This window comes from Streptomyces sp. NPDC053432, assembly GCF_055585365.1.
Map to the genome: position 1 here is coordinate 54474 of NZ_JBVJKF010000028.1, position 52007 is coordinate 106480.

At 71.2% G+C, this 52007-nt stretch carries 49 protein-coding genes (1 of these 49 only partly in view); 14 read left to right on the plus strand and 35 right to left on the minus strand.

The window, feature by feature from the left end:
• The 3 genes in view from ACZ6Y1_RS33135 to ACZ6Y1_RS33145 are tightly spaced (at most 40 nt apart) and all read right to left on the minus strand, a layout consistent with a single transcriptional unit that may run on beyond the window.
• Window positions 1-630, minus strand: the 5' portion of a protein-coding gene (locus tag ACZ6Y1_RS33135; RefSeq protein WP_469638785.1) for an SseB family protein. It extends 111 nt beyond the left edge of the window; the window shows 630 of its 741 coding nt (coding positions 1-630); its start codon is at window positions 628-630; the stop codon falls past the left edge of the window.
• A 40-nt stretch (window positions 631-670) separates the two neighbouring features.
• On the minus strand, window positions 671-1864 hold the full coding sequence (mycP, locus tag ACZ6Y1_RS33140) for a type VII secretion-associated serine protease mycosin (RefSeq protein WP_469638641.1): 1194 nt from the start codon (window positions 1862-1864) through the stop codon (window positions 671-673).
• Window positions 1861-2649 carry a hypothetical protein gene (locus ACZ6Y1_RS33145; RefSeq protein WP_469638644.1) on the minus strand — a complete coding sequence of 263 codons (789 nt, stop codon included), beginning with the start codon at window positions 2647-2649 and terminating at the stop codon, window positions 1861-1863. The genes mycP and ACZ6Y1_RS33145 overlap by 4 nt, the downstream gene beginning before the upstream one ends.
• Window positions 2650-2778: 129 nt before the next feature.
• Here ACZ6Y1_RS33145 and ACZ6Y1_RS33150 point away from each other — a divergent pair, with 129 nt between their 5' ends.
• Complete coding sequence (locus ACZ6Y1_RS33150; RefSeq protein ID WP_469638647.1) at window positions 2779-3972, plus strand: amino acid deaminase/aldolase; 1194 nt, start codon at window positions 2779-2781, stop codon at window positions 3970-3972.
• Window positions 3973-3979: 7 nt separating this feature from the next.
• Here ACZ6Y1_RS33150 and ACZ6Y1_RS33155 read toward each other — a convergent pair whose 3' ends face one another.
• From ACZ6Y1_RS33155 to ACZ6Y1_RS33170, 4 genes are all read right to left on the minus strand, one after another.
• The gene (locus ACZ6Y1_RS33155; protein ID WP_469638650.1) at window positions 3980-5239 is read right to left on the minus strand and encodes a haloacid dehalogenase-like hydrolase; all 1260 of its coding nucleotides are present in this window, start codon (window positions 5237-5239) and stop codon (window positions 3980-3982) included.
• A 76-nt stretch (window positions 5240-5315) separates the two neighbouring features.
• Window positions 5316-6101 carry a 3-oxoacyl-ACP reductase gene (locus tag ACZ6Y1_RS33160; protein WP_469638652.1) on the minus strand — a complete coding sequence of 262 codons (786 nt, stop codon included), beginning with the start codon at window positions 6099-6101 and terminating at the stop codon, window positions 5316-5318.
• Between the two features lie 5 nt (window positions 6102-6106).
• Entirely contained in the window at window positions 6107-7486 is a 1380-nt protein-coding gene (locus ACZ6Y1_RS33165) for an aldehyde dehydrogenase family protein (RefSeq protein ID WP_469638655.1), read from the minus strand.
• Between the two features lie 70 nt (window positions 7487-7556).
• Window positions 7557-8921, minus strand: coding sequence for a glutamine synthetase family protein (locus ACZ6Y1_RS33170; RefSeq protein ID WP_469638658.1), 1365 nt, complete (start codon window positions 8919-8921; stop codon window positions 7557-7559).
• 77 nt (window positions 8922-8998) lie between these two features.
• Here ACZ6Y1_RS33170 and ACZ6Y1_RS33175 point away from each other — a divergent pair, with 77 nt between their 5' ends.
• The 4 genes from ACZ6Y1_RS33175 to ACZ6Y1_RS33190 all read left to right on the plus strand — a co-directional run bounded on the left by ACZ6Y1_RS33175 (window position 8999) and on the right by ACZ6Y1_RS33190 (window position 13009).
• Entirely contained in the window at window positions 8999-9745 is a 747-nt protein-coding gene (locus tag ACZ6Y1_RS33175; protein ID WP_469638661.1) for a FadR/GntR family transcriptional regulator, read from the plus strand.
• A 119-nt stretch (window positions 9746-9864) separates the two neighbouring features.
• A complete protein-coding gene (gene eat / locus ACZ6Y1_RS33180) occupies window positions 9865-11334 on the plus strand; it encodes an ethanolamine permease (RefSeq protein WP_469638665.1) in 1470 nt (489 codons plus the stop codon).
• Between the two features lie 66 nt (window positions 11335-11400).
• Window positions 11401-12108, plus strand: coding sequence for a gamma-glutamyl-gamma-aminobutyrate hydrolase family protein (locus tag ACZ6Y1_RS33185; protein WP_469638668.1), 708 nt, complete (start codon window positions 11401-11403; stop codon window positions 12106-12108).
• A gap of 76 nt (window positions 12109-12184) precedes the next feature.
• A complete protein-coding gene (locus ACZ6Y1_RS33190; RefSeq protein ID WP_469638671.1) occupies window positions 12185-13009 on the plus strand; it encodes a hypothetical protein in 825 nt (274 codons plus the stop codon).
• Window positions 13010-13212: 203 nt separating this feature from the next.
• Here the strand turns inward: ACZ6Y1_RS33190 and ACZ6Y1_RS33195 are convergent, their stop codons facing one another.
• On the minus strand, window positions 13213-14136 hold the full coding sequence (locus ACZ6Y1_RS33195; protein ID WP_469638675.1) for a LysR family transcriptional regulator: 924 nt from the start codon (window positions 14134-14136) through the stop codon (window positions 13213-13215).
• Window positions 14137-14206: 70 nt separating this feature from the next.
• On the opposite strand from ACZ6Y1_RS33195, the gene ACZ6Y1_RS33200 reads away from it, so the two are divergent.
• Window positions 14207-15334 (plus strand): TDT family transporter, encoded by a 1128-nt coding sequence (locus ACZ6Y1_RS33200; RefSeq protein ID WP_469638678.1) that lies wholly within the window; start codon window positions 14207-14209, stop codon window positions 15332-15334.
• Between the two features lie 16 nt (window positions 15335-15350).
• Here ACZ6Y1_RS33200 and ACZ6Y1_RS33205 read toward each other — a convergent pair whose 3' ends face one another.
• Both ACZ6Y1_RS33205 and ACZ6Y1_RS33210 read right to left on the minus strand, forming a co-directional pair.
• Window positions 15351-16070 carry a helical backbone metal receptor gene (locus ACZ6Y1_RS33205; RefSeq protein WP_469638681.1) on the minus strand — a complete coding sequence of 240 codons (720 nt, stop codon included), beginning with the start codon at window positions 16068-16070 and terminating at the stop codon, window positions 15351-15353.
• Between the two features lie 5 nt (window positions 16071-16075).
• Window positions 16076-16726: a helix-turn-helix domain-containing protein gene (locus ACZ6Y1_RS33210; protein WP_469638684.1), complete on the minus strand. Its 651-nt coding sequence runs from the start codon at window positions 16724-16726 to the stop codon at window positions 16076-16078.
• Window positions 16727-16925: 199 nt separating this feature from the next.
• Between ACZ6Y1_RS33210 and ACZ6Y1_RS33215 the strand changes: the two genes are divergently transcribed.
• The 4 genes from ACZ6Y1_RS33215 (at window position 16926) to ACZ6Y1_RS33230 (ending at window position 21596) form a co-directional block, all read left to right on the plus strand.
• Complete coding sequence (locus ACZ6Y1_RS33215) at window positions 16926-17831, plus strand: 5'-3' exonuclease (RefSeq protein WP_469638788.1); 906 nt, start codon at window positions 16926-16928, stop codon at window positions 17829-17831.
• A gap of 49 nt (window positions 17832-17880) precedes the next feature.
• Window positions 17881-18720 carry a siderophore-interacting protein gene (locus tag ACZ6Y1_RS33220; RefSeq protein ID WP_469638687.1) on the plus strand — a complete coding sequence of 280 codons (840 nt, stop codon included), beginning with the start codon at window positions 17881-17883 and terminating at the stop codon, window positions 18718-18720.
• A 345-nt stretch (window positions 18721-19065) separates the two neighbouring features.
• A complete protein-coding gene (locus tag ACZ6Y1_RS33225) occupies window positions 19066-20598 on the plus strand; it encodes a serine hydrolase (RefSeq protein WP_469638690.1) in 1533 nt (510 codons plus the stop codon).
• A 35-nt stretch (window positions 20599-20633) separates the two neighbouring features.
• Window positions 20634-21596 (plus strand): RluA family pseudouridine synthase, encoded by a 963-nt coding sequence (locus ACZ6Y1_RS33230; RefSeq protein WP_469638694.1) that lies wholly within the window; start codon window positions 20634-20636, stop codon window positions 21594-21596.
• Window position 21597: 1 nt separating this feature from the next.
• Here ACZ6Y1_RS33230 and ACZ6Y1_RS33235 read toward each other — a convergent pair whose 3' ends face one another.
• The 13 genes from ACZ6Y1_RS33235 to ACZ6Y1_RS33295 form a co-directional block, all read right to left on the minus strand.
• Complete coding sequence (locus ACZ6Y1_RS33235) at window positions 21598-22254, minus strand: TetR/AcrR family transcriptional regulator (RefSeq protein ID WP_469638698.1); 657 nt, start codon at window positions 22252-22254, stop codon at window positions 21598-21600.
• Window positions 22255-22344: 90 nt separating this feature from the next.
• Window positions 22345-25185 (minus strand): DEAD/DEAH box helicase, encoded by a 2841-nt coding sequence (locus ACZ6Y1_RS33240; protein WP_469638701.1) that lies wholly within the window; start codon window positions 25183-25185, stop codon window positions 22345-22347.
• 80 nt (window positions 25186-25265) lie between these two features.
• Complete coding sequence (locus ACZ6Y1_RS33245) at window positions 25266-26165, minus strand: diacylglycerol kinase (protein ID WP_469638704.1); 900 nt, start codon at window positions 26163-26165, stop codon at window positions 25266-25268.
• 23 nt (window positions 26166-26188) lie between these two features.
• A complete protein-coding gene (tatC, locus tag ACZ6Y1_RS33250; protein WP_469638708.1) occupies window positions 26189-27154 on the minus strand; it encodes a twin-arginine translocase subunit TatC in 966 nt (321 codons plus the stop codon).
• A gap of 46 nt (window positions 27155-27200) precedes the next feature.
• Window positions 27201-27497: a Sec-independent protein translocase subunit TatA gene (gene tatA / locus ACZ6Y1_RS33255; RefSeq protein WP_469638711.1), complete on the minus strand. Its 297-nt coding sequence runs from the start codon at window positions 27495-27497 to the stop codon at window positions 27201-27203.
• Between the two features lie 196 nt (window positions 27498-27693).
• A complete protein-coding gene (locus tag ACZ6Y1_RS33260) occupies window positions 27694-27894 on the minus strand; it encodes a hypothetical protein (RefSeq protein WP_376657808.1) in 201 nt (66 codons plus the stop codon).
• 26 nt (window positions 27895-27920) lie between these two features.
• A complete protein-coding gene (locus tag ACZ6Y1_RS33265) occupies window positions 27921-28148 on the minus strand; it encodes a hypothetical protein (protein ID WP_469638715.1) in 228 nt (75 codons plus the stop codon).
• An 11-nt stretch (window positions 28149-28159) separates the two neighbouring features.
• Entirely contained in the window at window positions 28160-29128 is a 969-nt protein-coding gene (locus ACZ6Y1_RS33270; protein WP_469638718.1) for a helix-turn-helix transcriptional regulator, read from the minus strand.
• A 140-nt stretch (window positions 29129-29268) separates the two neighbouring features.
• Window positions 29269-30225, minus strand: coding sequence for a helix-turn-helix transcriptional regulator (locus ACZ6Y1_RS33275; RefSeq protein ID WP_469638721.1), 957 nt, complete (start codon window positions 30223-30225; stop codon window positions 29269-29271).
• Window positions 30226-30370: 145 nt separating this feature from the next.
• Window positions 30371-30748 (minus strand): FKBP-type peptidyl-prolyl cis-trans isomerase, encoded by a 378-nt coding sequence (locus ACZ6Y1_RS33280; RefSeq protein WP_469638724.1) that lies wholly within the window; start codon window positions 30746-30748, stop codon window positions 30371-30373.
• A 43-nt stretch (window positions 30749-30791) separates the two neighbouring features.
• On the minus strand, window positions 30792-31730 hold the full coding sequence (locus ACZ6Y1_RS33285) for an FKBP-type peptidyl-prolyl cis-trans isomerase (RefSeq protein WP_469638729.1): 939 nt from the start codon (window positions 31728-31730) through the stop codon (window positions 30792-30794).
• 103 nt (window positions 31731-31833) lie between these two features.
• Window positions 31834-33195, minus strand: coding sequence for a Pup--protein ligase (gene pafA, locus ACZ6Y1_RS33290; RefSeq protein ID WP_376657814.1), 1362 nt, complete (start codon window positions 33193-33195; stop codon window positions 31834-31836).
• A gap of 170 nt (window positions 33196-33365) precedes the next feature.
• The gene (locus tag ACZ6Y1_RS33295) at window positions 33366-34613 is read right to left on the minus strand and encodes an MFS transporter (protein WP_469638733.1); all 1248 of its coding nucleotides are present in this window, start codon (window positions 34611-34613) and stop codon (window positions 33366-33368) included.
• 136 nt (window positions 34614-34749) lie between these two features.
• Here ACZ6Y1_RS33295 and ACZ6Y1_RS33300 point away from each other — a divergent pair, with 136 nt between their 5' ends.
• Window positions 34750-35745: a LacI family DNA-binding transcriptional regulator gene (locus ACZ6Y1_RS33300; protein WP_469638736.1), complete on the plus strand. Its 996-nt coding sequence runs from the start codon at window positions 34750-34752 to the stop codon at window positions 35743-35745.
• Between the two features lie 58 nt (window positions 35746-35803).
• Here the strand turns inward: ACZ6Y1_RS33300 and prcA are convergent, their stop codons facing one another.
• From prcA to arc, 6 genes are all read right to left on the minus strand, one after another.
• On the minus strand, window positions 35804-36568 hold the full coding sequence (gene prcA, locus ACZ6Y1_RS33305; RefSeq protein ID WP_469638740.1) for a proteasome subunit alpha: 765 nt from the start codon (window positions 36566-36568) through the stop codon (window positions 35804-35806).
• A gap of 40 nt (window positions 36569-36608) precedes the next feature.
• Complete coding sequence (gene prcB / locus ACZ6Y1_RS33310) at window positions 36609-37448, minus strand: proteasome subunit beta (RefSeq protein WP_469638743.1); 840 nt, start codon at window positions 37446-37448, stop codon at window positions 36609-36611.
• Window positions 37400-37999, minus strand: a complete 600-nt coding sequence (locus tag ACZ6Y1_RS33315) for an endonuclease VII domain-containing protein (RefSeq protein WP_469638746.1) — start codon at window positions 37997-37999, stop codon at window positions 37400-37402. The genes prcB and ACZ6Y1_RS33315 overlap by 49 nt, the downstream gene beginning before the upstream one ends.
• Window positions 38000-38035: 36 nt before the next feature.
• The gene (locus ACZ6Y1_RS33320; RefSeq protein ID WP_030294332.1) at window positions 38036-38248 is read right to left on the minus strand and encodes a ubiquitin-like protein Pup; all 213 of its coding nucleotides are present in this window, start codon (window positions 38246-38248) and stop codon (window positions 38036-38038) included.
• Window positions 38249-38444: 196 nt separating this feature from the next.
• Complete coding sequence (dop, locus tag ACZ6Y1_RS33325) at window positions 38445-39956, minus strand: depupylase/deamidase Dop (protein ID WP_469638752.1); 1512 nt, start codon at window positions 39954-39956, stop codon at window positions 38445-38447.
• A 267-nt stretch (window positions 39957-40223) separates the two neighbouring features.
• Window positions 40224-41990, minus strand: a complete 1767-nt coding sequence (gene arc, locus ACZ6Y1_RS33330) for a proteasome ATPase (RefSeq protein WP_376661335.1) — start codon at window positions 41988-41990, stop codon at window positions 40224-40226.
• A gap of 264 nt (window positions 41991-42254) precedes the next feature.
• Between arc and ACZ6Y1_RS33335 the strand changes: the two genes are divergently transcribed.
• The gene (locus tag ACZ6Y1_RS33335) at window positions 42255-42575 is read left to right on the plus strand and encodes a ferredoxin (protein WP_469638756.1); all 321 of its coding nucleotides are present in this window, start codon (window positions 42255-42257) and stop codon (window positions 42573-42575) included.
• Between the two features lie 4 nt (window positions 42576-42579).
• Here the strand turns inward: ACZ6Y1_RS33335 and ACZ6Y1_RS33340 are convergent, their stop codons facing one another.
• The 3 genes from ACZ6Y1_RS33340 to ACZ6Y1_RS33350 all read right to left on the minus strand — a co-directional run bounded on the left by ACZ6Y1_RS33340 (window position 42580) and on the right by ACZ6Y1_RS33350 (window position 45662).
• Window positions 42580-43167, minus strand: coding sequence for a hypothetical protein (locus ACZ6Y1_RS33340; protein WP_469638761.1), 588 nt, complete (start codon window positions 43165-43167; stop codon window positions 42580-42582).
• A 185-nt stretch (window positions 43168-43352) separates the two neighbouring features.
• Window positions 43353-44249: a tRNA (adenine-N1)-methyltransferase gene (locus tag ACZ6Y1_RS33345; protein WP_042814566.1), complete on the minus strand. Its 897-nt coding sequence runs from the start codon at window positions 44247-44249 to the stop codon at window positions 43353-43355.
• 18 nt (window positions 44250-44267) lie between these two features.
• A complete protein-coding gene (locus ACZ6Y1_RS33350; RefSeq protein WP_469638792.1) occupies window positions 44268-45662 on the minus strand; it encodes a site-2 protease family protein in 1395 nt (464 codons plus the stop codon).
• Here ACZ6Y1_RS33350 and ACZ6Y1_RS33355 point away from each other — a divergent pair.
• Window positions 45635-46522, plus strand: a complete 888-nt coding sequence (locus ACZ6Y1_RS33355; RefSeq protein WP_469638764.1) for a RecB family exonuclease — start codon at window positions 45635-45637, stop codon at window positions 46520-46522. The two genes, ACZ6Y1_RS33350 and ACZ6Y1_RS33355, sit on opposite strands and share 28 nt — an antisense overlap.
• Window positions 46523-46582: 60 nt before the next feature.
• Window positions 46583-47257, plus strand: a complete 675-nt coding sequence (locus ACZ6Y1_RS33360) for a response regulator (RefSeq protein WP_469638767.1) — start codon at window positions 46583-46585, stop codon at window positions 47255-47257.
• 74 nt (window positions 47258-47331) lie between these two features.
• On the opposite strand, the gene ACZ6Y1_RS33365 is transcribed toward ACZ6Y1_RS33360, so the two are convergent.
• The 3 genes from ACZ6Y1_RS33365 to ACZ6Y1_RS33375 form a co-directional block, all read right to left on the minus strand.
• A complete protein-coding gene (locus tag ACZ6Y1_RS33365) occupies window positions 47332-48912 on the minus strand; it encodes an ABC transporter substrate-binding protein (protein WP_469638770.1) in 1581 nt (526 codons plus the stop codon).
• A 72-nt stretch (window positions 48913-48984) separates the two neighbouring features.
• Window positions 48985-50589 carry an ABC transporter substrate-binding protein gene (locus ACZ6Y1_RS33370; RefSeq protein WP_469638773.1) on the minus strand — a complete coding sequence of 535 codons (1605 nt, stop codon included), beginning with the start codon at window positions 50587-50589 and terminating at the stop codon, window positions 48985-48987.
• Between the two features lie 491 nt (window positions 50590-51080).
• Window positions 51081-51782 carry an HAD family hydrolase gene (locus ACZ6Y1_RS33375; RefSeq protein ID WP_469638776.1) on the minus strand — a complete coding sequence of 234 codons (702 nt, stop codon included), beginning with the start codon at window positions 51780-51782 and terminating at the stop codon, window positions 51081-51083.
• Window positions 51783-52007: the final 225 nt, after the last annotated feature.

Genomic DNA, 52007 nt, shown 5'->3' on the forward strand with positions numbered 1-52007 from the left:
CTGCGCGACCCGGCGCGCGGCGGCCGGGGCCTCGGCGCCCGCCGCCAGGACCACGGCGAGGGTGCCGTCGGCGTCGGCGCCGCCCCGGCCCAGGTGGGCCCGGATCACGGCGGGCTCCGCCGCCACGGTGGCCCGTACGGCCTCCCGTACGGCGGGATCGGCCAGCGGGTCCGCGTCGGTGCGGCCCTCGGCGAGCGCGAGCAGCGCGGCGCCGGTGAGCTGGTAGGTGACCGGCCCGGCCAGGTCGAGCACCACCGTGTCGGCCTTCTCGTGCGCGGCGGCCGCGAGGGCCTGGTGCAGCGGGACGGCCACCGGCCGGGCGGCCGGGTCCCACAGCGCGAGCGAGGCGATCGAGGTGAACGCGGGCAGGGCCCGCCGGTCGCCCGCCCGCAGCGTGGGGACGGCCATGTCGCTGGTCTTCTCGCGCTTGAGCCCGGTCTCCGGGTCGGTCTCCACCTCGCCGAGCACGGCGACGACCGGGACCAGCAGCCGCGCGCCCTTCAGCGCCGCGAGCACCTCGGGCTCCTTGGCCCGATCCTCGGACCAGGCGGCCAGGGCGGCGGTCAGCCGGGGGTCCGCGGAGCCGTCGTCGTCGGAGAAGCCCGGGTCGGGAATGTTCTTGTTCGCCACTTGTCCCACGTTCGCCTCGTTCGCCACGGTCGGTCCGACCCTACTGTGCGGTGGACCCGTCCCGCCCCCGGGTGCCCCGGCCCGGTCGGCGGGCCAGTACGCAGGCCAGCGCGAGCAGCGCCGCCCCCAGGGCCGCCGCCGCCGGGGCGCCGAGCCGGGCGGCGCGCTCGGGCGGGCGGACCGGGTCGGGGCCCGCGCCGAAGTAGGTCCGCACGGCCGGGACCGGGCTGGGGACCGGGGCCTGCGGCCGCATCGACTCCGCCTTCTGCAGGGCGGCCGCGGGATCCACCATCCCGTGGCCCCGGGAGTCGTCGCGTCCGCCGGCCGGCGAGTCTGAGGCGGTGTCCTCCAGCAGCTTCTTGATCTGGGCCGGGGACAGGTCCGGGTGGGCGGCCTTGACCAGGGCCACGGCTCCGGAGACGAAGGCCGCCGCGGCGCTGGTGCCCCAGCCCTCGTAGTAGGAGCGGTCGGGGTCGGCGATGACCACGTCCACGCCGGGGGCGCTGACGGTGGCGTACCAGTTGCGGGTGGAGAACTTGGCCTTCCTGCCGCGCCGGTCGACGGCGGTGACCGCGATCACGCCCGGGTAGGCGGCCGGGTAGGAGACGCGGTCGCCGCTCTCGCCGCCGTTGCCCGCGGAGGCGACGACGACCACACCCTTGGAGAGCGCGTACTGGACGGCCTCGTCCTCGCCCGCCTCGTGGTGCGCGGAGTCGCTGTCGTCGCCGAGGGACAGGTTGATCACGTCGGCGCCGTGGTCGGTGGCCCAGCGGATCCCCTCTGCGAGGGCGCCGCCCTTGGACTCGCGGGCCTGGGCGCGGCCGGGGTCCCCCTCCTCCAGGATCACCCGGACCGGCAGGATCTTGGCCTGCGGGGCGACGCCGAGGACGCCCTGGCCCCGGTTGGGGCCGTGGCCGTGGCCGGCGATGATGCTCGCCATCGCGGTGCCGTGGCGGGCCCAGGCGCGGTCGCCGCGGCCGGCGCCCATGCCGACGAGGTCGGTGCCGCCCTGGACCTGGCCCGCGAGGTCGGGGTGGGAGTCGTCGACCCCGGTGTCGAGGACGGCGACGGTGACCCCGTCGCCGCGGGTGGTGCCCCAGGCCTCCTCGGCGCGCAGCGCCAGCAGGCCCCATTCGCGGTCCCGGATGGTGTCCGCGGCGGCGGTGGGCGCGGCGGCGCCGGTCGCGAGGAGGGCGGCGAGCGCGAGGGCGGCCGTACGGCCGGCCGCGCTCATCGGGCCGGCGCCGGGGTGGGCGGGGCGGTGAGCGTGCGCACGGCGGCGGCGACGCGGCCGGCCAGGCCCTTGGCCTCGTGGCCGAGGCCGGCCCGGGCGGCGGGGCCGGTGGCGTCCTTCTTCATCAGGTCCTCGGCGGGCAGGGGCGCTTCCATGGGGCGGCCGTCGGCGAAGGCGGACACCGTGTAGAGCACGACGGGGGCCTCGGGGAGCACGGACGCCGTCCACGCGGCCCGCTGCGCGTCGGTGAAACCGTAGGCGGGCGGGGCGGTGAGCCGCCCGGTGAGGGCGGCCATCGCGGGGGCGTCGGCGGGGGTGAAGACCAGGCCGACGGTGATCAGTGAGCTGTCGGTGGCGTCGGTGTAGGTGGCGCGGAGCACGCGGGTGCAACCGGTGGCGGCCAGCAGGCGCTGCCACTCGGGGGAAAGGGCCGACGCGCAGTCGGCGTCGGGGGCCAGGGCGGTACGGGTCCAGCTGCGGTCGGCGCCGCCCGGGCCGGCCGCGGGCCCGGCCAGGACGGGCGGCAGGAGGCTGTCGACGGGACGGGAGTGCCACAGCGACCGGGCCTCGCCGTAGGCGGCGCCGGCGGAGGGCGCGTGGTGCGCGGCGCGGTGCCCGGACCAGACGGTGACGCCGGCCCCGGCGAGGAGGCCGGTGCCGAGGACCGCGCACACCGTCGCGGCCAGGACCCGTGCGGGGCTCCGGCGGGGGCGGCCGGCCGGGGGCCGGTCGGGGTCGGGGTCGGGGTCGGCCGTGACCGCGGTCCGCGGTGTCGTCGTGGTCATCCGGCGGCTCCGCCCCCCGTTCCGTACGGCTGCCTGCCCGTACTCTACGGGGTTCGTCCCGGCGCCCCCGCGCCGTCCGGGGAGCGGATACCCCTACCCACCGGTAGAGACCTCTGGCAAGCTGCCGCCATGTCTTCCGACCGGGCCCGGTACGACCGGGCGACCGCGCATCTCGACGCGCCGCTGGCCATCGTGGACCTCGATGCGTTCGACGCCAACGCAGACGATCTGGTCCGCCGGGCGGGCGGGAAGCCGGTGCGTGTGGCGAGCAAGTCCGTACGGTGCCGGGCGCTGCTGGAGCGGGTGCTGGCGCGGCCCGGGTTCGCCGGGATCATGTCGTACACCCTGGCGGAATCGATCTGGCTGGCCCGGGCGGGCTTCGAGGACGTGCTGCTCGCCTATCCGTCCGTGGACCGGGCCGGGTTCGGGGAGCTGGCCGGGGACGCCAAGCTGGCCGGCGCCGTGACGGTGATGGTGGACGATACCGCGCAGCTGGAGCTCATCGACCGGGCCCGGGACGGCGGCTCCGAGGAGATCCGGGTCTGCCTCGAACTCGACACGGCGCTGCACCTGTTCGGCGGGCGGGTCCGGGTCGGGGCGCGGCGCTCGCCGCTGCGGGAGCCCGCGCAACTGGCCGAACTGGCACGGGTCGTGGCCGAGCGGCCCGGGTTCCGGGTGGTCGGCCTGATGGCGTACGAGGGCCATGTCGCCGGGGTCGGGGACTCGCTGGCCGGCCGGCCGCTGCGGTCCCGGGCGATCCGGCTGATGCAGGGCGCGGCCCGCAAGGAGCTGGCGGCCCGGCGGGCGGCGGTGGTGCGGGCGGTGCGGGCCGTGGTGCCGGACCTGGAGTTCGTCAACGGGGGCGGGACGGGCAGCGTCGCGGAGACCGCGGCCGAGGACGCGGTCACCGAGATCGCGGCCGGGTCGGGGCTGTACCTGCCGCGGCTGTTCGACAACTACACGACGTTCAGCGGGCGTCCGGCGGCCCTGTTCGCCCAGCCGGTGGTCCGGCGGCCCGGGGTGGGCGTGGTGACGGTCCTCGGGGGCGGGTACCCGGCCTCGGGCGCGGCCGGCGCCGACCGCTCGCCGGTGCCGTACCTGCCGCGGGGGCTGCGCTACGACCCTCAGGAGGGCGCCGGGGAGGTCCAGACCCCGCTGCTCGGCAGCCCGGCCGACGACCTGTTGATCGGCGACCGGGTCTGGTTCCGGCACGCGAAGGCCGGCGAGCTGTGCGAACGCTTCGACACCCTGCACTTCGTGGAGGGCGACCGGGTGACGGGAAGCGCGCCGACGTACCGGGGCGAGGGCAAGACCTTCCTCTAGTTCGAGGTCAGTACACGGAGTCCGTCTGGTCCGGTACGACGCTGGCGTCGGTGCGCAGGACCGGGCCCTTGGTGCCGTCGTGGTCGACGTAGCCCGTCGTCGCGCACGGGTAGGGCCCGGTCTTCTGCTTCTTCGGTTCGATGAACATGGGGTTGACGATCCAGCGGCCGTCGCTGTCGTCGTACGCCCGGCACATGAGCTCGTTCTTGTTGCGGTTGAGGACGAGCCGCAGGGCTGTCGCGTCGCGCAGGAACGAGACGTCGGTGTCGGAGTCCCCGGCGGCGAACACCTGGCGGCGGGCGGGCGGCTGGACCTTCTCGGCGTCCGCGCCGCGCACGCCGAAGACCTCCTGGTTGATCCAGCAGCGCTTGCCGTCGATGTACGTGATCATCGTGTCGGCGCCGTCGGGGACGGAGCCGCAGCCCTGGAGGCGGGAGGTGAGCTTCCCGCCGCGGGTGGTGGTGTTGCGGATGCCGATGACGTGCTCGGCGTCGATGCCCACGCCCTTGGCCCAGACCTCCACGACGGGCTGGGGTGAGGCCGAGCTGATCCAGACGTCGAAGCCGGCCCTGCGCAGGGTGTTGATCAGGTCCTTCTGCTGGTCGTAGTAGCGGACCCAGCCGGTGGCGGTGCCCGTGCCGACCTGCTGGGCGGCGCCGATGGGGGCGGCGAGGTTCTCGGTGCGGGCGGCGGCCGCGAAGCCGCGTATCTCGCGGGCCGTCCAGCCCTGCGTCAGCTGGGCCAGCCAGGAGTACGAGGGCTCGGTGGTGCGGCGGTCCCAGCCCGCGAAGGCGGCGGCGCCGGTGCGCGTGGCGGCGGTGCCGTAGACGGCGTTGATCTCGTCGGCGCAGCCGGCTCCCCCGGGGGTTCCGGTGGGGAGGGGCTCACCGGGGCGGGCGAGGGGGTCGCAGGCCCCGGCGAGGGCGGTGGCGGCCGCGGGGGTCAGGAAGCGGCTGGTGGCGGCCCAGTCGGCGGGGCGGCGGATCTTCCCGTTGCGCAGCAGCCAGTACATGGTCGCGTCGCCGACGTCGTTCTTGACGACGGTGTTGTCCCAGTCGAAGACGGCCACGGGCTTGTGCCGGCGTCCGCCGCAGGTGCCGTACCGGTCGACGAGCTGTTGGAGGCGGGCCTGGTTGTCCCCGTACCAGCCGGGTCCGACGGCCGCCCGCCGGCAGGAGCTCTGGTCCGCCCGGGCGGGTGCGGCCAGGAGGAGTCCGGTGCCGGTGGCCGCGATGAGGGCGAGGGTGGCGGTTCTGTTTCTTCGCATGCTGCTCCTCGGTCTTCGGGGAAGGAGAAAGCCGGGCGCCTTGCGGGGCGCCCGGCTGTCGCGAGAGGGGGCCGGTCTACAGCGGGGTCACGTACGCGCCGGAGATGCCGCCGTCGACCAGGAAGTCGGTGGCGTTGATGAAGGAGGAGTCGTCGCTGGCGAGGAAGGCGACGGCGGCGGCGATCTCGGTGGGCTCGGCGAAGCGGCCGAGCGGGATGTGCACGAGGCGGCGGGCCGCGCGCTCGGGGTCCTTGGCGAACAGTTCCTGCAGGAGGGGGGTGTTGACGGGCCCCGGGCACAGGGCGTTGACGCGGATGCCCTCGCGGGCGAACTGCACACCGAGCTCGCGGGACATGGCCAGGACGCCGCCCTTGGAGGCGGTGTAGGAGATCTGGGAGGTGGCGGCGCCCATGATGGCGACGAAGGACGCGGTGTTGATGATGGAGCCGCGGCCCTGGCGCTGCATGTAGGGCAGGGCGGCCTTGCAGCAGAGGTAGACGGAGGTGAGGTTGACGTCCTGGACGCGCTTCCAGGCCTCCAGGCCGGTGGTGAGGATCGAGTCGTCGTCCGGGGGCGAGATGCCCGCGTTGTTGAAGGCGATGTCGACGGAGCCGTAGGTGTCGAAGGCGGTCCTGAAGAGGGCTTCGACCTCCTCGGGGTCGGTGACGTCGACCTTCACGAAGGTGCCGCCGACCTCTTCGGCGGCGGCCTTGCCGGCGGTCTCGTCGATGTCGCCGCAGACGACGTTGGCGCCTTCGGAGGCCAGGCGGCGGGCGGTGGCGAGGCCGATGCCGCTGCCGGCTCCGGTGATGACGGCGGTGCGGCCGACCAGGCGGCGGCAGACGATCTCTTCGGTGCTCATGTGTTTCAGGCCTCCGTGCTGATGAAGACGTTCTTGGTCTCGGTGAAAGCGGTGAGGGCGTCGGGTCCGAGCTCGCGGCCGAGGCCGGACTGCTTGTAGCCGCCGAAGGGGGTCCAGTAGCGGACGCTGCTGTGGGAGTTGACGGACAGGTTGCCGGCGGCGACGGCGCGCGAGACGCGCAGGGCGCGGCCGATGTCGCGGGTCCAGAGGGAGCCGGACAGGCCGTACTCGGTCGCGTTGGCCAGGCGTACGGCGTCCTCCTCGTCCTCGAAGGGCAGGACGACGGCCACCGGGCCGAAGACCTCCTCGGCGGCCACGGGCGCGGTGGGGTCGACGTCCGTGATCAGGGTCGGCGGGTACCAGAAACCGGGGCCCTCGGGGGCCTTGCCGCGGATCGTGGTGAGGTCGCCGGTGACGTAGGACCGTACGCGTTCCAGCTGGGCGCGCGAGATGAGCGGACCCATCTGGGTCTTCTCGTCGAGGGGGTCGCCGACGAGGACGGACTCGATGCCGGGGGCGAGGAGTTCCAGGAACCGGTCGTAGGCGGAGCGCTGGACGAGGATCCGGGTGCGGGCGCAGCAGTCCTGGCCTGTGTTGTCGAGGAAGGACATCGGGGCGGCCGCGGCCGCGGCCTCCAGGTCGGCGTCGGCGAAGACGATGTTGGGGCTCTTGCCGCCGAGTTCGAGGGTGACGCGCTTCACCCGGTCGGCGCACTTGGCCATGATCTGCTTGCCGACGCGGGTGGAGCCGGTGAAGACGATCTTGGCCACGCCGGGGTGTTCGACGAGCGCGTCGCCCGCGACCGCTCCGTGGCCGGGGAGCACCTGGAAGAGGTGCTCGGGGATCCCGGCTTCGAGGGCGAGTTCGGCGAGGCGCAGCGCCGTGAGGGGGGTGGTCTCGGCGGGCTTGAGGACGACGGCGTTGCCCGCGGCGAGGGCGGGCGCCAGGGCCCAGGCGGCGATCGGCATGGGGAAGTTCCAGGGGGCGATCACACCGATCACACCGAGGGGTTCGAGGAAGGTGACGTCGATGCCGCCGGCGACGGGGATCTGGCGGCCGGAGAGGCGTTCCACTCCCCCGGCGGCGAAGTCGAGCAGGTCGCGTACGTTGCCCGCTTCCCAGCTGGCGTTGCCGATGGTGTGGCCGGCTTCGCGGACCTCCAGCAGGGCCAGTTCCTCGATGTTCGCGTCGACGACCGCGGCGAAGCGGCGCAGCAGCCGGGCTCGGTCCGCGGGGGTGGCCGCCGCCCAGGCGCGCTGGGCCGCGGCAGCCCGGGCGACGGCTGCGTCGACGTCGTCCCGTGTGGCGGCCGGGACGACGGCGACGGTTTCCTCGGTGGCCGGATTCAGGACCTCGAGATCGAGGGGGGCCAGCACATCGGACACGTGGTGCCTCACAGACGTTCGGGTTCGGGGAGGGGCAGGGGGTGTCCGGCGGATCAGGGCCGGACAGCCCCTACAGGCGTTCGAAGGAGCGGCGCAGCTCCCAGTCGGTCACCGCGGAGTCGTAGGCGTCGAGTTCGACGCGGGCCATGTTGCGGTAGTGGGCGACCACCTCGGGCCCGAAGGCGGCCTTGGCGATCTCGCTGTTCTCCCAGAGCTCGGCGGCCTCGCGCAGGGTCGCGGGGACGTGCGCGTAGTCGGCGGTGTAGGCGTTGCCGGCGCACACCTCGGGGAGCTCCAGCTGGTTCTCGATGCCGTAGAGCCCGGCCGCGACCAGCCCGGCGACGGCGAGGTACGGGTTGACGTCGCCGCCGGGGAGGCGGTTCTCGAAGCGCATGGAGCGGCCGTGGCCGACGACGCGGAGCGCGCAGGTCCGGTTGTCCACCCCCCAGGCGACCGCGGTGGGCGCGAAGGATCCGGGCCGGAAACGCTTGTACGAATTGATGTTGGGGGCGTAGAGAAGGGAGAAGTCGCGCAGCGCCGCCAGCTGGCCGGCCAGGAAGTGCCGCATCACCGGTGACATTCCCCCTGGCCCGTCTCCGGCCATGGCGTTGCGTCCGTCGGTGTCGCTGAGCGAGAGGTGGATGTGGCAGGAGTTGCCCTCGCGCTCGTCGAACTTGGCCATGAAGGTGAGCGAGACGCCTTCCTGGGAGGCGATCTCCTTCGCCCCGGTCTTGTAGACGGAGTGCTGGTCGCAGGTGGTCAGCGCCTCGTCGTAGCGGAAGGCGATCTCGTGCTGGCCGAGGTTGCACTCCCCCTTCGCCGACTCGACGACCAGGCCCGCGGCCTGCATCTCGTTGCGGATGCGGCGCAGCAGCGGTTCGATGCGGCCGGTCCCGAGGACGGAGTAGTCGATGTTGTACTGGTTGGCGGGGGTCAGGCCGCGGTAGCCGGAGTTCCAGGCCTGCTCGTAGGTGTCCTGGAAGACCATGAACTCCAGCTCGGTGCCGACCATCGCCGTGTAGCCGAGCTCGGCGAGGCGCTCCAGCTGGCGGCGCAGGATCTGCCGGGGCGCGGCGACGACGGGCGAGCCGTCGTTCCAGGCGAGGTCGGCGAGTACGAAGGCGGAGCCCGGGTTCCAGGGGATGCGGCGCAGGGTGGCGAGGTCGGGGTGCATGGCGAAGTCGCCGTAGCCCCGGTCCCAGGAGGACATCTCGTAGCCGTCCACGGTGTTCATGTCGGTGTCGACGGCGAGCAGGTAGTTGCACCCCTCGGTGCCGTGCGCGAGGACCTCGTCGAGGAAGAACTGTGCGGCGAACCGCTTGCCCTGGAGCCGCCCCTGCATGTCGGGGAAGGCCAGGACGACTGTGTCGATCTCACCGCTGGCGACGAGGGCGCGGAGCTCCTCGGGCGCGAGCGGCGGCTTGCGGTCTACCACTGGATTCTCTCCTTCGGTGAGCCGAGTGCGCCTAAGGTATTGAACAGAACCATTGCTTGGGAAGGGGAGGAGCCAAGATGACCGACACGGCGAGCGAAGGGGACGCCTCGCGGCGGCTGGATCCCGTGCTGCGACAGGTGCGGGCGGGCAACGGTTTCGAGGAGGCCCTGGAGCAGATCCTCCAGGTGGTCCGGCTTGGCCTGGTCTCCGGCGGCGAACGACTGCCGCCGGAGCGCGAGCTGGCCGAGCGGATGGGGATCAGCCGGGTCACGCTGCGCGAGGTACTGAAGGTGCTCCAGGACCAGGGCCTGGTGGAGGCCCGGCGCGGCCGGTACGGCGGAACGTTTGTGCTGCCGCGCCCCGACACCCCCGCGGGCGGCGCCGAGGAGGAGCTGCGCCGGCGGGTCGCGGGCGTCGACATCGAGGACGTGCTGCGGTTCCGCGAGGTCCTGGAGGTGGGGGCGGCCGGGCTGTGCGCCTCCCAGGGGCTGACCGAGGAGGCCACCGACCGGCTCCTCGGCGCGCTGGCCGCCACCCACGACGCCCCGCTCGCCGACTACCGCCGCCAGGACACCCTCTTCCACCTCACCCTGTGCGAACTGGCCGGCTCCCCGACCCTGACCGCCCAGTACGCGGCCGTCCGGGCCACGGTCAACGACCTGCTGGACTGCATCCCGCTGCTCGTGCGCAACCTGGAGCACTCCCAGCAGCAGCACACCGCGCTGGTGGAATCGGTGCTGGAGCGGGACGCCGCCGGGGCGCGCGAGACCATGCGCGAGCACTGCTGCGGCACGGCGGCGCTGCTGCGCGGGTTCCTGACGTGACCCGGCCGGAGAGGGCTTCGTAACCCCCGTTTAACGCAGAGGTCTTGCGCACTCCACTCTCCTGGGGCAAAGGTACGCAGCAATACCATTGCAGCAACGCCCGCAGGCAGGAGTGCACGATGGCCGACGACGTCGCGGCACGGCTGAAAGCCGTGCCCGCAACCCCCGACTCCCCCGGCGGCGGGGACGACTACCTGGAGCGCCGCACGCTGCGCCGCGGCAGCGCCGGCTGGCTGCTGCTGACCGGCCTCGGCGTCGCGTACGTCGTCTCCGGGGACTTCTCCGGCTGGAACGTCGGCCTCGACAAGGGCGGCTTCGGCGGCCTCGCCGTCGCCACCGTCCTCATGGGCGCGATGTACGCCTGCCTGGTCTTCTCCCTCGCCGAGCTGTCCACCATCCTGCCGACCGCGGGCGGCGGCTACGGTTTCGCCCGTCGCGCGCTGGGCCCGTGGGGCGGGTTCCTCACCGGCACCGCGATCCTCATCGAATACATCCTGGCCCCGGCGGCGATCGTCATCTTCATCGGCGACTACGTGGAGTCCCTCGGACTCTTCGGCCTGACCTCGGGCTGGCCGGTCTACCTCGGCTGCTTCGTGATCTTCATCGGCGTCCACCTGTGGGGCGTGGGCGAGGCGCTGCGCTTCAGCCTCGTCGTGACCGCCGTCGCCGTGGCCGCGCTGCTGATCTTCGCGGTGGGCGCCTTCACCGAGTTCAGCGCCGACGGCCTGAACGACATCCCGGTCGACCCGCAGGCCTTCGGTTCGAACTCCTGGCTGCCGCTGGGTGTCCTCGGCATCTGGGCCGCGTTCCCCTTCGGCATGTGGTTCTTCCTCGGTGTGGAAGGCGTACCGCTCGCCGCCGAGGAGGCCAAGGACCCCGTCCGCTCCATGCCCAGGGCGCTCGCCATCTCCATGGGCGTCCTCGCCCTGCTCGCCCTGATCACCTTCTTCGCCGCGACCGGCGCGCAGGGCGCGGACGCCGTCAAGTCCGCCGGGAACCCCCTGGTGGTGGCCCTGGAGGGAGACGGCGGCCCGACCGCGCTGAGCCGCTTCGTGAACTACGCCGGCCTCGCCGGCCTGGTGGCCTCCTTCTTCTCCCTCATCTACGCGGGCTCGCGCCAGCTCTTCGCCCTCTCCCGGGCCGGCTACCTGCCCCGCTTCCTGTCCCTGACCTCGCAGCGCAAGGCCCCCTACCTGGGCCTGGTCATCCCCGGCGCGATCGGCTTCGCCCTCGCCGCGGCCACCGGGAACGGCGCGCGGATGCTCAACATCGCCGTCTTCGGCGCGACCATCTCCTACGCCCTGATGGCCCTCTCCCACATCGTGCTGCGCCGCCGCGAGCCCGGCCTGGAGCGGCCCTACCGCACCCCCGGCGGGGTGCTGACCTCCTCGGTGGCCTTCGTACTGGCCCTGTCGGCCCTGGTCGCCACCTTCCTGGTGGACAAGGACGCGGCGTTCATCGCGCTGGCCGTGTACGCCGTCGCCCTGGCCTACTTCGCGTTCTACAGTCGGCACCACCTCGTGGCCTCGGCCCCCGAGGAGGAGTTCGCGGCTCTGGCGGAAGCCGAGGCGGAACTGACCCGCGACTGAAATCCTGCCCTTGCCCAACCGCCCTAGCCCAACCCCTCGCTGTTCGCCCCTCCGGAGGTATCGAACGTGCCCAGGCCGCTCATCGGCATCACCACCTACATCGAGGAATCCACCCGCTACGGGGTGTGGGACCTCCCGACGTCCCTCGTACCGTCCGGGTACTACGAGCTCGTGCAGGCGGCGGGCGGCGCGGCCGTGCTGCTCCCGCCGGACGAGCCCGCGTCGGCGGCGGAGGTGCTGAGCCGGGTGGACGGCCTGGTCGTCGCGGGCGGCCCCGACGTGGACCCGGCCCGCTACGGGGCGGTGCGCGACCCGCGCACGGGCGCCCCGGCCACCGTCCGCGACCAGTGGGAACTCGCCCTGATCGCGGCGGCGCTCGAGTCGGGCACGCCGCTGCTGGGCATCTGCCGCGGCATGCAGGCGCTGAACGTGGCCCTGGGCGGCACGCTGATCCAGCACATCGACGGCCACGTCGACACGCCCGGCGTCACCTCCTGGCACCCGGTACGCCCGGTCCCCGGCACCCGGTACGCGGAACTGGTCCCGCAGGAGGCGCAGGTACCGACCTACCACCACCAGGCCGTCGACCGGCTGGGCAGCGGCCTGGTCGTCTCCGCGTACGCGCTGGACGGCACGGTGGAGGCGATCGAACTGCCCGGCACCGAGGGGTGGGTGGTGGGCGTCCAGTGGCACCCCGAGCGGGACACGGACACGCGGGTGATGTCCGCCCTGGTCGAGGCGGCCTCCGTCCGCACCGCGGTCCCGGTGGGCTGACCCCCGTTCCCCGGCGGCCCGGCGGCGGTCCGTGGGCCGATTGGCCGACCGCCCGCCGGGCGCGCAGGCTGGAAGGGTGCGGACCGAGACGAACGGAGCGGTATCCGGGTGGGCGTCGGGGTTCCTGGAGAACCCGGTCGTCGGGATGGCCCCGTGGATCGTCTTCTCCCTGCTGGTCGGCCCGGGGCGGTTCGAGCTCGCGGTCGGGCTGGCGCTGGCCTCGGCGGTCTCGCTGATCGTGGTGAGCCGCGTGGTCAACCGGGGCACGTCCTGGAAGCTGCTGGAACTCGCCGACGTGGTGTTCTTCGCCTCCATGGCCGTCTTCGGACTCCTGGCGAGCGAGGGCACCCAGCGCTGGCTGGAGACGTACGCCGGGGAGGTCGCCAACATCACCCTGGCCGTGATCGCCTTCGGCTCGATGGCCGTGCGGATGCCCTTCACCCTGCAGTACGCCCGCGAACGGGTGGACCCGTCCATGTGGCACAGCCCGGTCTTCCTGCGCACCAACTACATGATCACGGGCGTGTGGGGCGCCGCGTTCCTGGTGGCGGCAGCCGCGGGCGCCTACGGGGACCTCGTCCTGCACAACCCGAACAACATCTGGACCGGCTGGATCATCCAGATCCTGGCGATCGTCGCCGCCCTGAAGTTCACCGTCTGGTACCCGGATGTCGTCCGCGCCCGCACGGCCCGCGAAGCCGCCGGGCAGGACCCGGGACCGACGCCCTGGGCGGGCCTGGCGCTGCCGCTCGCGGGCCTGCTGGTACCGATCGGCATCGCGGTGCTGATCTTCGACAACATGTGGTGGCTGGGCGCCGCCCTGATCGTCGCGGGCTCCCTCCTGACGAAGGCCCTCGGGCGGAAGTCCAGCCCCGGCACATCCAGCCCCGCCGGCGTTTGAGACACCTCCCCACCCCCAGCCCGCCGCATGCGGCCCCGGGCCATTTCCAGCCCCGCCGGCGTTTGAGGCGCCTCCCCACCCCCAGCCGCCCCATGCGGCCCGGCCGGGCCACATCCAGCCCCGCCGGCGTTTGAGGCGCGGGGGTCCGGGGGCAGCGCCCCCGGCAGCGGCGCCGCACCGGCACGACACCACCCGGCTCACCGCTAGGTGCCCCGCCGGGTCAGCGACAGCAGGTCACGCGCCGGCCCCGCCGGCCGCGCCCCCGTCGGCCACACAGCCCGCAGGGCCCGGCCGAGCGCGGCCCCCTCCACCGGGACCTCCACCAGCCGCCGCGCCGCGAGCTCGTCCCGCACCGCCAGCTCCGACAGCACGCACGGCCCCGCCCCGCTGAGCGCCGCCGCCTTGACCGCGGTCGTCGACGCCAGTTCGAGCAGCGGCGCCGCGAGCCCCCCGGCCGGGGCCAGCGCCGCGTCCAGCACCTGCCGGGTGCCCGAACCCCGCTCGCGCAGTATCAGCGGCGTGGCCGCCAGTTCCGCCGCCGCCACCGGCCGGGCCCGCCGCGCCCACGCGTGCCCGGGCGCCACCGCCACCACGAGCCGGTCCTGCGCGATCACCGCCGAGTCCAGTCCGTCCGGCACCGTCAGGCCCTCCACGAACCCCAGGTCCGCCTCGTGGGTGAGGACCCGCCGGCCGACGACCGCGGAGTTCCCGGCGTGCAGGGAGACCGCCGTGTCCGGCCGCTGCCCGCGCAGCGCGATCAGCCACCCCGGCAGCAGGTACTCCGCGATGGTCATGCTGGCCGCCACCCGCAGCCGGGAGTCCCGCCGCCCCCGCAGCGCCTGCGCCCCGGCGTCGAAGGCCTCCGCCGCCTCCACCACCTGCCGGGCCCAGTCCGTGACCAGCGCCCCCTCCGCCGTCAGCGACGACCCCCGCGGGGAGCGGTCGACCAGCGCCACCCCGAGCCGGCTCTCCATCGTCCGGATCCGGCTGCTGGCGGCTGGCTGCGTGATGCCCAGCCGCCGCGCCGCGCCGCTCAGGCTCCCGACCCGCGCGACGGCCAGCAGCAGCTCCAGGGCGCCCAGATCCGGCACCCGGTGCGCCAGCGGCACCCACTCCTCTTCACCCATAACACCAGTTTATGGCCTGATAAGAAGATGACCTCTGCCACCCGCCCCCACCTGCGCCGATGCTGGATCCATGGCCACCGTCACCGTGCGACCCCGCACCCTCACCACCGAGCCCGCGCCACGCGCCCACAAGGCCCCCGCGCTCCGGCACCTCGGCCCCAACTGGTACGCCTCCGTCATGGGCACGGCGATCATCGCCAACGCCGGCGCGAGCCTCCCGTACCAGCTGCCCGGACAGCGCGTGGCCTGCCAGATCGTCTGGGCGCTGTCCGCCGCCGCCCTCGCCGTGCTGCTCACAGCCCGGGCCGGCCACTGGCTGCACCACCGCGACCAGGCCCGCGCGCACCTCCTGGACCCCGCCGTCGCCCCCTTCTACGGCTGCCTCTCTATGGCCCTGCTGGCCGTCGGCGGCGGCACCCTCATCGTCGGCAAGGACCTCATCGGGACCGGCGCGGCCGTCGCCGTGGACGCGGTGCTCTTCACCGCCGGCACCGCCCTGGGCCTGCTCGCCGCCGTGGCCGTGCCCTACCTGATGGTGGTCCGGCACAGGGTCGAGCCCGGGCAGGCCACCCCCGTCTGGCTGCTGCCCCTCGTATCGCCCATGGTCTCGGCGGCGGTCGGCCCCCTGCTGATACCCCACCTGCCCGCCGGCCAGCCCCGCGAGACCCTGCTGCTCGCCTGCTACGCGATGTTCGGCATCAGCCTGCTCGCCACCCTGCTGATGCTGCCCCTGGTCTTCGGCCGGCTCATCGTGGGCGGCCCCCTCCCGCTGGCCATGACCCCGACGCTCTTCCTGGTCCTCGGCCCCCTGGGCCAGTCCACCACCGCCGTCAACCAACTCGCCGACGTGGCCCCCCAGTCGATCGGCGCCCCCTACGCGGGGGCCCTCGGGGCCTTCGCCGTGGTCTACGGGGTCCCCGTGATGGGCTTCGCCCTGCTGTGGCTGGCCCTCGCCGCGGCGATGCTGGTCCGGGCCGCCCGTGACGGGATGGGCTTCGCCATGACCTGGTGGGCCCTGACCTTCCCCGTCGGCACCTGCGTCACCGGCGCCGCGGGCCTGGCCCGGCACACCGGCCTGACCGCCTTCGCCTGGCTCGCCGCGGCCCTCTTCCTGGCCCTGCTGACCGCCTGGCTCCTGGCCACCGCCCACACCCTGCGCGGCCTGGCCGGCGGCCGCCTGCCGGCCGCTCCCCGCTGATCCCCGCTGATCCCCGCTACCGAGCCGCCCGCAGGGCCCCGGCCAGCACCGCGGGGGCCTCGGCCAGGGAGGGCCCGTACCAGGTGAGGTGGCGGCCGCTGACCAGGGCAGCCGGCAGACCGGGGAAGGCCTCCGGGCCGTCGTCGGCCGTGAAGCGGTACGGCTCGTCGGGCAGCACCACCAGATCGCAGCCGGCGGCCGCGAGCTCCTCCACCGGCGCCCGGGGATACCGCTCCGGGTGCCCGTCGTACACGTTGCGCACCCCGAGGCGCCCCAGCAGGTCCCCGGCGAAGGTGTCCCGGCCGAGCACCATCCACGGCCGCCGCCACACCGGGACGAAGGCGCGCAGCGGCCCGGCCGGCTCCACCCGGGCCCACGCCCGCTCCGCGTCCGCCAGCCACCCCGGCCTCGCCAGCCCCAGCGCCCCCACCAGCACCCGGTCCAGCTCCCGGATCGCCTGCGGCAGCCCCCGTACCTCGGTGACCAGCACCTCCACCCCGGCGGCACGCAGCGCCGCCAGATCGGGGGCCCGGTTCTCCTCCTCGTTGGCGATCACCAGGTCCGGGCGCAGCCGTACGATCGCCGGCACGTCGGGGTTCTTCGTCCCGCCGATCCGCACCGCACCGCCCAGGTCGGCGGGGTGCGTGCACCAGTCGGTGACGCCGGCCAACAGCCCCGGCGCACTCACCGCGACCGCCTCCGTCAGCGACGGCACCAGCGAGACGACCCTGCGCACGCCGCTCAGCGTCCGGGGGACGGCGGCTCGGACGTGGCGTGGATGTGCTCGCCCACCGCGACCACCAGGATCCGGGTGTCCTCGGTGACGGCCCGCCAGCGGTGGCGCACGCCTCCGGACAGGAACAGCGCGTCGCCGCTCTCCAGCCGGTACGCCCGGCCCTCGGCCTCCACCTGGCACGCCCCGTCGACCACGTACATCAGCTCGTCGTTGCGGTGCTGGTACTCGCGCCCCGCGTCCTGGTCCCCGGTGAACTCCAGCGCGTGCAGCTGGTGGTGACCGCGCACCAGGGGCCGCACGCCCGGCACCGGGCTGAGCCCCGATCCGTCCCCGGCCCGTACGAGGTCCACCGTACGGGCGGTGTCGGAGGCGGCGAGCAGCTCGACGGCGGTGGTCTCCAGGGCGTCCGCGACCCGCTCCAGGGACCGCATGCTGGGCCGGGCCCGCTCGTTCTCTATCTGGCTGAGGAAGGGCACCGACAGACCGCTGCGCGCCGACACGGCCGCCAGCGTCAGGCTCAGCGCGCGGCGCCGCTTGCGCACGGCCACGCCCACCCGGAGCGGTTCCTTGCCGTCCTTTTCGGCGTCCTTGTCGGCGTCGTGGTCGATCCCGTCGAGCCGGTCGCCGTGGTCGCCCTTGCCGTCGCTGTCGTTCATGTCGGGGCTGCCCTCCCCTTGTCCGTCGCACATCGGTGTGCTGTAAGCACCTTACGCAGCATCCGCCCCCGGTTTCGCGTGCTCGGGATTCCCGTGCGCACCGGGTGCTCGTCCGTTCACCTTCCGTGGCGGGAACTCCCACCCGGCCCACCGGCCGCGTTGCGGCATCATCGTCACCGTGACGACGACACGACGCCTGATGCTCCTGGACACCGCCTCCCTCTACTTCCGCGCGTACTTCGGTGTGCCGGACTCCGTGAAGGCCCCCGACGGCACCCCCGTCAACGCCGTCCGCGGACTGCTCGACTTCATCGGACGGCTGGTGCAGGACCACCGCCCCGACGACCTGGTGGCGTGCATGGACGCCGACTGGCGGCCGCACTGGCGGGTGGAGCTGATCCCCTCCTACAAGGCCCACCGCGTCGCCGTGGAGACCGAGGCCGGCCCCGACATCGAGGAGACCCCGGACACGCTCGCCCCGCAGGTCCCCATCATCGAGACCGCGCTGGACGCCTTCGGCATCGCCCGGGTGGGCGTCGCCGGATACGAGGCGGACGACGTGATCGGCACCCTAACGGCCCGCGCTAGCGGCCCGGTGGACATCGTCACGGGCGACCGGGACCTCTACCAGCTCGTGGACGACGCCAGGCAGCGGCGGGTGCTGTACCCCCTCAAGGGCGTGGGCACCCTCCAGGTGACGGACGAGGCCTGGCTGCGCGAGAAGTACGGGGTCGACGGCCCCGGTTACGCGGACCTGGCGCTGCTGCGCGGGGACCCGAGCGACGGCCTGCCCGGGGTCCCGGGCATCGGCGAGAAGACGGCGGCCAAGCTGCTCGGCACCTACGGGGACCTGGCCGGGATCATCGCCGCGATCGACGACCCGAAGTCGAAGCTGACCCCCACCCAGCGCAAGCGCCTGGACGAGTCCCGGCCGTACCTGGCGGTGGCCCCGAAGGTGGTCAAGGTCGCCTCCGACGTCCCGCTCCCGGCCTTCGACCCGGCCCTGCCGAAGGCTCCCGCCCAACCCGAACTGGTGGAGGCCCTGGCCCATCGGTGGGGCCTGGGAGGCGCAGTTTCGCGCCTGAGCGGTGCATTGCACGCCTGAGGTGCTAACTTAGGTAAGGCTAAGTTTCTGGGGAGTCAGGGGAGACACCGTGGCACAAGGACGCGCCCGCACCGTCGGCACCGCAGCCGTCGTACGCACCGAGCGGCTGACACCGCACATGATGCGGGTCGTGCTGGGCGGTGAGGGCCTGGAGGGCTTCGGCGCGGGCGAGTACACCGACCACTACGTGAAACTCCTCTTCCCCCCGCAGGGCGTGACCTACCCCGAGCCGTGGGACCTGGAGCGGATCCGCGGCGAGTACCCGCGCGAGCAGTGGCCGCGCCAGCGCGCCTACACCGTGCGGCGCTGGGACCCGGCGCGGCGGGAGCTGACCCTGGACTTCGTCGTCCACGGCGACGAGGGCCTGGCCGGCCCCTGGGCGGAGCGGGCCCGGCCCGGTGAACCCGTACGGTTCCTGGGCCCGGGCGGCGCCTACGCCCCGTCTCCGGAGGCGGACTGGCACCTGCTGGTGGGCGACGAGAGCGCCCTGCCCGCCATCGCGGCGGCGATGGAGCGGATGCCGGCGGGCGCGCGGGTGCACGCCTTCGTGGAGATCGAGGGCCCGGCCGACGAGCAGCGGATCGCCACCCCGGACGGCATCACCCCGGTATGGGTCCACCGCGGCGAACGCCCGGTCGGCGAGGCCCTGGTGGAGGCGGTCAGGGACCTGCGCTTCCCGTCCCAGGACGTCCACGCCTTCGTCCACGGCGAGGCGGGCTTCGTCAAGGACCTGCGCCACCTCCTGCGCCTGGAGCGGGGCATCCCGCGCGAACGCCTGTCGATCTCGGGCTACTGGCGCCTGGGTGAGACGGACGAGGGCTGGCGGGCGATCAAGCGCGACTGGAACGCCGCGGTGGAAGCCGAACAGGAACACGCCGCAGCCGCGTAGCCGCCTCCCGGCGGGGCGCCCCCCTCCGGCTCCGGGGCCCCCTCCCGGAGACCCGCCCCCGGGCCCTGCCCTACCTCGGCCCGCTGCTGGGGCTCCGCCCCGGACCCCGCTCGGCCTGCGCCGGAAGCAGGGGGTACGCACTCAAGGCTGACGCCGGCCGATCCAGCCTCGCCGGCGTTCGAGGCGCGGGGGTCCGGGGGCAGCGCCCCCGGCAACGGCGCCGCACCCGACTTCAGCCCCTCCGGCACTTGAGGAGCGGGGCCCGGGGCAGGGCTGCGGCAACGGCACCGCACCGGCGGAGCCACCCCGCGCGCGGCAACGGCGGACCGGCGGGAGAATGGGCCCATGCGTACGCTCCGCGCACTCGGGGCAGCAGGCGCCGCCGTACTCCTGGCGACGGGAGCGGCCACCGCACCCAGCCCGCCCCCGCCCCCGAAACCGCAGATCAGCGACGAGGCCGTCGACGACGCGGTCGACCACCTCGACCGGACCGTCACGGAGATGATGCGCCGCACCGGCGTCCCCGGCGTCTCGGTGGCCGTCGTCCACGACGACAAGGTCGTCTACCTCAAGGGATTCGGCCTCCGCCGCACCGACGGGACCGCGAAGGTCGACCCGGACACGGTCTTCCAGGTGGCCTCCGTCTCCAAGCCGATCTCCTCGACCGTCGTCGCCGGCGCGCTCACCGGCCCCGGCGAATGGGGCCGGCACACCGACCTCCCCGGGTTCTCCCTCAAGGACCCCTGGGTCTCCGGACACGTGACGACCGCCGACCTGTTCTCCCACCGCAGCGGCCTGCCCGACCACGCGGGCGACCTGCTGGAGGACCTGGGCTACGAACAGGCGTACATCCTCGACCACCTCCGCCTCGAACCCCTCAGCCCGTTCCGCGCGAGCTACGCCTACACCAACTTCGGCCTCACCGCCGCCGCCGAGGCAGTCGCCCGCGCCAAGGGCACCAGCTGGCAGAAGCTCTCCGACGACGTCCTCTTCAAGCCCGCCGGGATGACCAGCACCAGTACCGAGTTCTCCGCGTTCGAGCGGGCACCGAACCACGCCGCCACCCATGTGAAGAACCCCGACGGCACCTGGAGCCCCCGCTACGTCCGCGACCCCGACGCCCAGGCGCCGGCCGGCGGGGTGAGCTCCTCCGCCCGCGACATGTCCCGCTGGCTGCGGCTCCAGCTCGCCGGCGGCACCCTCGACGGCAAGCGCATCGTCCCCGCCGACAACCTCGCCGCCACCCACCTCCCGCAGATCCTGTCGCAGCCGCCCGCCCCGCCCGCGAACCACACCGGCTTCTACGGCCTCGGCTGGAACGTCTCCTACGACGACGCGGGCCGGCTGCGCCTGAGCCACTCCGGCGCCTTCGAACTCGGCGCCAACACCAACGTCACGATGCTCCCGCTGGAGAAGCTCGGCATCGTCGTCCTCACCAACGGCGCACCGGTCGGCGTGCCCGACGCCATCGCCCTGGACTTCTTCGACTTCGCCGAACACGGCAAGGCCACCACCGACTGGCTCCCCCTGGTGGCAGCCCTCTACGAGCAGGGGGACTTCGCGCTCCGCTCCCCCACCGACTACGCCCACCCGCCCGCCGGGGCCAAGCCCGCACAGGACAGCGCCGCGTACACCGGCACCTACGACAACCCGTACTACGGCAAGGCCACCGTCACCGCCGACGACCGGGGCGCGCTCACCCTGTCCCTCGGCCCGAAACCCCAGCGCTACCCGCTCACGCACTACGACGGCGACACCTTCAGCTTCGAGACGGCGGGCGAGAACGCGGTCGGCCGCACCGGGGTCTTCTTCTCCGACGGCACCCTCCGCGTCGAGTACCTCGACGCCAACCACCTCGGCACCTTCACCCAGCAGTGAGGGGTGCGCCGCCCTCCCCGCATAGCCTGTCCCCGATGAGACGCAAAGCCCAGGTACCGCCCTCGCCCCTGCCCCAGCGCGCCGGAATCGACCCGGTGCGCCTGCGGCTGCCCGCCGACCCGGAGGGACGCTGGCCCGACCTCGGCACCTACCTGGCCGCACGCTACGCCGGCACCCGCGGCGCCGACTCCATGGCACGCCTGCTGGCCGCCGGCCGGGTGCTCGGCCCGGGCGGGCGGGTCCTGCGCCCCCGGGACCCGTACGAGCCCGGCGGGTACCTGTGGTTCCACCGGGACATGGAGCCCGAGCCGGCCGTGCCGTTCGCCGTACGGGTCGTGCACCGCGATCCGCACCTGCTGGTCGTGGACAAGCCGCACTTCCTCGCGACCACGCCGCGCGGCAGCCACATCACGCAGACCGCCCTGGCCCGGCTCCGCGAGGAGCTGGACCTTCCCGGACTGAGCCCGGCGCACCGGCTGGACCGGCTGACCGCGGGGCTGGTCATGTTCAGCATCCGGCCCGAGGACCGCGGCGCCTACCAGCTCCTGTTCCAGCGCCGTCAGGTCCACAAGGAGTACGAGGCCCTCGCGGCCCACGACCCGGCGCTGGACTTCCCCCGCACGGTCCGCAGCCGCATCGAGAAGACCCGCGGGGTCATCGCGGCCGCCGAGGTCCCGGGCGGCGAGCCGAACGCCGAGAGCCTGATCGAACTCACCGCCACCCGCGGCACCCTGGCCCGCTACCGGCTGACCCCGCACACCGGCCGCACCCACCAGCTGCGGGTGCACATGAACGCCCTGGGCCTGCCCATCCTGGGCGATCCGGTCTACCCCCGGGTCACCGACCCGGCCCCGGACGACTACCGCCGCCCGCTGCAACTCCTGGCCCGCGTCCTGGACTTCACCGACCCGGTCACCGGGACCGCCCACCGCTTCGAGAGCGGCCGTGAACTGCAGGCCTGGACCGACCCGGCCGGCTGGGAGGCGGGCAACGGCTGAGCTAGGCCGCGGAGCGGACGCCCGCGATCCGCAGCGCCGCATCGGCGGTGGCCTCCGCGAAGACCGCCACGGGCCGCTGCGGATCGGAGCGGTGTATCAGCATGACGCCCTCGATGAGCCCGAACACCAGATCGTTGCGCAGGTCCAACCCGGCCCGGTCCCCCGCCAGTTCGTCACCGACGGACGTCCCGTCGAGCAACGTCCGGTAGGCGTCCCGCAGTTCGTCCCGCATCCGGCGGAACTGCGAGAACCGCGCACCGGCCACCTCCGGCAACAGGTACAGCGCCCCCAGGTTGTACGGCCCGCCGCACAGCAGCAGCACGTCCGAACGGCACAGCTCCCACAGCCGGCGCGCCGCGGGCCGCTCGCTCTCGGCGAGCAGCCGCCGGGCCAGTACCAGCGACGGCGCGACCGTGGACTCCAGCAGCTCGGCGAGGAGTTCCTCCTTGCCGCCGAAGTAGTGGTACATCGTGGCCTGACGCATTCCGGCCCGTTCGGCGACCGCCCGCGTGGTCGTCGCCGCATATCCCCGGGCGGTGAAAAGCTCGGCCGCCGCGCTGAGGAGTTCCTCGCGCGGCGGCCGGCCGCTTTCCGGTCTCGCCTGGTCGGCGCGCGGCCGACCGACCCTTTTAGGCCCCCCGGCCAATCCCCCACTCATGGGCCGATCGTCGCACACGGCACGCCGATCCGATCATGGCAAGAGAACAGATCAGCTCGGCCCCACCGTTGGGGGAACCTCCAAGTCCGGTTAGCCGACGGAGCTGTAGGCCACCACACCCCGCAGCAGCGCGTCCACGGCCTTGCGGGCGTTCTTCGCCACCGTGCTCCCGCTCCCGCCGGAAGCCGAGGGGGCCGCCGCCGCGATCTGGCCGAGCACGTCGATGACCTGCTTGCACCAGCGCACGAAGTCACCCGCCGGCATCTCCGCCTCGCGCAGCACCTCGTCCAGGCTCTTGTCCGAGGCCCACTGGTACGCCGCCCACGCGAAACCGAGGTCGGGCTCGCGCTGGCCCACCCCCTCCGCCTGGTTGATGCGGTGTTCCTCCTCCAGGGCGTCGAGCCGGCCCCAGATGCGCACCATCTCGCCCAGCGCCGCCTTCGCCGCGCCACCCGGCACCTTCGGCGCGACCGCGTCGTCGGACTGCCGCGCCTCGAAGACCAGCGCGGAGACGCACGCGGCCAGCTCGGCGGGGCTCAGGCCCTCCCAGATCCCGGCGCGCAGGCACTCCGAGGCCAGCAGGTCGAGCTCCCCGTAGAGCCGCGCCAGACGCTGCCCGTGCACGGTGACCTCGTCCTCGCGCAGGTAGTCCAGCTCGGTGAGCAGCGCGTGGATCCGGTCGAAGGTGCGGGCGATCGTGTTCGTCCGACCCTCGATGCGCCGCTCCAGCGCCTGCGTGTCCCGCTTGAGCCGCCAGTAGCGCTCCGCCCAGCGGGCGTGGTCCTCGCGCTCGTCGCAGCCGTGGCAGGGGTGCGCCCTCAACTCGGCCCGCAGCCGGGCGATCTCGCGGTCGTCCGCCGCCGCGGCCCGGCCGCGCACCCGCCGCTCCGGCGTGATGTGCCCCGCCTTGCTGCGCAGTTGGGACGCCAGGTCCCGACGGGACTGCGGGGAGCGCTGGTTGAAGGTCTTCGGGATCCGCATCCGGTCCAGGGCCTCGACGGGCACCGGGAAGTCGATCGCGGCGAGCCGCTTGACCTGCCGCTCCGCCGTGAGCACGAGCGGGCGGGGGCCCTCGTTGTACTCGTACCCGCGGTGCCCGTGGACGCGGCCGGCCGGCACGCCCGGGTCCAGCACCAGCGCGAGCCCGGCGAACTTGCCGGTCGGCACGTGGATGATGTCGCCCGGCTTGAGCTTCTCCAGCGAGCTGGCCGCCTGCGCCCGGCGCTGGGCCGCACCCTGCTTGGCCAGCTCCGTCTCACGGTCCTTCAGGTCGCGGCGCAGCCGCGCGTACTCCTCGAAGTTCCCCAGGTGGCAGGTCATGCCCTCCTGGTAGCCCTCCAGGCCCTCCTCGTTGCGCTGCACCTGCCGGGAGATCCCGACGACCGAACGGTCCGCCTGGAACTGCGCGAAGGAGGTCTCCAGCAGCTCGCGCGAGCGGTGCCGCCCGAACTGGCTGACCAGGTTGACCGCCATGTTGTACGAGGGCTTGAAGCTGGACCGCAGCGGATACGTACGCGTACCCGCCAGCCCGGCCAGGCCCGCCGGATCCATGCCGCGCTGCCACAGCACCACCGCGTGGCCCTCGACGTCGATGCCGCGCCGCCCGGCCCGGCCGGTCAGCTGCGTGTACTCGCCGGGCGTGATGTCGGCGTGCTGTTCGCCGTTCCACTTGACCAGTTTCTCCAGGATCACCGTGCGCGCGGGCATGTTGATGCCCAGCGCCAGGGTCTCGGTGGCGAAGACGGCCTTGACCAGCCCGCGGACGAACAGCTCCTCCACGACCTCCTTGAAGGTCGGCAGCATGCCCGCGTGGTGCGCGGCGATGCCCCGCTCCAGGCCCTCCAGCCACTCGTAGTAGCCCAGGACGTGCAGGTCCTCGGCCGGGATGGAGGCGGTGCGCGCCTCGACGAGCTCGCGGACCTTCAGCCGCGCCGATTCGTCGTTGAGCCGCAGCCCCGCGTACAGGCACTGCTGGACGGCGGCCTCGCAGCCGGCCCGGCTGAAGATGAAGTTGATCGCGGGCAGCAGCCCGTCCCCGTCGAGGCGGGCGATCACCTCGGGCCGGGACGGGGTCCAGATCCGGCCGCGGGAGCGCCGCTCGCGCTCGCGGTCGGCCTCGCGGACCATCTTGCCGCGCCGCCGGTCCTTCGGACTGTACGTACGGCTGTTCTCCTCGCGCGCCATGCGCAGCAGGTCGGGGTTGACCTCCCGGCGCGCGGAGCCGCGGCCGCCGTGGTCGGACTCCTCCTCGAACAGGTCGTAGATCCTGCGGCCGGCCATGACGTGCTGCCACAGCGGGACGGGCCGCTCCTCGGAGACGATCACCTCGGTGTCGCCGCGCACGGTGTCCAGCCAGTCGCCGAACTCCTCCGCGTTGGACACGGTCGCCGAGAGCGACACCAGGGTCACCGACTCGGGCAGGTGGATGATCACCTCTTCCCACACGGCCCCGCGGAACCGGTCGGAGAGGTAGTGCACCTCGTCCATGACGACGTAGCCGAGGCCCAGCAGCGACTGCGAGCCCGCGTACAGCATGTTGCGGAGCACCTCGGTGGTCATCACGACCACGGGCGCCTCGGAGTTGACGCTGTTGTCGCCGGTCAGCAGGCCCACCTTGTCGGCGCCGTAGCGTTTGACGAGGTCGGCGTACTTCTGGTTCGACAGGGCCTTGATCGGCGTCGTGTAGAAGCACTTGCGGCCCTGCTGGAGGGCCAGGTGCACGGCGAACTCGCCGACGATCGTCTTGCCCGAGCCGGTCGGGGCGGCCACGAGGACGCCCTTGCCGGCCTCCAGAGCCTTGCAGGCCTCGACCTGGTACGGATCCAGATCGAAGTCGTACATCTCGCGGAAGGGGTGCAGCGCACTGGCCTCTTCGGCGGCGCGGATCCGGGCAGCGGCGTACCGCTCGGCGGGTGAGAGTTCTTCGGTCATCTTGGGATCGAGCCTACCCGCAGGCTCTGACAACAGTCGCGATCATTTAAGCGGGCTGCCGGACCGGCCGCGGGCAGGCCCTAGGCGAGGATCCGGACCGCCCCGGCGACGCAGGTGGCGCTCACGGGCAGGGGCCCCAGCGGCTCTCCGTCCGCGTAGGCCGTCGTCCCGGCCGCCTCCAGCGTCACCTTCCGCGCCCGGTGCACGGTCACCGCGGGATGGTCCAGGTGCGTCCCCTTGTACACGCGGGGGAAGACCTTCAGGAGCGTGGTGCGGCTGCACGCCCCGACCACCGTGATGTCGAAGAGCCCGTCGTCGGGGACGGCGCCGGCGCAGATCCGCATCCCGCCGCCGTAGGAGGAGCCGTTGCCGACGGCGACCAGCGTCGCCTCCGTCTCGATCACCGGCCCGTCGTCCAGGGTGATCCGGTACGGGAAGGGGCGGAAGGCGGCCAGCTCCGCGACCGTCGCCAGGTCGTACTTGAACCGGCCGGCCGGCAGCCGCATCCGGTTGCCCCGGTCGTTGACCCGCGAGTCGAAACCGGCGCACAGCACCGTCCCGTACCAGGACGCGCCGCCGGCGCCGGCCACCCGGCCGAGGTCGGTCTCGCGGATCCGGCCCTCCTTCAGGGCCCCGGCGGCCAGCCGCCCGGCCCGCGCCGGCTCGCGCACGGGCAGCCCCAGCGCCCGCGCGAAGTCGTTGCCGGTGCCCTCCGCGACCACCCCGAGCGGCACCGGCGTCCCCGCGAGGACCTGCAGCGCGAGGGAGACCATCCCGTCACCGCCGACCACGACCACCGCGCCGGTGCCCTCGCGGACGGCGGCCCGCAGCCGCTCCAGGGCGTCCGGCCCGTCCGCACCGACGACGACGCGCACGGAGAAACCGGCGTCGCGCAACGCGGAAGCGGCCGGCTGCGCGGCGTGCGCGCCCCGGCCGCGTCCCGCGGTGGGATTGACGAAGAGGGTGATCTCGGAGCTCACCCGCCGGAATGTACCCGCACCCGTCAGGTGGCGTCGTCGTAACCGTTGATCCGCTGACGGCCGCCGTCGTCCTGGCCGGGCAGCGCGGCGGGGGCCTGGATCGCCTCCATCTCGCCGATCGGCGCCGGCGTCAGGTCCAGCGAGGAGGCCTCGTCGTCATCCAGCAGGGCGTCGGGGTTGTTCCGCGCGCGCCTGCGGTCGTTGATCAGGCACAGGCCGAGCGCGGCGAAGTACAGGGCGACGATCGGCGCCGCCAGCGTCAGCATGGTCAGCGGGTCACCCGTCGGCGTGGCGAACGCCGCGAAGATCGTGATCCCGAGGACCATCCCGCGCCACCAGCCCGCCAGCCGCTTGGCCGTGAGCACCCCGGTGAAGTTCAGCAGCATCAGCAGCAGCGGCAGCTCGAAGGCCAGGCCGAACACGACGACCATGCGGGCGACCAGGTCGAGGTAGTCGTCGACCGGCAGCAGGTTGCGCGTGTTGTCGGGCGTGAACTCGAGCAGGATCGTGGCGGTCTGCGGGAGGATCTTGTACGCGAGGACCGCGCCGGTCAGGAACAGGGGCACCCCGACCGCGACGAAACCCCGGGCGTACTTCTTCTCGTGGTTGTGCAGCCCGGGCGCGGCGAACGCCCACACCTGGTACAGCCAGACCGGGGTGGACATCACCACACCCGTCATCAGCGAGACCTTCAGGGCGATCGAGAACGCCGAGATCAGGCCGTTCACGGTCATGTCCGCGCAGGGGCGGCCGTTGCGCTGGGTCACCACCCCGCCGATGCAGCCGACGGAATCGAGCATCGGCTTCAACAGGAAGTTGATGATGTCCCGGTGGAAGGCGAAGGCGACGCTCGTGATCACCACGATCGCCAGGACCGACTTCAGCAGGCGGTTACGCAGCTCACGCAGGTGCTCGACGAGCGGCATCCGCCCTTCGGCGTCCTTCGCCTGCCGGTTCTTCTTCTCCTGCTTGCGGGCAGACTTGAGCAACCCACGTCCCTTGTCTCGTTGCAGTGACTGGCGCGACCGGGGCGGCTCAGCCCTGGGCGGTACGGTTCGGCTCGCTCACGGGCCGGGAGCTGGTGACGTCACCGGGCGCGGCCTGGATGGTGCGCGGGGCGACGGGCTGCTGCGCGGACTGGTCGGCGACGTTGGCGGCGGTCGCGGCGTCCTCGGCCTCGCCGTCCTTCTTCATGGCCTTGGCCTCGCTCTTGAGGATGCGGGCCGACTTGCCGAGGGAACGGGCCATGTCGGGAAGCTTCTTGGCGCCGAACAGCAGGAAGATCACGGCGACGATCAGGAGGATCTCGAGGGGCTTCAGATTGCCGATCATGTGTGTCGTCCTTCTCACCGAAACGGCTGGTTGTGGTGGCTGTGCCCGGCCACCTCGGAGAACCCGGCGACCGACCTTCCGAGGATCGTAACCCCCGGGGGTAAACGCTCGGCAATCCCCCGGGGTCCCCCCGCTTGCGCGGAGACCGGTTGTTCATGTCCCGGTCACACGGTTTCGTGCCGCTATGTGGACTACGTCACGGCCGCACGCCGCGCCCGGCCCGCGCGAGGTCCGACGCCGCCCGCTCCAGCTCGCCCGACGCGTCCGAGATCCGCCGGCTGGCCCGCTCCACCTGCCCGGACAGCCTGCGCACCTCCACGAACACCCGTACGGCCAGCACGGACAGGACGGCGAGCCCCAGGAAACCCAGGGCGATTGCGATCATCGGCCACAGCATGACAAGAGCCTAGACGAGGAGCGCCCTCAGACACTGCGCAGGGTGCTCACGCCCCCACCTGTCAACAACTCCACAATGCGCTCACCAGCAGGTTTACGGACGGCCACGCCACACGCCGGACACGTGAAGGAGTAGAACGTCGCCCTGCGGCTGCCCCCGATCGCCAGACGCAGCGCACCCGCGTCCAGCTCGAAGCGGGCCCGGCAGTCGGGACAGGAGGCCTTGAAGGCGACGGACCCGGACTTCTGCGACATCGACCCGCCCCTCAGACCGTTTCCCCGTACCCCGCGAGTGCCTCTCGAGCCGCGTTCCGCGCACTCTCCGCCAGCTCCAAAGGCTCCACGATCCGCCCCTCACGGCCCAGCCGCAGCGCCAGACGGCGCAGCGACGCCGGATCCGGGCTGCGCAGCGTGATCCGCAGCCCCCCGTCGGGCAGCTCCTCGGCGCTGTCGTGCGGGTAGTACTCGGCGACCCAGCGACCGCCCGGGCCGACCTCGACCACCACCTCCGGGTCCTCCGCGGCCGGCTGGACCAGGCCCTCCGACAGGTCCCGCGGCTCGATCGCCGGCGGCTCGGCCCGCTCGTCCAGCAGCCGGATCTCCGCGACCCGGTCGAGACGGAAGGTACGCCGCGCCTCCGAGAGGTGGCACCACCCCTCCATGTACGTGTGCCCCACCGCGAACAGCCGGATCGGGTCGACCTTGCGCTCGGTGAGCTCGTCACGCGCCGGCGAGTAGTACCGCAGCCACAGCCTGCGTCGCTCCGCGATGGCACGGTCCACGTCCGCGAAGACCCCGCCCTCCGACTCGAACGTCACCGACAGCCGCGAGGACGCCCCGGCCGCCTCGCCCGCCGCCGCCTCCAGCTTGGCGGTGGCCCGCAGCAGCGCCTCCCGGTCGCTCTCCCGCAGGCCCGGAAGCGTCGCCACCGCCCGCGCCGCCACCAGCAGCGCGGTCGCCTCGTCGGCCGCGAGCCGCAGCGGCTCCGCCGTGGACTCCCCCGACGCGTCGGGATTGCGCCACCAGATGCGCTCCCCGTCGGTGTCGATGTCGAGGAGGTCACCGCCCCGGAAACTGGTCCCGCACATGGGCAGCACGTCGAGGTCCGAGATCAGCTCGTCCTCGGTGATCCCGAAGGCCCGCGCGACGTCGGCGACGTGCGCGCCCGGGCGCTCCCGCAGATACGTGACCAGGGACAGCATCCGGCGGGTCTGGTCGATGGCGTTGGCGGCCATGCTGGTACGTCTCCCCCTCAGGGCGTGCTCTTCGAATGGTGCGCTTGTGCGCTTGCGTTGCACCGGGCCACAGGCCCTGCTGCCCCGGCGGCGAAAGGTGCCGGCGGTGAAGGACCTGCGCCCCTCCCGCCCCGGCCTGCTCAGGCCTTGGCGACGGCCCGCAGCCGGTCCACCACGTCCGCCCGCAGATCGGCGGGCCCGACCACCACGACGTCCGGACCGAACTCCACCAGCCAGGCGTCCAGCCCGTGCCCGTAGGGGATCTCCAGCTCGTCCCAGCCGTCCCCGCCCTCCCGCACGGCCGTCGCCTTGGCCCGCAGCGGATACCCCGCCCCGGCCCGCAGCCGGATCAGCGCCGAACGGTCCGCGCTCTCCCCCGCCCAGCTCTCCACGGTCTCCCGCACGGTCACCACGTCGGGCACCTCCGCGACGTACTTCCCCGCCCGCGACCGGACCTTCCCCGTGATCCGCGACAGACGGAACACCCGCTCCGCACCACGGTCCCGGTCGTACCCGGCCAGGTACCAGTGACCCCGCCAGCACTCCAGCGCCCACGGCTCCACCTGCCGGGTCTCCGGCCGCGCCGCCGTCGACTTCCGGTAGTCGAACACCACCGGCCGCCGGTCCCGGCACGCCAGCATCAGCGGCTCGAAGGCCGCCTCGTGCACCGGGATGCGCGGCTCGATGGCACTGTGCTGACCCCCGTACGGATCCTCCGCCTCCGGCATCCCGCCCGCACGCAGCTTCTGCAGGGCGCCGCTCGCCGCCCCCGCCAGCCGCGCCTGCTGCCACACCTTCGCCGCCAGCCCCAGCGCCGCGGCCTCCTCGGCGTCCAGCGAGACGGGAGGCAGACGGTTGCTGTCCCGGCGCGCGAGATAACCGATCTCGCCCTCCAGGTTCTCCACCGTCTCGATCACCAGGCCGAGTTCACGCAGATCGTCCTTGTCCCGCTCGAACATCCGGTTGAAGGACTCGTCGTTGCCGGCCTCGAGGTACGCCTCGATCGACCCCCGCAACTCCCGCTTGCTCAGCGGCCGGCGCGTCCCCAGCAGACACAGCGCCAGATTCATCAGCCGCTCGGCCTTGGCAATCGCCATCGACGCCCATCCCCGCTTCCCTCGTACGCGTCCGCCCACGGACACAGCCGTGACCGTTGACCGTACCGCCCCGGCGCGCCCGGACAAAAGCGAGGGGCCCCCGCCGGCAGGCAGGGGCCCCTCAACCGATCAAACGATCGCCTGATCAGGCTTCCATCAGGTCACACACGAAGATCAGCGCCTCACCCGGAGCGATCGCGCTGCCCGCACCGCGGTCCCCGTAGGCCAGGTGCGCCGGGATCGTCAGCTTGCGACGACCGCCGACCTTCATGCCCTGGACACCCTGGTCCCAGCCCTTGATGACCTGGCCGACACCCAGCTGGAACTGCAGCGCGCTGCCGCGGTTCCACGAAGCGTCGAACTCCTCACCGGTGGAGAAGGCCACGCCCACGTAGTGGACCTTGACGAAGGCGCCGACCTTGGCCTCGGCACCCTCGCCCACCCAGATGTCCTCGATCACCAGGTCGGCGGGAACCGGACCCTCGGGGAAATCGATCTCGGGCTTCTCGAGCTTGTCGCTCACGGAACTGCTCCTCAAACTTACGAACCGGTCAACCGGGACAGTCTTACATCACCGCGAGGATGTCGAGGCTGAAGACCAGCGTCGACTTAGCCGGAATGGACCCCTTCTCCTGGTCCCCGAACGCCATGTCCGGCGGGATCACCAGGAGGATGCGGCTGCCGACCTTCTTGCCGGTGATGCCCTCCTTCAGGCCCTTCACCGACAGCTGGGACATCGGCCACGTCACCGTCGTGTCCGTCGCGTACGTGCTCTCGAACGTCTTGTCGTCCTTCCACGTCTTGCCGTGGAACTTGACCACCACGCTGTCGGTGTCCTTCACCGCCGCGCCGTCGCCCTCCAGGACATAGTTCGACACCAGCTTCGCCGGCGGCTCCGTGTCCTTCGGAACGGTCACGGCGACTTCCTTGCCGTCCGTGTTCGTACCGACCTTCGGCAGCGCCTTGTCGTCCTGCGGGACCTCCTTGCCCGTCGCCGAAACCGGCACGGAAGCACCCTTGACGATGTCCACCACGAACACCAGCGTCGCGTTCGGCTTGATCTTGTCGCCCGAACCCTGGGCCCCGTAACCCAGCTCCGGCGGAATCACCAGCTCCACACGGCTGCCGACCTTCTGGCCCTCCAGACCCTGGTCCCAGCCCTTGATGACGGCACCCGCACCGATGGTCACATCGAACGTCTGCCCCCGGTCGAAGCTCTGGTCGAACGGCTCCTTGCCGTCCCACACCTGGCCGAGGTAATTGACCTGGGCGATGTCGCCCTTCTTCAGCACCGGGCCCTTGCCCTCGCTGACGGTCACCACCTTCAGCTCCTTCGGCGGCGTCCCCTTACCCGTCGACAGGGTGGGCTTCTGCCCGAACTCGGCACCCTTCGTGATCGCGGGCGCCCCGTTCTTCATCTGGGCGGAGTCGGAGCCGCTGTCACCACACGCCGCTGTCGACAGCAGCAGAAGGGGTACGACAAGCAGGCCGGCAAGTCGGCGCACGTGTTCCTCAGATCTCAGACGGCAAACGGTCGCCGCCACTCTAAGCCGTGGACAGGGCCCCGTACGAGACAGGTACGGGGCCCTGACCACACACCGGGGAGATCTACATCCCGGCGATCAGCTTCTCCACCCGGTCGTCCACCGACCGGAACGGGTCCTTGCACAGCACCGTCCGCTGCGCCTGGTCGTTCAGCTTCAGATGCACCCAGTCCACCGTGAAGTCCCGCCGCTGCTCCTGCGCCCGCCGGATGAAATCACCGCGCAGCCGCGCCCGCGTCGTCTGCGGAGGCACCGACTTGCCCTCGAAGATCTTCAGGTCGTTGCAGATCCGCGCCGCCTGCCCCTTGCGCTCCAGCAGGTAGTACAGCCCCCGCCGACGGTGGATGTCGTGGTACGCGAGGTCTATCTGAGCCACCCGCGGATTCGACATGGTCATGTTGTGCTTGCCCCGGTACCGCTCGATCAGCTGGTACTTCATCACCCAGTCGATCTCGGTCCCGATCCGGTCCAGATCCTCCGCCTCGATCGCGTCCAGGGTCCGGCCCCACAGCTCCAGCACCTGCTCCACCGTGCCCGTACGGATCCCACGGCGCTCGGCGAAGTCCACCGCCTTGTCGTAGTACTCCCGCTGGATCTCCAGCGCCGAGGCCTCCCGGCCGCTCGCCAGACGCACCTTGCGCTGACCCGTGATGTCGTGACTGACCTCACGGATCGCCCGGATCGGGTTCTCCAGCGTCAGGTCCCGCATCACCGTGCCCGCCTCGATCATGCGCAGCACCAGATCGGTCGCCCCGACCTTCAGCAGCATCGTCGTCTCGGACATGTTCGAGTCCCCGACGATCACGTGCAGCCGGCGGTACCGCTCCGCATCCGCATGCGGCTCGTCCCGCGTGTTGATGATCGGCCGGGACCGCGTCGTCGCGGAACTGACACCCTCCCAGATGTGCTCCGCCCGCTGGCTCACGCAATACACCGCACCCCGCGGCGTCTGCAGCACCTTGCCCGCACCACAGATCAACTGCCGCGTGACGAGGAACGGAATGAGGATGTCCGCCAAGCGCGAGAATTCCCCGTGCCGCGCCACCAGGTAGTTCTCGTGGCAGCCGTACGAGTTGCCCGCCGAGTCGGTGTTGTTCTTGAAGAGATAGACGTCGCCCGCGATTCCCTCCTCGTGCAGGCGGCGCTCGGCATCGACGAGCAGTCCTTCGAGAATGCGCTCGCCCGCCTTGTCGTGCGTGACCAGCTCGGTCACGTTGTCGCATTCGGGTGTTGCGTATTCCGGATGCGAACCCACGTCCAAGTACAGGCGGGCACCGTTCCGCAGGAAGACATTGCTGCTGCGGCCCCATGACACAACACGGCGGAAGAGGTAGCGCGCCACTTCGTCAGGAGACAGTCGGCGCTGTCCCCTGAACGTGCACGTGACGCCGTACTCGTTCTCCAGCCCGAAAATGCGGCGGTCCATGACTGAACATTACGCCTTCTGCCCCCTTCTGAAACCGGGTTCGCCAGCGCGGTTCGATCAGTTTCCCCGAAACCGCCGACGAGCCGCCGCAAAACACCCGGGGCCGGACGGAAAAGCACAGCACGACACCTGTGCATACCCGACCCGCCCCCAGCGAAAACCCCGAAACCTCAGCCCTGCCCCGCGGACTCCTCCACCACGGCCCCAGCACCCTCCGAACCCGCCACCGCACGACTGCGCCCCCGCGCCCCCAGCACCCCCTGAGTGACCATCAGCACCACCAGCGCCGCCGCTCCGCCCGCACTCGCCACACCGAAGCCCGCCGCCGTACCACCCAGTTCCACCGCCGGACCCGCAACCGCCGTACCGATCGCCGCACCGACCCCGAAGAACGTCACCAGCCACGAGAACGCCTCCGTCACCGTCCCCACCGGAGCATGCCGGTCCACCACGATGAACGCACACGCGATCGCCGGAGCCAGGAACACCCCCGCGAGCGCCGTCAGCGCCGTCATCGCCACCGCCCCCGGCACCAGCATCAACGGCAGATAACACACCGCCAGCAACGCCACCAGCACCCGCAGCCGCCGCTCCGGCGCACCCGCCCACTGCCGCGCCCCATAAGCGACACCACCCACGAGCGCACCCAGACCCAGCGCCGCCATCAGCCAGCCGTACACCACCTGCCCGCCATGACCGTCCGCATACGCCACCCCCGCCACCGTGATCGACCCCAGCGCCGACCCCACGAAGAAGAACGCACCCAGCAACGCCAGCAGCCCCCGCGAACGCAGCGCACCCAGCCAGTGCGCCTCACGCGGCTCCGAACGCCACGCCCTCGACGGCTCCGAAACCACCACCGACAGCGCACCCACCACCCCGATCGCGTTCAGCGCCAGCAGCGCCCCGGCCGGCGACCACAACGCCACGAACAGCGTGACCAGCAACGGACCGACCGTGAACATGACCTCCTGGGCCACCGCGTCCATCGCGTACGCCTGGTGCACCCGCTCCTCCCGGCCACCCAGCACACCCGGCCACAGCGCCCGCAGCCCACCCTCCAGCGGCGGCGTGAACAGACCCGCGATCACCACCGCCGCGTACGCCGCGACCACCGACCCGGTGCCCGCCAGCGCGAGCCACACCATCCCCAACGCCGACACCACCGCCGCCGGCAGCTGCACCCGCGGCTGCCCGTACAGGTCCACCGCCCGCCCCAGCAGCGGCTGGCCCACCGCGTTCGCCACCCCGTACACGGCGGCCAGCGCCCCCGCCAGGCTGTAGCTGCCGCCCTCGGCCCGGGTGAACAGCACGATCGCGATCGGCGCCGTCGCGTTCGGCAGCCGCCCCACCAGCGTGCCCACCAGCAGCCTCGCGGCATGCCGGGTCCTGAGCAGCTCCGCGTATCCCGCGGCCATGACCGCCCCCTTCCGCCCGGACCCGCGCCGGGGTAATACGTATAACGTGACGGGTCATACGTACCATGGCCCCAGCCCACCGGTCCACCCACAGCAACCCCCGCCCCGCCCCGACCACGCACTTCAGGAGCCCCCTGTGACGAGACCCACCAGCCGGGACGTCGCCACCGCCGCCGGGGTCTCCCAGGCCACCGTCTCCCTCGTCCTCGGCGACAAATGGCGCGGCCGCGTCTCCGAACGCACCGCCGACCTCGTCCGCGAAACCGCCACCACCCTCGGCTACCGCCCCAACCTCGCCGCCCGCAACCTCCGCCTCGGCACCACCCGCACCGCCCTCCTCGTCGTCCCCGCCCTCACCAACGAATTCTTCGCCCGCGTCTACACCGGCGCCGCCCGCGTCGCCGCCGAACACGGCTTCGGCGTCGTCCTCTACCCCTCCCCCGACGGCACCGGCCCCGCCCGCGACCCCTTCGCCTCCGCCCGCGCCGCCCTCGACGGCATCATCGCCTCCTCCATGGCCGCCGACGCCCTCGAAGCCATCGGCGGAGCCACCCTCCCCCTCGTCATGCTCGACAGCGACCCCGCCGCCGGCGGCTCCGCCCACGTCAACCTCGCCATGGCCGACGGCATGCGCCAGGTCACCGAACACCTCCTCACCCACGGCCACCGCCGCTTCCTCCACCTCGCCTCCGCCATCGACAGCTGGACCTTCGCCGTCCGCGCCCAAGCCCTCACCACCCACCTCGGCCCCCACACCGAACTGCGCACCGTCCGCGCCCCCCTCAGCGTCGACGCCGCCCGCACCGCCATGGAAACGGCCCTCGCCACCCCCCACGACCGCCCCACCGCCGTCATCTGCGACGACGACATCCTCGCCGCCGGCGCCTGCAAAGCCGCCCGCCGCCTCGGCCTGCGCATCCCCGAAGACCTCTCCGTCACCGGCTTCGACGACCTCGCCCTCGCCACCGCCGTCGAACCCGAACTCACCACCGTCCACCTCCCCGCCGAACGCATCGGCGAACAGGGCATGACCGCCCTCCTCGCCGTCCTCGAAGGCACCCCCTGGACCGCCCCCGACCTTCCCGTCGACCTCGTCGTCCGCGACTCCTCGGGCCCCGCCCCCACCCCCTGAACACACGAAAGCCCCGGCCCGCCGAAACGGCGAACCGGGGCCCCGCACATCACACCGCCTACTCGGCGTCGTCCTCCGGCGCCTCGTCGTTCGACACGGCATCCGCCTGCACCGCCGCCGGAACCTCCGCCTCCAGCAGCCGCGCCAGCTGCCGGCCACGGATCCGCTTGAACTTCCGCTGCTGCGACCGCGTACGGTCCAGCACCGCGACCTCCAGCCGCTCCGCCGGAATCGTCTTGTCCGCACCGTTGGCCTGGCTGGACAGCGCCTGCACCGCCAGCTTCAACGCCTCGGACAGGGTCATCCCGTCCTGGTGACGCTGATCCAGGTACGCACTGATCTGCTCGGCGTTGCCACCGACCGCCACCGAACCGTGCTCGTCGACGATCGAACCGTCATGCGGAAGCCGGTAGATCTGATCCCCGGCCGCCGTCGCCCCGACCTCGGCGACCACCAGCTCCACCTCGTACGGCTTCTCCCCCGCACTGGAGAAGATCGTGCCGAGCGTCTGCGCGTACACGTTCGCCAGCCCACGCGCCGTCACATCGTCACGGTCGTAGGTGTATCCACGCAGATCCGCGTACCGCACACCGCCGATCCGCAGGTTCTCGTACTCGTTGTACTTGCCGGCGGCCGCGAAACCGATCCGGTCGTAGATCTCGCTGAACTTGTGCAGCGCACGGGACGGGTTCTCGCCGACGAACACGATGCCGTCGGCGTACTGCAGCACGACAAGGCTGCGGCCGCGGGCGATGCCCTTCCGGGCGTATTCCGCCCGGTCGGCCATGGCCTGCTGGGGTGACACATAGAACGGAGTCGACACCGGCTTTCCGTCCCTTTCTTCTGGGCGACGAGAGGACTGGTCAGAGCAGGGCGGCGCGCGGACCGTCGGGCTCCTGGAGCCGTCGGTCCGTCACCTTGCGGGCGAGCGCCTGCGACTCGTCCTCGTCCAGCCTGCGGAAGCCCTCGTCGGTGATGACGGTGACGATGGGGTAGATGTTGCGGTACAGGTCCGGCCCACCGGTCGCCGAGTCGTCGTCGGCGGCGTCGTACAGCGCCTGCACGACCAGCGTGGTGGCCTGCTCCTCCGACAGATCGGGACGGTAGAGCTTCTTCATCGAACCGCGGGCGAAGATCGAGCCCGATCCGGTGGCCGCGTAGCCGTGCTCCTCGGAGCGGCCGCCGGTCACGTCGTAGGAGAAGATCCGGCCCTTCTCCTTGCCCTCGTCGTACCCGGCGAACAGCGGCACGACGGCCAGGCCCTGCATCGCCATGCCGAGGTTGCTCCGGATCATGGTGGACAGCCGGTTGGCCTTGCCCTCCAGGCTGAGGGTCGCCCCCTCCACCTTCTCGAAGTGCTCCAGCTCCAGCTGGAACAGCTTCACCATCTCCACGGCCAGGCCGGCCGTACCGGCGATGCCGACCGCGGAGTACTCGTCGGCCGGGAACACCTTCTCGATGTCCCGCTGCGCGATCATGTTCCCCATGGTCGCCCGCCGGTCACCGGCGAGCACGACCCCTCCGGGGAAGGTGGCCGCGACGATCGTCGTCCCGTGCGGCGCCTCGACGATCCCCTCGGGCAGCTTCCGGTTCCCCGGCAGCATCTCGGGCGCGTGCGCGCCCAGGAAGTCCATGAAGGACGACGACCCCGGCGTCAGGAAGGCTGCCGGTAGACGCCCTGTGCTACGAGTGTTGGGTTCCACAGGTTTCCTTCCACGTAAGCGGCTGCACGCCTTATGACGTCCGGCCGATCCTTGAACTGCCCCAGGGCTGCGTTGCAGCTGAAGCACAGTACGCCTCGGACCTTACCCGTCTGATGATCGTGATCCACGTGCTCGGCGGGAGCAGACTGACAGATCACGCAGACCCCGTCCTGAGCAGCGATCATCTCGTCACGCTCAGCCTCTGTGATGCCGTACGAGCGCTTCAAGTGGCCTGCCCGCCCTTGGATGGCCCGGCACGCCTTGCACCGAGTGGACAAGCCGTCCGACGCCGAGGCGTTCTTGTGCCACTCACCGCGCGGCTTGATCTCTCCGCACTGTCGACAGAGCTTGTGGCCCGGCGGGACATCCACTTTCTCCTTGACGGCCTTGCCCTGCGCCGCTTGGCGCCGCCGGTAGTGCGCGGCGCTGTACTCCGCCACGCACTGCCGACACCTCGGCTGAAGGCCGTCGCCACGATTCCGGTCTAGGGCGAACCCGCTCAGTGGGACGTCGCGGCTACAACCGCGACACCACTTCGTTCCATTGGACATGGAGCCATGCTTGCGAGTTCACCTTGGATTCGAAGGCTATTCGCCGCCTTTTTGTACGAAACTCCGAACGAAGTCCTCGGCATTTTCCTCGAGTACATCGTCAATCTCGTCAAGTACGGAGTCGACGTCGTCGGAGAGCTTCTCCTGCCGCTCCTTGAGATCGGTCGATTCCTCGACCGCAGCCTCCTCGACCTCCTCGGTCGAGCGCTGCGCCTTCTGCTGTCCGCCGCCGGTGTCCTTGGTCGCCATGTCTACCTCACCCCGCTCGGTTCGCACGCTCATGTCGAGAGACCCCGGGATTCGGGATCTCTCAAGATCAGACCCTACGCCGGACCCTACAAGGAGGGTCCGGCATTCGTCCCCGCACTTTCATAACGTCCGGCTGATTTCATGATTCCCGGACCGGGGCCCTTTCAGGCCTCGAAGGCGCCTCGAAGGCACCACTTCACTGACCGGAAAGCACCCGCACCAGGTCCTCCGCCGTGCGGCAGCGGTCCAGGAGCTCCTTGACGTGGTTCCGGGTCCCCCGCAGGGGCTCCAGGGTCGGGACGCGCTGGAGCGAGTCCCGGCCCGGGAGGTCGAAGATCACCGAGTCCCAGGAGGCCGCGGCCACGTCGTCCGCGTACTGCTCCAGGCAGCGGCCGCGGAAGTAGGCCCTGGTGTCCTCCGGGGGCTTGCTCTGGGCCCGCTCGACGGCCGGCTCGTCCACCAGGCGCTTCATCTTGCCGCGGGCCACCAGGCGGTTGTACAGGCCCTTCTCGGGCCGTACGTCCGAGTACTGGAGGTCCACGAGGTGCAGCCGGGCCGCGTCCCAGTCCACGCCGTCACGGCGCCGGTAGCCCTCCAGGATCTCCCGCTTGGCGATCCAGTCCAGCTCCCCCGACAGGCTCATCGGGTCGGTCTCCAGCCGCCCCAGGACGTCCTCCCAGCGCGACAGGACGTCCTTGGTCTGCTCGTCCGCGTCCGTCCCGTACCGCTCGTCCACGTACTTCCTGGCCAGCTCGAAGTACTCCATCTGGAGTTGTACGGCGGTCAGCGTACGGCCGCTGCGGAGCGTGATCAGGTGTTGCAGGTCCGGGTCGTGGGAGACCTGGTGCAGGGTGCGTACGGGCTGGTCGACGGCGAGGTCGACGCTGATGAACCCGTCCTCGATCATGCCGAGGACCAGCGAGGTCGTGCCCAGCTTGAGGTAGGTGGAGATCTCGGAGAGGTTGGCGTCTCCGATGATCACGTGGAGCCGGCGGTACTTCTCGGCGTCGGAGTGGGGCTCGTCGCGGGTGTTGATGATGGGCCGCTTGAGGGTGGTCTCCAGGCCGACCTCGACCTCGAAGTAGTCGGCTCGCTGGCTGATCTGGAAGCCGTGCTCGCGGCCGTCCTGGCCGATGCCCACGCGTCCGGCGCCGGTGACGACCTGGCGCGAGACGAAGAAGGGGGTCAGGTGGCGCACGATGTCCGAGAAGGGGGTTTCCCGCTTCATCAGGTAGTTCTCGTGCGTGCCGTAGGAGGCGCCCTTGTTGTCGGTGTTGTTCTTGTAGAGGTGGATCGGCTGGGCGCCGGGGAGCTGTGCGGCCCGTACGGCGGCCTCGGCCATGATCCGCTCGCCGGCCTTGTCCCAGAGGACGGCGTCGAGCGGGTTGGTGACCTCCGGGGAGCTGTACTCCGGGTGGGCGTGGTCGACGTAGAGCCGTGCGCCGTTGGTGAGGATGACGTTGGCGAGGCCGATGTCCTCGTCGGTGAGCTGGCTGTTGTCCGCGGCCTCGCGGGCGAGGTCGAAGCCCCGGGCGTCGCGCAGCGGATTCTCCTCCTCGAAGTCCCAGCGGGCGCGGCGCGCCCGGTGCATCGCCGCCGCGTAGGCGTTGACGATCTGGGACGAGGTGAGCATGGCATTGGCGTTCGGGTGGCCCGGGACGGAGATCCCGTACTCCGTCTCGATCCCCATTACTCGCCGTACGGTCATGCGGCCCTCCTTGCCCGGCGGCGCTCCTGGTCGGGAGCGGCGCTCAAGTACCGCTGGTGCTCCGGTGCGCGTGCCTGTGCCTGTTCCTGTGCGGTGCCCGTCCCCGCACTGCGCGTCCGGCCGCGGTAAGGAAGAGCGTAGAACCACTTCGCGCTCGTGGGGAGATCATTTCCGTCATTGAATTGGCCTCGTCACCGGCTGAAAAGCGGCCGGTAAAGCAGTCGGCTGCGGATGCCCGGGGAGGGCATCCGCAGCCGCTCCGCTCGGTCAGAGGTACTGACCGGTGTTCGCCACCGTGTCGATGGAGCGTCCGGTGTCCGCGCCTTGCTTTCCGGTGACGAGGGTGCGGATGAATACGATCCGCTCGCCCTTCTTTCCGGAGATTCGGGCCCAGTCGTCCGGGTTGGTGGTGTTGGGAAGGTCCTCGTTCTCCTTGAACTCGTCCACGCATGCCTGGAGGAGGTGGGAGACCCGGAGGCCCTTCTGGTTGTGTTCGAGGAAGGCCTTGATGGCCATCTTCTTGGCCCGGTCCACGATGTTCTGGATCATGGCGCCGGAGTTGAAGTCCTTGAAGTAGAGGACTTCCTTGTCGCCGTTGGCGTACGTGACCTCGAGGAAGCGGTTCTCCTCGGATTCGGCGTACATCTGCTCGACGACGGTCTGGATCATGCTGTGGACGGTGCCGGCCGGGCTGTCCTGGTGTTCGGACAGGTCGTCCGTGTGCAGGGGCAGGGAGGCCTTGAGGTACTTCGCGAAGATGTCCTTGGCGGCTTCCGCGTCCGGGCGCTCGATCTTGATCTTCACGTCGAGGCGTCCGGGGCGCAGGATGGCCGGGTCGATCATGTCTTCGCGGTTGGAGGCGCCGATGACGATGACGTTCTCCAGGCCTTCCACGCCGTCGATCTCGGCGAGCAGCTGGGGGACGATGGTGTTCTCCACGTCCGAGCTGACGCCGGATCCGCGGGTGCGGAAGAGGGATTCCATCTCGTCGAAGAAGACGATGACGGGGGTGCCCTCGCTGGCCTTCTCGCGGGCACGCTGGAAGACGAGGCGGATGTGCCGCTCGGTCTCGCCGACGTACTTGTTGAGGAGTTCGGGTCCCTTGATGTTCAGGAAGTAGGACTTTCCTGCTGCCTGTCCGGTCACCTCGGCGACCTTCTTGGCAAGGGAGTTGGCGACGGCCTTGGCGATGAGCGTCTTGCCGCAGCCGGGCGGGCCGTAGAGCAGGATGCCCTTCGGAGGCCGCAGTTCGTGTTCCTTGAAGAGGTCGGGGTAGAGGTACGGGAGCTCGACCGCGTCGCGGATCAGCTCGATCTGGTCGCCCAGGCCGCCGATCTTGTCGTAGTCGATGTCGGGTACCTCTTCGAGGACGAGGTCTTCGACCTCGCTCTTGGGGACCACTTCGTAGACGTAGCCGGAGCGGGGTTCGAGCAGGAGGGCGTCGCCGGGGCGGATGGTGATGTCCAGGAGCGGCTCGGCGAGCCTCACCACCCTTTCCTCGTCGGTGTGCCCGACGACCAGGGCGCGCTCGCCGTCCTCGAGGATTTCCTTGAGGGTGACGATGTCCCCGGCCCGCTCGAATTCCATGGCCTCGACCACGTTGAGCGCTTCGTTGAGCATGACTTCCTGGCCGCGCCGGAGGTCTTCCGGGTCGACGCTGGGGCTGACGTTCACGCGGAGCTTTCGGCCTCCGGTGAAGATGTCGACGGTGCCGTCCTCGTTGGCTTGCAGGAAGACACCGAAGCCGGCCGGCGGCTGTGCGAGCCGGTCGACTTCCTCCTTGAGGGCCACGATCTGGTCGCGGGCCTCACGGAGGGTATTCGCGAGTCGTTCGTTCTGTGCGGAGACGCCGGCCAGATTTGTCTGAAGCTCGACGATCCGCTCTTCGAGAATCCTCGTGTGTCGCGGAGAGTCGGCGAGCTTGCGGCGCAGGACGGCGATTTCCTGCTCGAGATAGGCAACCTGGCCGGCGGGGTCCTCGGACCCTCGCCCGGGCCGGATGCCGCGGTTGATGTCGTCGTCGTGGGCTGCCACGGTCCTCACCTCCTCCAAGGGGAGCTGGACGCTTCCTGACCCTACCTGGGCTGGTGGTGATTGAAACCCCTAGATCACAAAGACGGTAGAGGCGTGTCCGATCTTCACCCTTGCGTACTCCCTCACGCCAAGGAAATACCCACCCATCAACATCTGAAAGCGGCCGGTTGTAAGGTCGAACTGTTCAACACCCGTCAGGGCCCGCGCGACTTGCCGCGGGTTGTGAGCGGGATGGATCACTCAGGGCAGGGAACGGCAGGAGATATGACCGTGCAGCAGGAGGCTCCGGCGGGCGTGGCGGGCGGGTCCGGGGAGCCGCTCGAGGTCTGGATCGACCAGGACCTGTGCACCGGGGACGGCATCTGCGTGCAGTACGCGCCGGAGGTGTTCGAGCTGGACATCGATGGTCTGGCGTATGTGAAGGGTGCGGGCGACGAGCTGTTGCAGGAGGCGGGGGCGACGACTCCGGTTCCGCTGGTGCTGTTGCAGGACGTGGTCGATTCGGCGAAGGAGTGTCCGGGTGACTGCATCCATGTGAGGCGGGTTTCGGACCGGGTGGAAGTGTTCGGTCCGGACGCTGAGTGAGGGTTCAAACACTCCTGGAGGCCGAGTCAGTCAGCTCCTGGCGGAATTTTCCGTCGCTCCAGCGCCACTTGGCGCGCTGTTTGAGGTCGGGGCTGTAGCGCGGGACGTCGGGTGAGGAGTAGCCGAGGAGGCCGGCCGTGACGACTCCGTCGCGGACGGTGAGGTCGGTTGCGGTCTTGCGCTGGGCGGCGTCGAGCAGGGTGGCGACGACGCGGGGGCGGGCTCCGGCGGTGCGGTCCTGGACGAGGACGTAGATGGCGTGGGGCGGGGTGCCGGATCCGGCGTCGCAGCGGACGGCTGCGACGGTTTCGGGGCGGCCGTCGCCGTCGAGGTCGCCCTGGGCGGTGGCGGTGACGGCCTGGGGGGCGCCCTTGCAGTCGAGGGGGTAGGTGATGCCCGCCGGGTCGGGGGCGGTGGCGTGGGGGCCTTCGGCGGGCTGTGCGGCGGTTCCGGCGGCGGCCGGTTGGAGAAGTCCCGCGCCGGCTATGACGGCGGCCATGGCGGATGCGGTGGCGATCCAGTGGACGGGCCTGGTGAGGGTGTGTCCCAGGGTGTCCGATGTCGGCGTCAGCTCGGTGGGGCTGTGCAGCACGCTGGGTGTCTCCTGTGCGAGGGGTGACGGGGAGCCAGCATCGTGCCATACGTCACACGATGGTGGAACGGCCGGGTCCGGTCGGCCGGGGGGTTCGACCCGACAACGAAAAGGCGCTGTGGCGCAGTTCCCGGGGTGAGCGGGGAACTGCGCCACAGCGCCTTGGTGTTGGGTGTGCGGGGTGGTTACGCGGAGCGGTCGCTGCCGGGTCCTTCGTAGTCCTCGCCGTAGGCGCCCTTGGCGGGGCGGCGGCGGCGCATGGGGGGCTCGACGCCGTCGGCGAGGCGGCGGGCGGTGACGAGGAAGCCGGTGTGGCCGATCATGCGGTGGTCCGGGCGGACGGCGAGGCCTTCGACGTGCCAGTTGCGGATCATCGATTCCCAGGGCTGCGGTTCGGCGAAGCAGCCGATCTCGCGGATGGACTCGACGGTCTTGGACAGCTGGGTGGTGGTGGCCACGTAGCAGCAGAGGATGCCGCCGGGGACGAGGGCCTTCTTGACCGCTTCGAGGCACTCCCACGGGGCGAGCATGTCGAGGATGACGCGGTCGACGTCGGTCTCGTCCAGGTTGTCCTGGAGGTCGCCGACGGTGAGCTTCCATGCCGGGTGGGGGCCGCCGAAGTACCGCTCGACGTTGGCGGTGGCGATCTCGGCGAAGTCCGCGCGGCGCTCGTAGCTGTGGAGCATGCCCTGGTCGCCGATGGCGCGCAGCAGGAAGCTGCTCAGGGAGCCGGAGCCGACGCCGGCTTCGACGACGCGGGCGCCGGGGAAGATGTCGGCGAAGGCCAGGATCTGGCCGGCGTCCTTGGGGTAGACCACGGCGGCGCCGCGGGGCATGGACAGGACATAGTCGGGGAGCAGGGGGCGCAGCGCGAGGTAGGCGACGTTGCCGGTGGTGCGGACAACGCTGCCCTCGGGTGCGCCGATCAGCTCGTCGTGCGGGAAGGAACCCTTGTGGGTGTGGAAGTTCTTCCCTGCTTCGAGCGTGAACGTGTAGTGGCGGCCCTTGGGGTCGGTCAGCTGTACCTGGTCCCCGACCTCGAAGGGCCCGCGTCGGCGGGCGGCACCGGTCGGTTCGGACATGTGACCAGTGTATTGGCTTCAGGACTGGGGCCGTGCCATGGCTTTCACGAAGGCTTTTTCGACGTCGAGGGTGGAGAGGACGCCGTAGATCTGGCCGGTGGGTTCGAGGACGAGGTATTCGGTGGCGGGGGTGGCGCGGAGGTGGTCGAGGAGTTCTTCGCCGGTGAGGTCTGCGGAAACCTTCATGCCGTCGGTGAGGTCCTGGGCGAGGGTGCTGACGGCGACCCAGGGGCGGCGGTGTTCGGGGACGGAGGCGATGGCGGTTTCGCGGACGATGGCGGTGGGGTCTCCTTGGCCGTCGACGACGACGAGGGCGCGGGCGCCGGCTTCGTTGGCGCGGCGGAGGGCTTCGGAGAGGGGGGTGGTGTTTTCGACGGGGATGGCGCGGCGGGTGAGGTTGCGTGCGCGTAGTTCGGGGAGGTGTTCGCGCAGGCGGGCCATGCGGAGGCTGTTGCCGGCTCCGGTCCAGATGATGGCGGCGAGGATGGCGGCGAGGAGTGCGTCCATGACGGTGTTCATGCCGCCGGTGTCGTCGCCGCGGTTGCCGAGGGTGCCGGTGTGGGTGAGGAGGGGGAGGCCGAGGAGGACGGTGACGGCGAGGGCGCGGCCGATCCAGGCGGCGGCGATGGTGCCGGTCATGGGTTTGCCGGTGATGCCCCAGATGACGGCGCGGAGCATGCGGCCGCCGTCGAGGGGGAGGCCGGGGAGGAGGTTGAAGGCGGCGACGAGGAGGTTGGAGATCATCAGTCCGGCGAGGAGGACGCCGGGGACGGTGGCGGGGTCGACGGCTTTCATGCCGAGGTAGAAGACGCCGGCGAGGAGGAGGGAGAGGAGGGGGCCGACGAAGGCGAGGACGAATTCGCGGCCGGGGGTCTCGGATTCCTTCTCGATTTCGGAGACGCCGCCGAAGAACTGGAGCTGGATGCGGCGGACGGGGAGTTTGAAGCGGAGGGCGGCCACGGTGTGGGCGAGTTCGTGGACGAGGACGGAGGCGTAGAAGGCGACGGCGAAGAAGAGGGAGACGAGGTAGCGGACGGGTCCGAGTTCGGGCAGGACGCGGTCGAGCTGGTTGCCGAAGACCCAGGTGATGAGGGCGGCGACGAGGAACCAGCTGGAGGAGACGTAGACGGGTACGCCGAAGGGGCGGCCCATGAGGATTCCGCCGCCCGGTCGTGAGCGCCGGTCTGGGCGCTCGCCGGTTTCGTCGGTGTCTGCCACGGCTGTCCTTCGGTCGGTGCTGGTGTTTCCAGTGTGGTTCAGGTGTGGTTCAGATGGTGCTTGAGCCGGTCTGTAGCGGGTTGTGATGCTCCGATCATGCAGTGCGAGGGGGTCCGGCGTCGATGGTATGGCGTGGGCTGTCGGCGGCGGGTCGTAGGGTTTTGTCCATGACGACGAGCTCGGGTGCCGTGCCAGGTGCCGCCGATGAGGGTGCCGCCGCGGATGCCGCTGTGGCGCCGGCCGCTGTGGCGCCTTCTTCGCTCTCCCCTTCGCGGGCGAGTGATTTCATGCGGTGTCCGTTGCTGTACCGGTTCCGGGTGATCGACAAGCTGCCGGAGAAGCCGAGTGCGGCTGCGACGCGCGGGACGCTGGTGCACGCGGTGCTGGAGCGGCTTTTCGATCATCCTGCGGCGGAGCGGACGGCTCCGGTGGCGAAGGCGTTGATTCCGGGGCAGTGGGAGCGGTTGCTGGAGTCGAAGCCGGAGCTGGCGGATCTGTTTCCGGCGGGGGACGAGGGGGCGGGGCTGGCGCGGTGGCTGACGGAGGCCGAGGCGCTGGTGGAGCGGTGGTTCACGCTGGAGGACCCGACCCGGCTGGAGCCGGTGGAGCGGGAGTTCTTCGTGGAGACGGAGCTGGCGTCGGGGCTGAGGCTGCGCGGGATCATCGACCGGGTGGACGTGGCGCCGACGGGTGAGGTGCGGATCGTCGACTACAAGACGGGCAAGGCGCCGCGGCCGGAGTACGCGGAGGGCGCGCTGTTCCAGATGAAGTTCTACGCGCTGGTGGTGTGGCGGCTGAAGCAGGTCGTGCCGCGGCGGTTGCAGCTGGTGTACCTGGGCAGTGGTGAGGTGCTGACGTACGACCCGGTGGTGGAGGACCTGGAGCGGGTGGAGCGCAAGCTGCACGCGTTGTGGGAGGCGATCCGGGAGGCGACGGAGTCGGGTGACTGGCGTCCGCGGCCGACGAAGCTGTGCGGCTGGTGTGATCATCAGGCGGTGTGTCCGGAGTTCGGTGGTACTCCCCCGGCCTATCCTCTGACGATCGTCCCCCGTTAGGGGGCAGGGCAGAATGGGCGGCGTCCGTCGAAGCCGCCGTACGAATTCGAGGTAGACCCCGTGGCGATCCGCGTCCTTCTGGTCGATGACCAGCCGCTGCTGCGCACCGGCTTCCGGATGATCCTGGAGGCCGAGGAGGATCTGGCGGTGGTCGGTGAGGCCGGGGACGGTCTGCAGGCGCTGGACCAGGTGCGGGCGCTCCAGCCGGACGTGGTGCTGATGGACATCCGGATGCCGCGGATGGACGGGGTGGAGGCGACGCGGCAGATCACGGGTCCGGGACGGGACGGTCCGGCGAAGGTGCTGGTGCTGACCACGTTCGATCTGGACGAGTACGTGGTGGAGGCGCTGCGGGCGGGGGCGAGCGGGTTCCTGCTGAAGGACGCGCCGGCCAATGAGCTGGTGCAGGCGATCCGGGTGGTGGCGGGCGGCGAGGCGATGCTCGCGCCGAGCATCACGCGGCGGCTGCTGGACAAGTACGCGGGGCACCTGCCGTCGGGCGAGGAGAGCGTGCCGGACACGCTCGGTTCGCTGACGGAGCGGGAGGTCGAGGTGCTGAAGCTGGTGGCCCGGGGGCTGTCGAACGCGGAGATCGCGGCGGACCTGTTCGTGAGCGAGACCACGGTGAAGACGCATGTGGGGCACGTGCTGACGAAGCTGGGGCTGCGGGACCGGGTGCAGGCGGCCGTGTACGCGTACGAGAGCGGTCTGGTGCGTCCGGGGGCGGGCCAGTAGGGGTCTCCTGGACGGCGAACGGGCCGGCGGCCGCGTGGTGCGGCTGCCGGCCCGTTCTGCTGCGGGTGGTGGGCTCAGCCCTTGCTGATCTCCCAGAAGCGGAAGACGGTCGACGCGTCGAGGGACCACTGCAGGCCGGTCACGTTCGGGCGGGTGACGGCGTACTGCTTGCTCTGCCAGAGCGGGAGGAGCGGGATGTCCTCGGCGACGATGTCCTGGAGGCGGTTGTAGTCCGTGTTGGCGGCGGTGCGGTCGGACTTCGCGGAGGTCGACGGGATGATGGTCCCGGTGATCTCCTTGTTGTCGTAGTTGTTGCCGAGGACGCTGTCGGGGCCGAAGAACGGCTGGGTGAAGTTGTCGGCGTCCGGGTAGTCGGGCACCCAGCCCTTGATGTAGACGCCGTACTTGCCGGCCTTGATGTCCTTCTCGTACTGGTCGAACTCGGCGGACTTGACGTCGGCTTCGAAGAGGCCGCTGTCGTTCAACTGCTTGGCGATCAGCTGGACTTCCTGGTCCGTGGAGGGGCCGTAGCGGGTGGGCGTCGAGTACAGGGTGATCTTGACCTTGTCCTTGACGTTGGCGGCGCGCAGGACGGCCTTGGCCTTCTCCAGCTGGGGGCTGCCGCCGTAGCGGTCGAAGAAGGGCGTGGTGTGGGAGGCGATGCCGGCCGGGACGATCGAGTAGAGGGAGGTCGCGGTTCCCTGGTAGATCTCCTTGACCAGGGCTTCGCGGTCGACGAGGTAGGCGATGGCCTTGCGGACGTGGATCTTTCCGGCGACCGGGTCGTTCATGTTGAAGACGAGGTGCTGGACCTCGGCGCCGGTGCCCTGGACGACCTCGACCTTCTTGTCCCCGGTGTTGGCGGAGAGGCCGGCGATGTCCTTGGCGGCGAGGCCGCGGAAGGCGAAGTCGACGTCTCCGCTTTCGAGGACCTTCTTCAGGGCGGCCTGGTCGTCGTTGTAGAACTTCATGGTGACGCCGGAGTTCCGCACCTTGGCCTTGCCGGTGTAGGACTCGTTGACGGAGAAGCTGGCGCTCTTGTCGCTGATCGAGTCCAGCTTGTAGACACCGGAGCCGATGGCCTTGCCGTCGGTGCGGAGCTTGTCGGCCGGGTATTCGGCGTGGTCGACGATGGAGCCGGCGCCCGAGGCGATCTTGCTGGGGAAGGTCGCGTCGGAGGTCTTGAGGTGGAAGACGACGTTCTTGTCGTCGGGGGCCTCGATGGAGCCGATCGACGCGAGCATGACGGCGGGGCCGTTCGCGTCGTTGATCTTCAGGGTGCGCTCGAAGGAGTACTTGACGTCCTTCGCGGTGAGGCTGTGGCCGTTGCTGAACGTCAGGCCGCCGCGCAGGGTGCACTTGTAGGTCTTGCTGTCGGCGCCCTCGAAGCCGCAGGTCTCCGCGGCGTCGGGCTCGGGGGTGGTGCCGCCCTTGGGGAAGCTGAGGAGCGACTGGAAGACGTTGTTGAAGAGCACCCAGGAGCCCGGGTCGTAGCCCGAGGCCGGGTCGGTGGCCTTCACCTTGTCGGATATGCCCATGACCACGCCCTTGCCGCTGCCGGCGTTGGAGCCATCGGTCGAGCCGCAACCACTGAGCAGCGCGGCGGCGGTCGCTGCGCCGAGCGGGGCCGCCAGCCACTGGTTACGTCGATTCACGGTTACGTCCTTCTCAGTCGAACAGATTCTTCGGGCCGGCCCGCGACACCCGCTGCCGGTGGTTCGGGTGCGTCAGCCGCTTACGCCGCGGCCGAGCTCCCACAGCTGGAGGTCGGAGATGGCGTTGACGGACCACTCCACTCCGGTGATCCCGTCGCGTGCGGCGACGTACTGCTTGCCCTGCCACAGGGGCAGGACGGGTACGTCCTCGGCGACGATGTCCTGCATTTCCGTGATCGCGGGGACGGCGACGTTGCGGTCGGCGGCGCGCCGGGATTCGGGGATGAGGCGGGTGCGTACGGCGGCGTTGGCGTACGGGGTGCCCAGGAAGTTGTCCTGCTCCAGGAACGGGGCGAGGAAGTTGTCGGCGTCGGGGTAGTCGGGGAACCAGCCGAGTCCGTAGGCGGCGTGGTCGCCCTTCTTCTGCGCGGGGCGGAAGTCGGCCCAGTCGCTGCCCTGGACGGTGATGTCGAACAGCTGGGTGGAGTTCAGCTGGGCCCTGAGGGCTTCGAACTCGGCCGCGGTGCCGTCGCCGTAGTGGTCGGTGGTGTAGTTCAGGGTGAGCTTGACCGGGGTCTTGATCCCGGCGTCCTTCAGCAGGGTGGCGGCCTTGGCGGTGTTGGCGTCGCCGTACTTGTTGAAGAAGGAGTTGACGTGGCCCGTCACGGTGGTGGGGACGAGCGAGTAGAGGGGCTGGGCGGCCTTGCCGTAGACCTTGTCGATGAGGGCGTTGCGGTCGACGGCGGCGGCGAGGGCCTGGCGGACGGCCTTGTCCTTGACGACGGGGGCGTCGGTGTTGAAGCCGAGGTAGCGGATCTCCAGCCCGGACAGGGGGGTGAGCTTGACGCCCTTGGGGGGCTTGGTGGAGAGCTCGGTGATCTGGGCGGGCGACAGGGTGCGGGAGATCATGTGGATCTTCCCGTCGGCGAGCGCCTTGCCCATGGCCGTCGAGTCGGCGTAGGTGCGCAGTTCGGCCTTGTCGTTCTGCAGCTTGAGGTCGCCCTTGTAGGAGGGGTTCTTGCTGAAGACGGCGCGGACGAGTTGGTTGTTCTTGACCTCGGCCTTCATCGTGTACGGGCCGGAGCCGTCCACGGCGAAGCCCTCGCGGAGCTTCTTGGCGTCGTAGTTCTTCTCGCTGACGATGCCGGTGGCGGGGGTGGAGAGCTTGTACGGGAAGGTCGCGTCCGGGGTCTTCAGGTGGAAGACGACGGTGTCGGTGGCCTTCGTCTCGACGGAGTCGATGTTGGCCAGGAGCGAGGAGGGGCCGTTCTCGTCCTTGATCGCGAGGACGCGGTCGATGGAGAACTTGACGTCCTTGGCCGTGACGGGGTCGCCGGAGGCGAACTTGAGGCCGGGGCGCAGGGTGCAGCGGTAGCTCTCGTTGCCGGTGTCGGTGAAGCGGCAGTCGGAGGCGGCTTCGGGGACGGGCTGGCCGCCGGCGCGCGGGGTGTGCATGAGCGTCTGGAGGGTCTGGCGCAGGACGTTCCAGGCACCGGCGTCGTAGGCGTACGCCGGGTCGAACGGGGCGGGGGCGTATTCGGCGGCCTCGAACCGGTCGGTGGTTCCGACGACGATCGCTCCGGATCCTGCTCCTCCGCCGGTCGCGGTGCCGCATGCGGCCAGCGTGGGGGTGAGCAGTCCGGCCGCGGCCGTCAGCACCATGGTCTTGCGGTTCATGCTGGAAGTACTCCCTGTTACCGGCACTTGCTCAAAGCGGTGTGAAGGGCACTTCGCGGCGGTCGCCCGTTCAGGGCGGAACGATCGGGCCGGTGTAGTGACGATCGGTCCACGCGGTCCCGGCACAGGGGTGTGTGGCCGGGGCGGCTGAGGTGCGGCGCAGTGCCCGCAATGACACTAGTGGTCCGGGACGGGATGGCTGGAACCGGCCGGACATGGGGTGTAATCGCACCGTGACGGGAGTGAACCGGCTGTTCACGCGACGCTCTGTCCGGATTCGGTCAGGAGCTGATCAATCCGGACAGAGCGGCAGGCTTCAGGGCGGTGAGACAGGTCCGTCGGGGCTGTGACGGGTGACCAAGGTCACCCGGGGCAACTCCGCCGGACAGGATGGAATTTCAGCCTCCCCTGCCCCTGACGGAAGATTCTTCCGCGGGACCTTGGGCCGGGGGGCGTTTCGTTCGGTACTGAGCGTGTGATCGCGTGTGCGCTCAGTTCATCGAGGCGATGAGGGACCGCAGGAACGCGAGATCCACTTCCTCCAGCGAGCTGACGATGGTCCGGCCCGGGGCGGGAGAGATGCCGCCGACGGAGGGGATGGCCACGACCCGGCAGCCGGCGGCCTCCGCGGCGGCGACGCCGGTGGCGGTGTCCTCGATGACGGCGCAGCGGGAGGGGTGCGCGCCCAGCGTGTTCGCGGCGAGCAGGTACGGGTCGGGGTGCGGCTTCGTACGCGCGACCTCGTCCCCGGCCACGGTCATGGTGAAGCGGTCGCGGCCCAGGGTGAGCAGGACCTGGTCGATGACGCGGCGGTGTGAGGCGGAGACGAGGGCGGTGGGCACGTTGTACCGGGCCAGCTCGCTCAGCAGCCGCTCGGCGCCGGGCATCAACGGTACGCGGTCGGCGATGCGGGCCTCGAAGCGCTCGTTGAGCAGGACGCTGAGCTCTGCCAGGCCGATGGCGGCTCCGGTGGCTTCGATCAGGAAGGTCGCGCTGCGGCTCATGGGGCCGCCGACGACCACGTCGCGCCAGGCCTCGTCGAGGCGGTGGCCGAGCTCGTGGAAGATCTCCGCTTCGATCTCCCACCAGAATCCCTCGGTGTCGACGAGGGTGCCGTCCATGTCGAGCAGCACCGCCTGCAGGGCATGCCCGTCGGCCGTGCGGGCGACGGGGGCGGGAACGGTGCTGGTCATCTGTTACGCCTCTCTCCGGGGACGACAAGGCCGGTCACCTCGGCCCGCGGGGATACCCCCTCGGGGAACAGGTGACCGGCCTGTTTGGGACCGACCAGTGTACGCCGATCCGCGTCAGCGTGCGTTGAAATACTTCGCTTCGGGGTGGTGGATGACGATCGCGTCGGTGGACTGCTCGGGGTGGAGCTGGAACTCCTCCGAGAGGTGGACCCCGATCCGCTCCGG

What these genes read in the sequence shown, in the direction of transcription:
- ACZ6Y1_RS33335 (WP_469638756.1), top strand. Translation starts at nt 42,255, where the DNA reads ATGACCGTGCAGCAGGAGGCTCCGGCGGGCGTGGCGGGCGGGTCCGGG.
- ACZ6Y1_RS33210 (WP_469638684.1), bottom strand. Translation starts at nt 16,726, where the DNA reads ATGAACGACAGCGACGGCAAGGGCGACCACGGCGACCGGCTCGACGGG.
- dop (WP_469638752.1), bottom strand. Translation starts at nt 39,956, where the DNA reads ATGACCGTACGGCGAGTAATGGGGATCGAGACGGAGTACGGGATCTCC.
- eat (WP_469638665.1), top strand. Translation starts at nt 9,865, where the DNA reads ATGGCCGACGACGTCGCGGCACGGCTGAAAGCCGTGCCCGCAACCCCC.
- ACZ6Y1_RS33320 (WP_030294332.1), bottom strand. Translation starts at nt 38,248, where the DNA reads ATGGCGACCAAGGACACCGGCGGCGGACAGCAGAAGGCGCAGCGCTCG.
- tatA (WP_469638711.1), bottom strand. Translation starts at nt 27,497, where the DNA reads ATGATCGGCAATCTGAAGCCCCTCGAGATCCTCCTGATCGTCGCCGTG.
- ACZ6Y1_RS33275 (WP_469638721.1), bottom strand. Translation starts at nt 30,225, where the DNA reads ATGGCGATTGCCAAGGCCGAGCGGCTGATGAATCTGGCGCTGTGTCTG.
- ACZ6Y1_RS33375 (WP_469638776.1), bottom strand. Translation starts at nt 51,782, where the DNA reads ATGACCAGCACCGTTCCCGCCCCCGTCGCCCGCACGGCCGACGGGCAT.
- ACZ6Y1_RS33370 (WP_469638773.1), bottom strand. Translation starts at nt 50,589, where the DNA reads ATGAACCGCAAGACCATGGTGCTGACGGCCGCGGCCGGACTGCTCACC.
- ACZ6Y1_RS33315 (WP_469638746.1), bottom strand. Translation starts at nt 37,999, where the DNA reads ATGTCCAATGGAACGAAGTGGTGTCGCGGTTGTAGCCGCGACGTCCCA.
- ACZ6Y1_RS33270 (WP_469638718.1), bottom strand. Translation starts at nt 29,128, where the DNA reads ATGGCCGCCAACGCCATCGACCAGACCCGCCGGATGCTGTCCCTGGTC.
- ACZ6Y1_RS33260 (WP_376657808.1), bottom strand. Translation starts at nt 27,894, where the DNA reads ATGCTGTGGCCGATGATCGCAATCGCCCTGGGTTTCCTGGGGCTCGCC.
- ACZ6Y1_RS33225 (WP_469638690.1), top strand. Translation starts at nt 19,066, where the DNA reads ATGCGTACGCTCCGCGCACTCGGGGCAGCAGGCGCCGCCGTACTCCTG.
- ACZ6Y1_RS33175 (WP_469638661.1), top strand. Translation starts at nt 8,999, where the DNA reads ATGACCGACACGGCGAGCGAAGGGGACGCCTCGCGGCGGCTGGATCCC.
- ACZ6Y1_RS33345 (WP_042814566.1), bottom strand. Translation starts at nt 44,249, where the DNA reads ATGTCCGAACCGACCGGTGCCGCCCGCCGACGCGGGCCCTTCGAGGTC.
- ACZ6Y1_RS33150 (WP_469638647.1), top strand. Translation starts at nt 2,779, where the DNA reads ATGTCTTCCGACCGGGCCCGGTACGACCGGGCGACCGCGCATCTCGAC.
- ACZ6Y1_RS33265 (WP_469638715.1), bottom strand. Translation starts at nt 28,148, where the DNA reads ATGTCGCAGAAGTCCGGGTCCGTCGCCTTCAAGGCCTCCTGTCCCGAC.
- ACZ6Y1_RS33195 (WP_469638675.1), bottom strand. Translation starts at nt 14,136, where the DNA reads ATGGGTGAAGAGGAGTGGGTGCCGCTGGCGCACCGGGTGCCGGATCTG.
- ACZ6Y1_RS33355 (WP_469638764.1), top strand. Translation starts at nt 45,635, where the DNA reads ATGACGACGAGCTCGGGTGCCGTGCCAGGTGCCGCCGATGAGGGTGCC.
- ACZ6Y1_RS33215 (WP_469638788.1), top strand. Translation starts at nt 16,926, where the DNA reads ATGCTCCTGGACACCGCCTCCCTCTACTTCCGCGCGTACTTCGGTGTG.
- ACZ6Y1_RS33295 (WP_469638733.1), bottom strand. Translation starts at nt 34,613, where the DNA reads ATGGCCGCGGGATACGCGGAGCTGCTCAGGACCCGGCATGCCGCGAGG.
- ACZ6Y1_RS33235 (WP_469638698.1), bottom strand. Translation starts at nt 22,254, where the DNA reads ATGAGTGGGGGATTGGCCGGGGGGCCTAAAAGGGTCGGTCGGCCGCGC.
- ACZ6Y1_RS33155 (WP_469638650.1), bottom strand. Translation starts at nt 5,239, where the DNA reads ATGCGAAGAAACAGAACCGCCACCCTCGCCCTCATCGCGGCCACCGGC.
- ACZ6Y1_RS33160 (WP_469638652.1), bottom strand. Translation starts at nt 6,101, where the DNA reads ATGAGCACCGAAGAGATCGTCTGCCGCCGCCTGGTCGGCCGCACCGCC.
- mycP (WP_469638641.1), bottom strand. Translation starts at nt 1,864, where the DNA reads ATGAGCGCGGCCGGCCGTACGGCCGCCCTCGCGCTCGCCGCCCTCCTC.
- ACZ6Y1_RS33200 (WP_469638678.1), top strand. Translation starts at nt 14,207, where the DNA reads ATGGCCACCGTCACCGTGCGACCCCGCACCCTCACCACCGAGCCCGCG.
- ACZ6Y1_RS33240 (WP_469638701.1), bottom strand. Translation starts at nt 25,185, where the DNA reads ATGACCGAAGAACTCTCACCCGCCGAGCGGTACGCCGCTGCCCGGATC.
- pafA (WP_376657814.1), bottom strand. Translation starts at nt 33,195, where the DNA reads ATGGACCGCCGCATTTTCGGGCTGGAGAACGAGTACGGCGTCACGTGC.
- ACZ6Y1_RS33230 (WP_469638694.1), top strand. Translation starts at nt 20,634, where the DNA reads ATGAGACGCAAAGCCCAGGTACCGCCCTCGCCCCTGCCCCAGCGCGCC.
- ACZ6Y1_RS33145 (WP_469638644.1), bottom strand. Translation starts at nt 2,649, where the DNA reads ATGACCACGACGACACCGCGGACCGCGGTCACGGCCGACCCCGACCCC.